Source organism: Caulobacter sp. SSI4214 (assembly GCF_012184455.1).
Taxonomy (GTDB): domain Bacteria; phylum Pseudomonadota; class Alphaproteobacteria; order Caulobacterales; family Caulobacteraceae; genus Caulobacter; species Caulobacter vibrioides_E.
Genome location: NZ_SZWJ01000023.1, coordinates 1 through 56485 on the forward strand (window position 1 = coordinate 1; position 56485 = coordinate 56485).

The 56485-nt window shown below is 67.5% G+C and carries 45 protein-coding genes and 2 pseudogenes; 30 read left to right on the forward strand and 17 right to left on the reverse strand.

What is annotated here, in order from left to right; genetic code table 11:
- The 3 genes and pseudogenes from FCU40_RS09105 to fliL all read right to left on the reverse strand — a co-directional run.
- A pseudogene (locus FCU40_RS09105) lies at positions 1–175 on the reverse strand (flagellar positioning protein PflI); the annotation flags it as partial.
- Complete coding sequence (fliM, locus tag FCU40_RS09110; RefSeq protein ID WP_035017130.1) at positions 172–1308, reverse strand: flagellar motor switch protein FliM; 1137 nt, start codon at positions 1306–1308, stop codon at positions 172–174. The pseudogene FCU40_RS09105 and the gene fliM, both read right to left, overlap by 4 nt.
- A 26-nt stretch (positions 1309–1334) precedes the next feature.
- Entirely contained in the window at positions 1335–1958 is a 624-nt protein-coding gene (gene fliL / locus FCU40_RS09115) for a flagellar basal body-associated protein FliL (RefSeq protein ID WP_004618447.1), read from the reverse strand.
- Positions 1959–2184: 226 nt separating this feature from the next.
- On the opposite strand from fliL, the gene flgF reads away from it, so the two are divergent.
- The 5 genes from flgF (at position 2185) to FCU40_RS09140 (ending at position 5829) form a co-directional block, all read left to right on the forward strand.
- Entirely contained in the window at positions 2185–2922 is a 738-nt protein-coding gene (flgF, locus tag FCU40_RS09120) for a flagellar basal-body rod protein FlgF (protein ID WP_004618446.1), read from the forward strand.
- A gap of 13 nt (positions 2923–2935) precedes the next feature.
- Positions 2936–3724 carry a flagellar basal-body rod protein FlgG gene (gene flgG, locus FCU40_RS09125; RefSeq protein WP_004618443.1) on the forward strand — a complete coding sequence of 263 codons (789 nt, stop codon included), beginning with the start codon at positions 2936–2938 and terminating at the stop codon, positions 3722–3724.
- Between the two features lie 4 nt (positions 3725–3728).
- Positions 3729–4505, forward strand: coding sequence for a flagellar basal body P-ring formation chaperone FlgA (gene flgA, locus FCU40_RS09130; RefSeq protein ID WP_168074481.1), 777 nt, complete (start codon positions 3729–3731; stop codon positions 4503–4505).
- 12 nt (positions 4506–4517) lie between these two features.
- Entirely contained in the window at positions 4518–5252 is a 735-nt protein-coding gene (flgH, locus tag FCU40_RS09135) for a flagellar basal body L-ring protein FlgH (protein ID WP_004618439.1), read from the forward strand.
- 115 nt (positions 5253–5367) lie between these two features.
- Positions 5368–5829: a hypothetical protein gene (locus FCU40_RS09140; protein ID WP_168074482.1), complete on the forward strand. Its 462-nt coding sequence runs from the start codon at positions 5368–5370 to the stop codon at positions 5827–5829.
- A gap of 191 nt (positions 5830–6020) precedes the next feature.
- Here the strand turns inward: FCU40_RS09140 and FCU40_RS09145 are convergent, their stop codons facing one another.
- From FCU40_RS09145 to FCU40_RS09165, 5 genes are all read right to left on the reverse strand, one after another.
- Complete coding sequence (locus tag FCU40_RS09145) at positions 6021–6809, reverse strand: hypothetical protein (protein ID WP_168074483.1); 789 nt, start codon at positions 6807–6809, stop codon at positions 6021–6023.
- 80 nt (positions 6810–6889) lie between these two features.
- Positions 6890–8812 (reverse strand): 1-deoxy-D-xylulose-5-phosphate synthase, encoded by a 1923-nt coding sequence (dxs, locus tag FCU40_RS09150; protein WP_168074485.1) that lies wholly within the window; start codon positions 8810–8812, stop codon positions 6890–6892.
- 17 nt (positions 8813–8829) lie between these two features.
- Entirely contained in the window at positions 8830–9714 is an 885-nt protein-coding gene (locus tag FCU40_RS09155; RefSeq protein ID WP_168074487.1) for a polyprenyl synthetase family protein, read from the reverse strand.
- Between the two features lie 37 nt (positions 9715–9751).
- Positions 9752–10006, reverse strand: a complete 255-nt coding sequence (locus FCU40_RS09160) for an exodeoxyribonuclease VII small subunit (protein ID WP_004618428.1) — start codon at positions 10004–10006, stop codon at positions 9752–9754.
- 98 nt (positions 10007–10104) lie between these two features.
- Positions 10105–10719: a histidine phosphatase family protein gene (locus FCU40_RS09165; RefSeq protein ID WP_168074489.1), complete on the reverse strand. Its 615-nt coding sequence runs from the start codon at positions 10717–10719 to the stop codon at positions 10105–10107.
- Between the two features lie 212 nt (positions 10720–10931).
- On the opposite strand from FCU40_RS09165, the gene FCU40_RS09170 reads away from it, so the two are divergent.
- Both FCU40_RS09170 and FCU40_RS09175 read left to right on the forward strand, forming a co-directional pair.
- Positions 10932–11453, forward strand: a complete 522-nt coding sequence (locus FCU40_RS09170; protein WP_168074491.1) for a GNAT family N-acetyltransferase — start codon at positions 10932–10934, stop codon at positions 11451–11453.
- 109 nt (positions 11454–11562) lie between these two features.
- Positions 11563–12741: a VWA domain-containing protein gene (locus tag FCU40_RS09175; protein ID WP_004618422.1), complete on the forward strand. Its 1179-nt coding sequence runs from the start codon at positions 11563–11565 to the stop codon at positions 12739–12741.
- 89 nt (positions 12742–12830) lie between these two features.
- Here the strand turns inward: FCU40_RS09175 and FCU40_RS09180 are convergent, their stop codons facing one another.
- Entirely contained in the window at positions 12831–13439 is a 609-nt protein-coding gene (locus FCU40_RS09180) for a TetR/AcrR family transcriptional regulator (RefSeq protein ID WP_168074493.1), read from the reverse strand.
- A gap of 112 nt (positions 13440–13551) precedes the next feature.
- Here FCU40_RS09180 and FCU40_RS09185 point away from each other — a divergent pair, with 112 nt between their 5' ends.
- The 3 genes from FCU40_RS09185 to FCU40_RS09195 are packed head-to-tail and all read left to right on the forward strand — an operon-like array spanning position 13552 to position 17734.
- Positions 13552–14979, forward strand: a complete 1428-nt coding sequence (locus FCU40_RS09185) for an efflux transporter outer membrane subunit (protein ID WP_168074495.1) — start codon at positions 13552–13554, stop codon at positions 14977–14979.
- Between the two features lie 26 nt (positions 14980–15005).
- Positions 15006–16169: an HlyD family secretion protein gene (locus FCU40_RS09190; RefSeq protein ID WP_175582068.1), complete on the forward strand. Its 1164-nt coding sequence runs from the start codon at positions 15006–15008 to the stop codon at positions 16167–16169.
- A 29-nt stretch (positions 16170–16198) separates the two neighbouring features.
- Entirely contained in the window at positions 16199–17734 is a 1536-nt protein-coding gene (locus tag FCU40_RS09195) for a DHA2 family efflux MFS transporter permease subunit (RefSeq protein WP_168074497.1), read from the forward strand.
- Between the two features lie 142 nt (positions 17735–17876).
- Here the strand turns inward: FCU40_RS09195 and FCU40_RS09200 are convergent, their stop codons facing one another.
- Positions 17877–20891 carry a TonB-dependent receptor gene (locus tag FCU40_RS09200; protein WP_168074499.1) on the reverse strand — a complete coding sequence of 1005 codons (3015 nt, stop codon included), beginning with the start codon at positions 20889–20891 and terminating at the stop codon, positions 17877–17879.
- A 521-nt stretch (positions 20892–21412) separates the two neighbouring features.
- Between FCU40_RS09200 and FCU40_RS09205 the strand changes: the two genes are divergently transcribed.
- Genes FCU40_RS09205 through FCU40_RS09220 form a run of 4 tightly spaced genes read left to right on the forward strand, consistent with a single transcriptional unit; the run spans position 21413 to position 25656 of the window.
- On the forward strand, positions 21413–22633 hold the full coding sequence (locus tag FCU40_RS09205) for a rhamnogalacturonan acetylesterase (RefSeq protein ID WP_168074501.1): 1221 nt from the start codon (positions 21413–21415) through the stop codon (positions 22631–22633).
- Between the two features lies 1 nt (position 22634).
- Complete coding sequence (locus tag FCU40_RS09210) at positions 22635–23591, forward strand: alpha/beta hydrolase (protein WP_241693578.1); 957 nt, start codon at positions 22635–22637, stop codon at positions 23589–23591.
- Complete coding sequence (locus FCU40_RS09215; RefSeq protein WP_168074503.1) at positions 23588–24970, forward strand: glycosyl hydrolase family 28 protein; 1383 nt, start codon at positions 23588–23590, stop codon at positions 24968–24970. Before FCU40_RS09210 ends, FCU40_RS09215 begins: the two co-directional genes overlap by 4 nt.
- Positions 24970–25656, forward strand: coding sequence for a DUF6250 domain-containing protein (locus FCU40_RS09220; protein ID WP_168074505.1), 687 nt, complete (start codon positions 24970–24972; stop codon positions 25654–25656). The genes FCU40_RS09215 and FCU40_RS09220 overlap by 1 nt, the downstream gene beginning before the upstream one ends.
- Here FCU40_RS09220 and FCU40_RS09225 read toward each other — a convergent pair.
- The gene (locus FCU40_RS09225; protein WP_168074507.1) at positions 25636–28314 is read right to left on the reverse strand and encodes a Tat pathway signal sequence domain protein; all 2679 of its coding nucleotides are present in this window, start codon (positions 28312–28314) and stop codon (positions 25636–25638) included. The genes FCU40_RS09220 and FCU40_RS09225 overlap by 21 nt on opposite strands.
- Before the next feature lie 316 nt (positions 28315–28630).
- Here FCU40_RS09225 and FCU40_RS09230 point away from each other — a divergent pair, with 316 nt between their 5' ends.
- Entirely contained in the window at positions 28631–30502 is a 1872-nt protein-coding gene (locus tag FCU40_RS09230; protein ID WP_241693579.1) for a rhamnogalacturonan lyase, read from the forward strand.
- A complete protein-coding gene (locus FCU40_RS09235; protein ID WP_004618396.1) occupies positions 30499–31836 on the forward strand; it encodes an oligogalacturonate lyase family protein in 1338 nt (445 codons plus the stop codon). Before FCU40_RS09230 ends, FCU40_RS09235 begins: the two co-directional genes overlap by 4 nt.
- A 136-nt stretch (positions 31837–31972) precedes the next feature.
- On the opposite strand, the gene FCU40_RS09240 is transcribed toward FCU40_RS09235, so the two are convergent.
- The 3 genes from FCU40_RS09240 to FCU40_RS09250 form a co-directional block, all read right to left on the reverse strand.
- Complete coding sequence (locus FCU40_RS09240; protein WP_168074509.1) at positions 31973–32737, reverse strand: rhamnogalacturonan acetylesterase; 765 nt, start codon at positions 32735–32737, stop codon at positions 31973–31975.
- A 110-nt stretch (positions 32738–32847) separates the two neighbouring features.
- Positions 32848–33609, reverse strand: coding sequence for an SDR family NAD(P)-dependent oxidoreductase (locus FCU40_RS09245; RefSeq protein WP_004618392.1), 762 nt, complete (start codon positions 33607–33609; stop codon positions 32848–32850).
- Between the two features lie 23 nt (positions 33610–33632).
- A complete protein-coding gene (locus FCU40_RS09250; protein WP_241693580.1) occupies positions 33633–34424 on the reverse strand; it encodes an IclR family transcriptional regulator in 792 nt (263 codons plus the stop codon).
- 252 nt (positions 34425–34676) lie between these two features.
- Here FCU40_RS09250 and rhmD point away from each other — a divergent pair, with 252 nt between their 5' ends.
- The 8 genes from rhmD (at position 34677) to FCU40_RS09290 (ending at position 44582) form a co-directional block, all read left to right on the forward strand.
- Positions 34677–35855, forward strand: coding sequence for an L-rhamnonate dehydratase (gene rhmD / locus FCU40_RS09255; RefSeq protein ID WP_168074513.1), 1179 nt, complete (start codon positions 34677–34679; stop codon positions 35853–35855).
- 24 nt (positions 35856–35879) lie between these two features.
- The gene (locus tag FCU40_RS09260) at positions 35880–36743 is read left to right on the forward strand and encodes a fumarylacetoacetate hydrolase family protein (RefSeq protein ID WP_004618386.1); all 864 of its coding nucleotides are present in this window, start codon (positions 35880–35882) and stop codon (positions 36741–36743) included.
- Complete coding sequence (locus FCU40_RS09265; protein WP_004618384.1) at positions 36740–37492, forward strand: SDR family NAD(P)-dependent oxidoreductase; 753 nt, start codon at positions 36740–36742, stop codon at positions 37490–37492. Before FCU40_RS09260 ends, FCU40_RS09265 begins: the two co-directional genes overlap by 4 nt.
- 20 nt (positions 37493–37512) lie before the next feature.
- Positions 37513–38418: an amidohydrolase family protein gene (locus FCU40_RS09270; protein WP_168074515.1), complete on the forward strand. Its 906-nt coding sequence runs from the start codon at positions 37513–37515 to the stop codon at positions 38416–38418.
- 28 nt (positions 38419–38446) lie between these two features.
- A complete protein-coding gene (gene rhaM / locus FCU40_RS09275) occupies positions 38447–38785 on the forward strand; it encodes an L-rhamnose mutarotase (protein WP_168074517.1) in 339 nt (112 codons plus the stop codon).
- A gap of 2 nt (positions 38786–38787) precedes the next feature.
- The gene (locus tag FCU40_RS09280) at positions 38788–41781 is read left to right on the forward strand and encodes a beta-galactosidase (protein ID WP_168074518.1); all 2994 of its coding nucleotides are present in this window, start codon (positions 38788–38790) and stop codon (positions 41779–41781) included.
- 23 nt (positions 41782–41804) lie between these two features.
- Positions 41805–42914, forward strand: a complete 1110-nt coding sequence (locus FCU40_RS09285; protein WP_168074520.1) for a glycoside hydrolase family 88 protein — start codon at positions 41805–41807, stop codon at positions 42912–42914.
- Between the two features lie 84 nt (positions 42915–42998).
- Entirely contained in the window at positions 42999–44582 is a 1584-nt protein-coding gene (locus FCU40_RS09290) for an MFS transporter (protein ID WP_168074522.1), read from the forward strand.
- 80 nt (positions 44583–44662) lie between these two features.
- On the opposite strand, the gene FCU40_RS09295 is transcribed toward FCU40_RS09290, so the two are convergent.
- Complete coding sequence (locus FCU40_RS09295; RefSeq protein WP_168074524.1) at positions 44663–45784, reverse strand: CapA family protein; 1122 nt, start codon at positions 45782–45784, stop codon at positions 44663–44665.
- Positions 45785–46087: 303 nt separating this feature from the next.
- Here FCU40_RS09295 and FCU40_RS09300 point away from each other — a divergent pair, with 303 nt between their 5' ends.
- The 4 genes from FCU40_RS09300 (at position 46088) to FCU40_RS09315 (ending at position 53336) form a co-directional block, all read left to right on the forward strand.
- Positions 46088–48982, forward strand: coding sequence for a TonB-dependent receptor (locus tag FCU40_RS09300; RefSeq protein ID WP_168074526.1), 2895 nt, complete (start codon positions 46088–46090; stop codon positions 48980–48982).
- A 73-nt stretch (positions 48983–49055) separates the two neighbouring features.
- Positions 49056–50504: a YfcC family protein gene (locus FCU40_RS09305; RefSeq protein WP_168074528.1), complete on the forward strand. Its 1449-nt coding sequence runs from the start codon at positions 49056–49058 to the stop codon at positions 50502–50504.
- 68 nt (positions 50505–50572) lie between these two features.
- On the forward strand, positions 50573–52387 hold the full coding sequence (locus tag FCU40_RS09310; protein WP_241693581.1) for a CocE/NonD family hydrolase: 1815 nt from the start codon (positions 50573–50575) through the stop codon (positions 52385–52387).
- A gap of 22 nt (positions 52388–52409) precedes the next feature.
- On the forward strand, positions 52410–53336 hold the full coding sequence (locus FCU40_RS09315; protein WP_168074530.1) for a LysR family transcriptional regulator: 927 nt from the start codon (positions 52410–52412) through the stop codon (positions 53334–53336).
- A gap of 74 nt (positions 53337–53410) precedes the next feature.
- Here FCU40_RS09315 and FCU40_RS09320 read toward each other — a convergent pair whose 3' ends face one another.
- A complete protein-coding gene (locus tag FCU40_RS09320) occupies positions 53411–53689 on the reverse strand; it encodes a metal/formaldehyde-sensitive transcriptional repressor (RefSeq protein WP_004618359.1) in 279 nt (92 codons plus the stop codon).
- Positions 53690–54017: 328 nt separating this feature from the next.
- Between FCU40_RS09320 and FCU40_RS09325 the strand changes: the two genes are divergently transcribed.
- Both FCU40_RS09325 and FCU40_RS09330 read left to right on the forward strand, forming a co-directional pair.
- Entirely contained in the window at positions 54018–54209 is a 192-nt protein-coding gene (locus tag FCU40_RS09325; RefSeq protein WP_168074531.1) for a hypothetical protein, read from the forward strand.
- A gap of 141 nt (positions 54210–54350) precedes the next feature.
- A complete protein-coding gene (locus FCU40_RS09330; RefSeq protein WP_168074533.1) occupies positions 54351–55700 on the forward strand; it encodes a carbohydrate porin in 1350 nt (449 codons plus the stop codon).
- A 172-nt stretch (positions 55701–55872) separates the two neighbouring features.
- On the opposite strand, the pseudogene FCU40_RS09335 reads toward FCU40_RS09330, so the two are convergent.
- Positions 55873–56485, reverse strand: a pseudogene (locus FCU40_RS09335) (calcium-binding protein); the annotation flags it as partial.

Sequence of the window (56485 nt, forward strand, 5' to 3'; positions counted from 1 at the left end):
CCAGCCCCTGTTCGGCCCGCGCGGCGGCCTGGTCCAGTTCCTTGACGGCCTTGGCGAAGCCCTCGTGGCTGTCGCGCAGAGCCTTCAGGCGGCGCTCCAAACGCCAGCCGAAGGCCAGCGCCGCGATCAGCAGCACCGCCAGGAACCCGTTCATGGCGAAGGCGACGAGGCTCATTTCAGTTTCTGCACGGCCTTCTTGGCGGCCGGCGTCAGCGGCGCCTCGGCCCGGATGGCGATCGCGTGGTTGCGCCGGCCCATGCGGCCGCGCGTCAGCGGAATGGCGCCGGCGCGCAGCTCGACCAGGCTGTCGGGCGTGGCGTTCAGCATCAGGGTGTCGCCGACCTGCATGTTCAGCACGCGCGAGAGCGGCACCTGCTGCTCGTCCAGCACGGCGCGGACCTCCATCTGGGTGGTCCACAGCTCGGTGGCCAAGTGGCCTTCCCAGATGTTGTCTCGGCCGAACTTCTCGCCCATGAACTGCTGCAGCAGCATCTTCCGGATGGGCTCCAGCGTGGCGTAGGGCAGCAGAAGCTCGATGCGCCCGCCCCGGTCTTCCATGTCGATGCGCAGCTTGACCAGAATCGCCGCGTTGGCCGGCCGGGCGATGGCGGCGAAGCGCGGGTTGGTCTCCAGACGGTCCAGCGAGAAGCTGACCGGGTGCAGCGGCTCGAAGGCGCTCTTCAGATCGTGCAGCACCACCTCGATCATCCGCTGCACCAGCACGCGCTCGATCGTGGTGTAGGGCCGACCCTCGATGCGCATCGCCGCCGTGCCGCGACGGCCGCCCAGCAGCACGTCGACGATCGAGTAGATCAGGTTCGAGTCGACCGTCAGCAGGCCGTAGTTGTCCAGCTCCTCGGCCCGGAACACCGCCAGGATCGCCGGCAGCGGGATCGAGTTCAGATAGTCGCCAAAACGGATCGAACTGATGTTGTCGAGGCTGACCTCGACGTTGTCGGAGGTGAAGTTCCGCAGGGACGTCGTCATCAACCGCACCAGGCGGTCGAAGACGATTTCCAGCATCGGCAGGCGCTCGTAGCTGACCAGCGCCGAGTTGATGATGGCGCGGATGCCGGTGCGGTCGTCGCCGCCGTCGCCCGAAAGATCAAAGCCCAGAAGACTATCGATCTCGTCCTGGTTCAGGATGCGCTCGGAGCCCGCCTCGCCGCCGCCATCGTCCCAGCCGCCCATGCCGCCCGAGAAGTCGCCGAACGCGTTGGTCCCCTCGCCGCCCTCGCCAAGAGCGCCCGTGGGGTTCTGCTCGGCCCATTGGGCCATCGCCGCCTGATCGTCGAGTTCGTCCGCCATGATCCTTCGCCCAACCGGCCAGAGGCCTAGTTGATCAGCATCTCCTCGATGAGGACCGCGTTCACCTTGGCCGGCGCGGCGACCAGGTTCACGCGGCGCAGCAATTCGACGCGCAGCTGGTAGGTGCCCTGCGAACCGTTCAGGTCCTCGGGGCGCAGCTCGCGCAGGAAGGTCTGGAACATGTCCTGCAGCCTGGGCAGATTCGGCGTCAAAGCATCGGCCGTATCGTGGTCCGGCAGCTCGAAGGTCAATTTCAGCTTCAGGAAGGTCGACTTGCCGTCGGCCGTCTGCATGTTCACGACGATGTCGGGCAGGGTGTAGAACACCACCCCATCGGGGCCGTCCTTGATGACCGGGACGCCGGCGCCGCCAGCGGCGCCTTCCTTGCCCTTTTCGCCTTCCTTGCCCTTCTCTTCCTTCTTTTCTTCCTTCTTCTTTTCCTTCTTTTCCTTGCCGTGCTCGCCCGCCGCCGCTTCGGGCTTGGGCTTCAGCAGGAAGAAGGCCGCGGCCCCGCCGCCGCCCAGCACCAGAACGCCCGCCGCGATGGCGATGATCAGGATCGGCGGCTTCTTCTTGGCCGGGGCTTCGCCTTCCGCGGCGCCGTCTTCGCCTTCGGGAGCGGGAGCTTCCTTTTCGGGTTTCTTGGCCACGCGCGCGGTTCCTTGGAATCTATGCCCATACACATGCGCGAGACATGGTTAACGATGTGTTTTGGCGGCCATTTGGTCGCAGGCTGAATCTGCCCGGCAGACTCCGACCCACACCCCGGCATTAACCTTCCTATTCATTGATTTATAAGGCGTTTTGGCGCTGGCACGAAGGTTGCTTCAAGGGTTGCGGCGCATTTGTCGCGCCAGCCGCCCGAGTTAACTCGCCATGGACAACGCGCTCTACGTCGGCCTGTCGCGTCAGATGACGCTGCGCCGCCAGCTCGACATCGTGGCCAACAACATCGCCAACGCCAACACGATCGGCTTCAAGACCGAGGACCTAATGGTCCGCACCGAGGAGGCCAAGCCGGCCAAGACCCTGGACGGGAGCTCGCCGGTCAAGTTCGTGCTGGATTCGGGCCTCGCCCGCGACTTCACGCAAGGCGCGCTGACCAAGACCGGCGGCGACCTGGACGTGGCCATCGAGGGCAAGGGCTTCTTCCGGGTCCAGACGCCGGCCGGCGAGCGCTACACCCGCGACGGCCGCTTCACGACCAACCCCGAAGGCAAGCTGGTCACCCAGGGCGGCAATTCCGTCCTGGACGAGGGCGGCGGCGAACTGACCATCGACCCGGCCCTGGGCCCGGTCTCGATCGGCAAGGACGGCACGGTCACGCAGGGCGCGGTCCGGGTCGGCAAGATCGCCGTGGTTCGCCCCGACGACCTGTCCAGCTTCGCCAAGGACGGCGACAACCTGTTTCGCAATACGTCCAACACGACCCCGCAGGTCGCGCCCGACGCCCAGGTCCAGCAGGGAATGCTGGAAGCCAGCAACGTCAACTCCGTCGTCGAGATCACCAAGCTGATCGAGGTTCAGCGCGCCTACGAGGGCGTGTCGAAGATGATGGACAACACTTCCGAACTCTCCCGCACGGCCGTCGATCGGCTGGGCAAGGTCAATTAAGGGACGCTAGCCGATGCAAGCTCTCCGCACCGCCGCCTCGGGCATGGCCGCCCAGCAGCTGAACGTCGAGGTCATCTCGAACAACATCGCCAACATGAACACCGTGGGCTTCAAGCGCCAACGGGCCGAGTTCCAGGACCTTCTGTACCAGACTTACGAGCGGGCCGGCGCCCAGTCGTCCAGCAACGGCAATATCGTCCCGACCGGCGTCCAGGTCGGCGGCGGCGTCAAGGCCGGCTCGGTCTATCGGATCACCGAGCAGGGCACCCCGACCCTGACCAACAATCCGCTGGACGTCGCCATCCAGGGCAAGGGCTACCTGCCGATCCTGCTGCCCTCGGGCGAGACGGCCTATACGCGCGCCGGCAACTTCTCGACCAACGACCAGGGCCAGGTGGTCACCGAGGACGGCTACGTCGTCCAGCCGGGCATCACCATTCCGCAGAACGCCACCGGCATCACGATCAGCAAGACCGGCCTGGTGCAGGTCACGCTGGACGGCCAACCCGCGCCGCAGACCGTCGGCCAGCTGCAACTGGCCAACTTCATGAACGAGGGCGGGCTGGAAGCGATCGGCGACAACCTTTTCCTGGAAACGGGCGGTTCGGGCGCGGCCAACCTAGCGGCGCCGGGCCAGCCGGGTTTCGGGACCCTGCTGCAGAACTACACCGAAGCCTCGAACGTCGACTCGGTCTCGGAAATCACCGCCCTGATCACGGCCCAGCGCGCCTACGAGATGAACTCGAAGGTGATCACCACGGCCGATCAGATGCTGCAAACCACCTCGCAGATGAGGTCGTAAGCTCATGAAGAACTTCCTGATCCTGACCGCCGCCGCCCTGGCCTTCGCCACGCCGGCCACCGCCGGAACCCCGGTGACCCTGCGGATGGACACCACCGACGCCGACGGCCGCATCACCCTGGGCGACCTGTTCGACGGCGTCAGCGGCCCGGCCGCCAACCTGATGGTCGGCCAGCGTCTAGGCCCGACCGCCGTGCTGGACGCGGGCCAGGTGCAGGTCATGGCCCACCGCGCCGGCTTCGACTGGAACAACGCCAACGGCGTTCGCCGCATCATCGTCCGCGAGGGCGCCGACAACGGCGGCGTTTCGCAAGGCGGCGCGCCGGGGGCCCGCCCCACGGCGGCGCGCGGCAATGTGGAAGTTCTTGCCTACGCCCGCGGCATCGCCACCGGGGAGGTCTTGCAGCCCGAGGACCTGATCTGGGTGAAAATGGCCGGCGCGCCGTTCGACGCCCCCCGCGACGCCGACGCCATGATCGGCATGGTCGCCAAGCGCCCCCTGCGTGAAGGCGCCGCGGCCCAGAGCCACGACGTCTCGGCCGCCCAGGTCATCAAGACCGGCGAGCTGATCACCGTCACCTATGAAGACGACGGAATTTCCCTTTCGCTTCAAGGCAAGGCGATGACCAACGCCGCCGCCGGCGAGATCTTCACCGTCCAGAACACCCTGTCCAAGAAGATCATCCAGGCCGTCGCGACCGGCCCGGGGGCCGCCGTCGTCGGTCCGCAGGCCCAGGCCTTGCAAGCTCGCTCGCAACCCGTCCGCTTCGCCGCTCGCTAGGAGTTTCCGCCCATGCGTCGCCCCGTCCTCATCGCCGCCGCCCTCCTCCTGGCCCCGCTGGCCGCCTGCTCGACCGTCAAGGAAGCCGTCAAGGGCCCCGACCTGGCCCCGGTCGGCTATCCCGCCCAGCTGGCCCCGATCCAGCAGCAGTTCGTCTCCGCCCGCGAGCCGGCGCCCCAGCCGGCCTCGGCCAACTCGCTGTGGCGCGTCGGCGCCCGCGCCTTCTTCAACGACCAGCGCGCCAGCCGGGTCGGCGACATCCTGACCGTGCTGATCGACATCGACGACAGCGCCAACACCAAGAACCAGACCGCCAGCTCGCGCACCTCGGGCACCAAGGCGGGCGTGCCGCACCTGCTGGGCCTTGAATCGAGCCTCGGGAAGATCCTGCCGGGCGGCTTCAGCGCCGCGAACGCGCTGGAAACCAACTCGACGACCAATAACGCCGGCGCCGGCAGCGTGCAGCGCTCGGAAAAGATCAGCCTGACCATCGCCGCCGTGGTCAGCTCGGTCCTGCCGAACGGCAACATGGTCATCCAGGGCACCCAGGAAGTCCGCACCAACGCCGAGGTGCGCCAGCTGACCGTCGCCGGCATCGTGCGTCCCGAGGACATCTCGTCGGCCAACACGATCAAGCACACCCAGATCGCCGAGGCCCGCATCAGCTACGGCGGCCGCGGCGACATCAGCCGCGTCCAGAAGACCCCGGCCGGCCAGTCGCTGATCGAGAAGTTCTCGCCGTTCTAAGCGCTCGAGAGATCTAAAAGACCTTCGGGCGCGGCGGCCGCGAGGCTTCCGCGCCCGATCCGTTTCAGGAGCCGTTCAGGTCTCTCCGGCGTTGATCGCCGTAGGAGGGGCCGTCATGAAACGCCGCATCGCCTTCGCCGCCCTGGGCTTCGCCACGCTGCTGGCGGGCTGCGCGCACGAGAAGGCGGGCCTCGACGGCTACCGCTGGGCCTATCTCGAAGGCGGCTCCGAGCCCCCTCGCCTGGCCTATGGCCGCCCCGACAGCGACGACGTGGCGCTGATGTTCACCTGCCAGCCGGGTCGCGACGAGATCACGGCATGGGTCGAGGCGCCCGACAAGGAACTGGTCCTGGCGTCGGGGCGGGCCGAGAGCCGCTTCCCCGGCGCGCACGTGGCCGACGAGATGAGCGAGACCGGCCACCTCGAAGCCCACGGCAAGGCCAGCGCGCCGGCGCTGGCGGCGTTCAAGCGCACGGGCGAGCTGACGCTGGTGACCGAGGGCGAGCGGCACAGCCTGGCGGCGACCGGCGCCGATCGTGGCCGCGTGCGGGCGTTCTTCAAAGCGTGTGGAGCTTAGTGGATCTTGATACCCGTCATCCCGCGCTTCATGCGCGGGACCCATGGTTCAGCTTTTACTGGATAAGGCCATTCGGGCCCCGCCCTGCGGCGGACGAATGGGTCCCGCGCATGAAGCGCGGGATGACGACCAATTGAAGTTTTGAAATGGGTGGGAAGGCGATCTATCGAAAGTCGGCTCAGACCGAGCCGCTAAAGGCCTGGGCGAGCGACGATCAGGTGTAAGAGTGCCGAGATAGCAGCAATCAGCGGCGGCGCGGCGCGGAGCAAATCGATTGCAACCTCGGGGATACGGAAGGCTGGGGTGAAGGTTGGGTCGCCGGTTCTACTCTCGATGAGGTCGAGAAAGTTCGCGTTGATCGCCGCTCGCTGCTTCTCGATTTCTTCGTCTGTCTGGAGAGTCGACCGAGCTAAATCTTGCTCAATTTGTCTCTTCATCTCGAGCTTTTTTAGCGCGCGTCGCGCGCCTCGCATGACGTTCTGAATGTTCATCCCTTCTTGACTATCGGGCAGCCGTATATCGAGAACGCGATGATAAGCAGCGCCCAACTGGAAACAGATCAAGACGTACTGCACAATGAGGTACAATAGTCCTGAGCCAATCACCCATGTGGCCAACCATAGATCCTTATCGCTGGCAGGAATGAGACCGCCAGAAAGCTTCTTCAACGACTTGAGGTCGATCAGGCGGAAGCTGTGAAGGACTGCAAGCGCCGACGAAATGTACAACCACTTCCTGGCCTTCAGCATGCGCACGTAAGGCCCTTCGGCCGCCGTGTGCTCGTCGTCACCGAAAAAAATCTGGATCATTGCCCCTCCGATGCGGCGACGGTTCCACAACTCAACCGGGCAGACAAGCTTGAATGGTTGGCTGAGAAAGGGATCGGAATGGAAGGACCCTTCACCTTCGCAATGGGTCTTGATCGGTCTCTCGCCGAGGCGCGGAACATCGTAGCGTGCCAGACGTGCAAGATCCGCCATGGGTCGAAAGCCGCCTCGGGTCTCCTTTCAGAAACCCGACCTTCACCGCTAGCCGGAAGCCAGCCCCTCTCAGAGCGCCCCTAGGCCCTACGCCCCGCCCCCGCCGCGCTGACATTGTCCATGCCCAGCGCCGAGAGCGCCCCGCGCAGGATGCCGTCGGCGTCGAGGCCGGCTTCGGCGTACATCGCGTCGGGCTTGTCCTGGTCCTGGAAGACGTCGGGCAGGCACAGGGTGCGGATCTTCAGGCCGCGATCCAGAGCGCCGTGCTGGGCCAGGGCCTGCAGCACGAAGCCGCCGAAGCCGCCCATGGCGCCCTCCTCCACCGTGACGATCGCCTCGTGTTCGCGCGCCAGGCGCAGCAACAGGTCAAGGTCGAGCGGCTTGGCGAAGCGGGCGTCGCAGACCGTGGCCGACAAGCCGCGCGCGGCCAGCAGGTCGGCGGCCTTCAGGCTTTCGGAGAGGCGCGCGCCGAACGAGACGATGGCGACGCTGGTCCCCTCGCGGACGATGCGGCCCTTGCCGATCTCCAGCGGATCGGCGATCTCGGGCAGGTCCAGGCCCAGGCCCTCGCCGCGCGGATAGCGGAAGGCGCTGGGGCGGTCGTCGATGGCGGCGGCGGTGGCGACCATCCGGGCCAGCTCCACCTCGTCGGCGGCCGCCATCAGCACCATGCCGGGCAAGGCCCCCATGAAGCCGATGTCGAAGCTGCCGGCGTGGGTCGGACCATCGGCGCCCACCAGGCCGGCGCGGTCCATGGCGAAGCGCACCGGCAGACGCTGGATGGCCACGTCGTGGACCACCTGATCATAGCCGCGCTGCAGGAAGGTCGAATAGATCGCCGCGAACGGCTTCATGCCGTCGGCGGCCAGGCCGGCGGCGAAGGTCACCGCGTGCTGCTCGGCGATGCCGACGTCGAAGGTGCGCTCCGGATAGGCCTTCTGGAACAGATCCAGCCCGGTACCCGAGGGCATGGCGGCGGTGATGGCGACGATCTTGTCGTCCTTGGCCGCCTGCTTGATCAGCTCCTGGGCGAAGACCTTGGTATAGCTGGGCGGGCCGCCGGCCGCCTTCTGCTGCTGGCCGGTGACCACGTCGAACTTGGCCACGGCGTGCAGCTTGTCGGCCGCGCCCTCGGCCGGGGCGTAGCCCTTGCCCTTCTGGGTGACGCAATGGACCAGCACCGGCTTGTCCTGGAACGCCTTGGCGTTCTTCAGCACGCTGACCAGGGCGTCCATGTCGTGGCCGTCGATCGGGCCGATATAGTAGAAGCCCAGCTCCTCGAAGAAGGTGCCGCCGGTGACCATGCCCCGCGCGTATTCCTCGGCCTTGCGGGCGGCTTCCCGCATCGGGGTCGGCAGTTTCTCGACGACGGTCTTGCCCAGCTTGCGCACCGAGCGATAGGCGCCGCCCGAGACCAGGTTGGCCAGATAGGCGCTCATGCCGCCGACCGGCGGGGCGATCGACATGTCGTTGTCGTTGAGGATGACGATCAGGCGCTTGGTGGCGTCGGTCGCCGCGTTCATCGCCTCATAGGCCATGCCCGCGCCCAGCGAACCGTCGCCGATCACGGCGATGACGCTGTTGTCCTCGCCTTTCGCGTCGCGCGCGGCGCAGAAGCCCAGGGCCGCCGAGATCGAGGTGGCCGCGTGGGCCGCGCCGAACGGGTCGTATTCGCTCTCGGCCCGCTTTGTGAAGCCCGACAGCCCGCCGCCCTGGCGCAGGGTGCGGATGCGGTCGCGCCGGCCGGTCAGGATCTTGTGCGGATAGGCCTGGTGGCCGACATCCCAGATCAAAATGTCCCGAGGCGTTTCGAACACGTGGTGCAGCGCCACGGTCAGCTCGACCACGCCCAGCCCCGCGCCCAGGTGGCCGCCCGTCACCGACACCGCATCGATCGTCTCGGCGCGCACGTCGGCGGCCAGCTGCTTCAGCTCGGCGATCGAAAGCCCCCGCGTGTCGGCGGGCGAAGCAATGGTGTCGAGCAAGGGGGTCTTGGAGGGCATGTCGGAAGAAAGCGCGGTCAGTTGCGGCGGTCCAGCACGAAATCCACGCTTTCGCGAAGATGTTCGGCGCGATCGCCAAAGATTTCGAGATGGGAACGGGTCTGTTCGGCCAAAAGCGTCACGCGCTCCTTGGCCGCGTCGAGGCCCAGAAGCGTGACATAGTTGGTCTTGCCCATGGCGGCGTCCTTGCCGCCGGCGGCCTTGCCCAGTGTCTTGGGGTCGCCCTCGGCGTCCAGGATGTCGTCGACGATCTGGTAGGCCAGCCCCAGGTCCTGGGCGAAGGCCATCAGGGCGGCGCGCTCGGCTTCCTTGGCGCGGGCGATGATCAGCGGGATCTCGAAGGCGAACGCGATCAGGGCGCCGGTCTTCAGCCGCTGCATCCGCGCCACCGCGCCCAGGTCGTCGCGGACGCCCAGGATGTCGATCATCTGGCCGCCGACCATGCCGCGCGCGCCGGAGGCGATGGCCAGCTTGCGCACCAGCTCCGAACGGACATGGCCGTCGTCGTGGGTGTCGGGATGGGCCATGATCTCGAAGGCCGCCGTCTGCAGCGCATCGCCCGCCAGGATGGCGGTCGCCTCGTCATAGGCCTTGTGCACTGTCGGACGGCCGCGGCGGACGTCGTCGTCGTCCATGGCCGGCAGGTCGTCGTGCACCAGGCTGTAGGCGTGAATGCACTCCAGCGCGCAGGCGGCCCGCAGCACCGGCCGCTCGGCCAGGTCGAACATCTTGCCGGTCTCGAGAGCGAAGAACGGCCGCAAGCGCTTGCCGGGGCCCAAGGCGGCGTATCGCATGGCCTCGGTCAGGCGGCTTTCTGGCCCGTCGGCGCGCGGCAGCAGCTCGTCGAGCGCCACCGTGACGATATCCGCGGCCTGGACGATCCGCCTGGCGAGGTCGGTCACGCGCGCCTCCCTTCGCTATCCGGGCGGTGTGGGGTCATCAGTTGAACTCCGCCGGCTCGGCGGCGACGGTTCCGCCCTGGCCCAGGACGATCTTCTCGACCTTCAGACGCGCGGCTTCCAGCTTCTTCTCGCAGTGGGCCTTCAGCGCGGCCCCGCGCTCATAGATATCGATCGAGCGCTCCAGCGGCGCCTGGCCCGATTCCAGCTCGGCCACGATCCGTTCCAGCTGCGCCAGGGCTTCCTCGAAGCTCAGGCCAGAGATGTCGGCGGGGATGGCGGCGGCGTCGGTCATTTCAACTCTCGGGGGAACGGCGATCAACCTAGTGGCCCAGGCCGATGCGGGCAACGGCGTAGAGCCATGGCATGGTAAAGGGAAGAGGCTTTGCGCGATCAGGTCCGGCGGAACCGCTTCAGGCTCCAATAGCCGTGACCCTGGTCGAGCAACTTGGTCAGCCCACGTCGCTTCAGCGACCGGGCGATCATCCAATTGAAGAACCCGTGCGCCAGGACCAGCACGTCCTGGCCCTGGTCGGCCAGCGCGATCAGCCGATCGGCCGCCCGGTCGGCGCGGGCCTCGGCCTGGGCGCGCGTCTCCTGCCCCCCGTGATGGTCGAAGAACCACCACCAGAACCGGGCGAAGAAGCCGAGGCGCTTGGGCGACATGCGGATCCAGGTCGGCCAGGGCGGCGGCGGCAACGGCGCCTCGATGAAGGCCTCGTCGGCGGCGTAGGCCTTGCCCGCGACCACCGCGTTGGCGGTCTCGATCGCGCGGCGGCGGGTCGAGGCGATGATCACGTCGGCGTCGCGGGCGATCTGGATCAGCCCGTCCGGCGGGCTCTGGCCGTCCTTGAGGCCGCCTACCTCGTAGCGCGCCCACCACGCGCCGTATTCGGGGGCGTTCAGCCTGACCTTGCGCGACAGCGCCGGTTCGCCGTGGCGGGCCAGGGTGATGATCCCCGTCCTGGCGGCGGGAGATGCGTGGTCGGCGATGGTGACGTCGGCCATGTTGTAGAGAAGCCGGCGGGCGATGAAGCCGCTCCGTCCCCTCCCCCTCCTGAACAGCGCGCGCGGACGCGGCCGCCAAGCGGCCAAGCGCCGGACGGTGGTACTCGCCCGCGCGAGAGGACACAAGCCGTCCGCGCGTCGGCGGTCGGCCGTCGATGGCCCCGGCGCGCCGAACGGGTATAGAGGGCGACGGACAAGGGAGGAGTCAGACCGTGAACGCCGTCACCACCATCCGCCGCGCGACGGTCGAGGACGCCGACACGGTGTCCACCCTGGGCGCGCGCACCTTCGCGGAAACCTTCGCCCACCTCTATCCGCCCGAGGATCTGGAAACCTTCCTGGCCTATGCCTACGGGCTGGAGCGCACGCGGAACGATCTGGCCCATCCCGACAAGGCGACCTGGCTGATGGAGGACGAGGACGGCGAGGCGATCGGCTACGCGCTGGCGGGTCCCTGCGACTTGCCGCACGACGACGTCCGGCCCGAACATGGCGAGCTGAAGCGCCTCTATGTGCTGCGAAGCCGCCAGGGCGGCGGGCGGGGTTCGGCCCTGCTGAAGACGGCTCTGGACTGGCTGGAAAAGGACGGGCCCCGCCCGCTGTGGATCGGCGTCTGGTCCGAGAACTTCGGCGCCCAGAAACTGTATGGCCGTCTGGGGTTCGAGAAGGTCGGCGAATACTATTTCCCGGTCGGCGAGACGCGAGACCTGGAGTTCATCCTGCGGCGAGGCTGAGCGGGCGTCACCAGCCCGAGGCGGTTCGGCGGGCCCGCGCCGACTCGCCCGGTTGCGTCTCGTTTCAGAACCCTCCATTCTCTCGAACATCTGTTCGAAAGCGCCGCCGATGTTCCTCCGCTTCTTCTCCGAGCTCCGCCAGGCCAAGGTGCCGGTGTCCTTGCGCGAATACCTCCTCTTGATGGAGGCCCTGGACAAGGACGTCATCGACCGCTCCGTCGAGGACTTCTACTTTTTGTCCCGCGCCAGCCTGGTGAAGGACGAGAAGAACCTCGACAAGTTCGACCGCGTGTTCGGACACGTCTTCAAGGGCCTGGAAACCGTCGGCGAAGGCGTCACGGCCGACATCCCCGAAGAGTGGCTCAAGGCTCTGACCGAGCGGTTCCTGACCGACGAGGAGAAGGCCGCGATCGAGGCCATGGGCGGCTTCGAGAAGCTGATGGAGACCCTGCAGGAGCGCCTGCGCGAGCAGAAGAAGCGCCACGAGGGCGGTAACAAGATGATCGGCTCGGGCGGCACCAGTCCGTTCGGCAACAACGGCTACAATCCCGAGGGCGTGCGGATCGGCCAGGACAAGAGCCGCCACGGCCGGGCGGTCAAGGTCTGGGACAAGCGCGAGTACAAGAACCTCGACGACTCGGTCGAGCTGGGCACCCGCAACATCAAGGTGGCGCTACGACGCCTGCGCAAGTTCGCCCGCACCGGCGCGGCCGACGAACTGGACCTGCCCGGCACGATCAAGGGCACGGCCGAGAAGGGCTATCTGGACATCCAGCTGCGCCCCGAGCGTCGCAACGCCATCAAGGTGCTGATCTTCTTCGACATCGGCGGCTCGATGGACGGCCACATCAAGCTCTGCGAAGAGCTGTTCAGCGCCGCCAAGACCGAGTTCAAGAACCTGGAGTTCTACTACTTCCACAACTGCCTCTACGAGGCGGTCTGGAAGGACAACAAGCGGCGCCACACCGAGAAGATCCCGACCTTCGACGTGCTGCACAAGTTCCCGGCCGACTACAAGGTGATCTTCGTCGGCGACGCGACCATGAGCCCCTACGAGATCACCTATCCGGGCGGCAGCGTCGAGCACTGGAACGAGGAACCCGGCGCCGTCTGGATGCAGCGGGTCAACGACATCTATCAGAGCTGCGTCTGGCTGAACCCGACTCCCGAGCGGCACTGGGATTACACCCAGTCGATCGGCGTCATGAAGCAGATCATGGCGGGCCGCATGTTCCCCTTGACCCTGGAAGGCCTGGACAAGGCCATGCGGGAGCTGGTGCGCGGGTAGCGGCCCCGCCGCGTCGCCCTGCGCGCGTCTTAAAACGCCGCGGCGCCGCGCGGCTTGACGAGGACCAACGCCCAGGGTGACGCCGCCAGCTACCGCGCCTGGACCTCGTAGGCGCGAATGAAGGTGTCGGTCGCGGCGTCCGCGACGGCCAGAAGCGTGGCCTCGTCGATCGGGCCGCCCGAGCCCTCCAGCAGACGCTGGACGGGTCCGGCCTCGCAGAGCGCGTGAAGCTGGTAAACCGCCGTCCAAGGATCGGCGCGGCGCATGCGGCCGGCGTCCATCGCCTGTTCGAAGTCCTCGGCCATCCGTGTCCAGCCCCGCTTGGGCCCGTTCTCGTAGAACAATTTCCCGAGGTCCGACTTGGCGCCTTCGGCATAGACGATCCGGCGGAAAGCCACGACCTCGTCCGTCGTGATGAAGCGCAGGAACGCCAGAACGAAGTCGTGAATCGCCTCCGCCAGGTTGTCGTTCTCGTGCAGGATGTCGAACAGCGGCTGCACCTGGGTGGCCCCCTTCTCGATCATCACCGCGACGAACAAATCCTCCTTGGACGCGAAGTAGCTATAGAGCGTCTGCTTGGAGCCGCCCACGCGCGCGGACACCTCGGCCATGCTGGCCGAGCCATAACCGCGCTCCAGGAACACGCTCTTGGCCGCCTCTAAAATGGCCAGCCGCTTCTCCTCGCTCTTCACCCGCATCGGTTCGCGGCCTCCCAATCTCTTTTCTGGACCAAGCTGTACACTTTTCGCTTGACGCCGTCATGCTGAAATATAATTAGACCATACTGTACGGTTTGAAAACGAGCAGCCGATGCCCTCCCCAAGCTCCCTCCGCGCCGTGATCGCCAGCCTGTTGCTGGCCAGCGGCCTTGGCGCTTGCGCCGCCCTCCCCGCCGTCACGCCCGCGCAGGCGCCGAAGCCCCCCGCCGCCTATGCATCGGCGACCAGCCTTTCGGCGCCCGCCGCCGATTGGCCCCGGGACCGGTGGTGGACGACCTACGGTGATGCGCAACTGAACGCTCTGATGGACGACGCCCTGGCCGACGCGCCGGATCTGGCGGTCGCCAAGGCCCGCTTGGCCAAGGCGGAGGCCGCCGCCAGTCAAGCTCGCGCGGCGACGCTGCCCAGCCTCGCGGCCAACGGCGCCTATGCCTCGGTCAAGCAGAGCTACAACAACGGCGTCCCTCCGGCGTTCGTGCCGCACGGCTATAACGACAGTGGCCGGACCACCCTGGATTTCGGCTGGGAGCTGGACTTCTTCGGCAAGAATCGCGCGGCCCTCGCCGCGGCGACATCGGACGCCGACGCCGCCCAGGCCGACGCCGCCGAAGCGCGCCTGGCGCTCTCCACCAACATCGCCGCCGCCTACGCCGATCTCGCGCGGCTCTTCGCGGACCGCGACGCCAGTCAGGACGCGGTCCGCATCCGGCGACAATCCGCCAGCCTCACGGCCGAACGGGTCGCCAACGGCCTGGAAAACCAGGGCGCGGCCGACCAGGCCGAGGCGCGCCTGGCCTCGGCGCGCGCCGACCTGGCCTCGGTGGACGAACAGATCGGCCTGACCCGCAATCGCCTGGCCGCCCTGTTGGGCGCGGGTCCCGACAGGGGTCTGGCCATCGCTCGTCCCACGGTCGGCGCGATCAAGGCCTTCGGCCTGCCGACGGATCTGAGCGTCGACCTGATCGGTCGACGCCCCGACGTCGTGGCCGCCCGCCTGCGCGCCGAGGCGGCGAGCCATCGCATCAAGCAGGCCAAGGCCCAGTTCTACCCCGATGTGAACCTGTCGGCCTATTTCGGCCAGCAAGCGCTGGGCCTGGATCTCCTGACCAAGGCCGGATCACGGATCGGCTCGATCGGCCCGGCCGTGCGCCTGCCGATCTTCGAGGGCGGGGCCTTGCGCGCCAACTATCGCGGCGCGGCCGCCGACCGCGACGCCGCCGTGGCCACCTACAACGCGACCCTGGCCAAGGCTCTTCAGGATGTGGCGGACGCCGCCGTCAGCGCTCGCGCCCTGGACGTTCGCCTGAGCGAAAGCCGAGCGGCCCTGCGCGCCTCCGTCGCCGCTCACGACATCGCCGTCCAGCGCTATCGCGGCGCTCTGTCGACCTATCTCGACGTACTGACCGCGGAGGACGCGATGATCGCCGACCAACGCGCCGTCGCCGACCTCGAGACCCGCGCCTTCACCCTCGACATCGCGCTCGTGCGCGCCCTCGGCGGCGGCTTCCGCGCCGCCTGACCCAAATTCTCTCCGGAGCCGCTCCCATGTTCGACAACGAAGCTTCTGGCCAAAGCCCGGCCGCCAACACCCCCGTCGCCGTGTCCGCGCCCAAGGCCGCCGACACTTCGAAACGCAAGCAGCTGTTCGCGGGCCTGGCGGGTCTGACATTGGCCGCCGGCCTCGGCTACGGCGCCTGGTACGCCCTGGTCGGATCCCACCACGTCGAGACCGACAACGCCTATGTCGCCGCCGATGTCGCCCAGATCACGCCGCTGGTCGGCGGGCCCGTGCGCAGCGTCGAGGTTCGGGACACTCAGACCGTCACGCGCGGTCAGGTGCTGGTGACCCTCGATGACAGCGACGCCCGCATCGCCTTGGCCTCGGCCCAAGCCGATCTCGCCAAGGCCGAGCGTCGCGTGCGGGGCTACCTCGCCACCGACCAGAGCCTGGCCGCTCAGATCACCGCGCGCGAGGCCGACCAGACTCGCGCGGCCGCGAGCCTGGCCTCGGCCCAAGCCGATCTCGAGCGCGCCCGCATTGATCTTGAGCGCCGCAAGGCCTTGGCCGCCAATGGCGCGGTGTCCGGCGACGAATTGACCCGCGCCCAGAACGCCTTCGCCAACGCCCAGGCCGCCGCGGCCTCGGCCAAGGCCGCCGAGACACAGGCCCAGGCCAATCGCGCCGCCGCCGTCGGCTCGCTGACCGCCAACGCCGCCCTGACCGATGGGACCACGGTCGACACCAATCCCGAGGTCGCGTCCGCCCGCGCCCGGGTCGAGCAGGCCAAGCTGGACCTCGAGCGCACGGTCATCCGCGCGCCGATCGACGGCGTCGTCACCCGCCGCAATGTCCAGATCGGCCAGCGCGTCGCGCCCGGCGCGCCGCTGATGCAGGTCGCGCCGATCCAGCAGGCCTATGTCGACGCCAACTTCAAGGAAGGCCAGCTGCGCAAGGTGGCCATCGGCCAGCCGGTCGAGTTGAAGTCCGACCTTTACGGAGGCTCGGTGACCTATCACGGCAAGGTCGTGGGACTGTCGGGCGGCACGGGCTCGGCCTTCGCCATGATCCCCGCTCAGAACGCCACGGGCAACTGGATCAAGGTGGTGCAGCGGCTGCCGGTGCGCATCGCGCTGGATCCCGCCGAGCTGAAGGCCCGTCCGCTACGCGTCGGTCTGTCGATGACCGCCGCCATCGACACCCGCCGCTGATCACCCGCGAGCCTCCAAGGATCACCGTCATGGCCCAGGCTTCCCCGACTCCCGCGCCGCCCCTGTCCGGTCCGATGATGATCTTCGCGGGCCTCATTCTGGCCGCCGCCAACTTCCTGGTGGTGCTGGACACCACCATCGCCAACGTCTCGGTCTCGAACATCGCCGGCGCCCTGGGCGTTTCGCCCAGCCAGGGCACATGGGTGATCACCTCCTACGCCGTGGCCGAGGCCGTCGTCGTGCCGCTGACGGGCTGGCTGTCGGCGCGGTTCGGGGCGGTCAAGGTGTTCGTGCTGGGCATGTTGGGCTTTGGCCTCTTCTCGTTCCTGTGCGGCCTGGCGCCGTCCTTGAGCCTCCTGGTGCTGTTCCGGGTGTTGCAAGGCGCCTGCGGCGGTCCCCTGATGCCGTTGTCCCAAACCCTGCTCCTGAAGGTCTTCCCGCCAAAGTACGCTCCGGCGGCGACGGGGCTCTGGGCGATGACCACCCTGGTGGCGCCGATCCTGGGTCCGATCCTGGGCGGCGTCCTGTGCGACAATGTCGGCTGGGCGTTCATCTTCTGGATCAACGTGCCCGTGGCCGCGATCTGCGGCTGGCTGGCCTGGAAGCTCTTGAACCGCTACGAAACGCCGCTGGCCCCGGCCAGGGTCGATGTCGTGGGCCTTGCCCTGCTGACCATCTGGGTCGGCGCGCTGCAGGTCATGGTCGACCTCGGCAAGGAGCACGAGTGGTTCGCCTCGCCCCTGATCGTGACCCTGGCCGTCATCGCCCTGCTGGGCTTCCTGGCCTTCCTGATCTGGGAGCTGACCGACGCCAATCCGATCGTCGATCTGCGCGTCTTCCGGCATAGGGGCTACAGCGCCAGCGTCGTCACCCTCAGCGTCGCCTTCGGGGCCTTCTTCGGGATCAATGTGCTGACCCCGCTGTGGCTGCAGCAGAACATGGGCTACACGGCCACCGACGCCGGTCACGTTTCGGCGTTGCTGGGCGTCACGGCGGTGATGATGGCCCCGTTCGCGGCCAGCCTTTCGGCGAAGGTCGACCCGCGCCGCCTGGTGTTCGTCGGCCTGGTCTGGATGGGCCTGATCACGGTGATGCGCAGCCAGGCCAATTCGCAGATGGGCTTCTTCGACATCGGCCAATGGCTGCTGCTGCAGGGCTTTGGAATGCCGCTGTTCTTCGTGCCCCTGACCGGCCTGGCCCTGGCCTGCGTCGACGAGCCGGAGACCGCCAGCGCGGCGGGTTTGATGAACTTCTGCCGCACCCTGTCGGGCGCGATCGCCACCTCGATCGTCAGCACGGTGTGGACCGACAACGCCAGCCGCAATCACAACGACTTGGCGGGCGTGCTGAACGATCCTCAGGCGGTCATGGACCAGATGGGCGCTGTCGGCATGTCGACCGAGCAGGCGCGCGGGACCGTGGACCAACTGGTCCAGGGCCAGAGCGTGATGCTGGCGACCAACCAGGTCTTCCTGGCCATGGCCGTGCTTTTCGTGGCCGCGGCCTTGATCATTTGGCTGGCCCCGAAGCCGACCCGCGTGGTCGACACCTCGGCGGTGCACTAACCGAACGCAGCGGCGCTTTCGCGCCGGTCAAGGTCCCATCGAGGACAGATCACCTTGCCGGCGATAGAGGTCATGGCGTTGTTAGGATCCAGGCGCGGGCCTTTCGACCCGCGCCTGGCGACCTTCGGGGGAGCGAAGGACTTTAGAAGGTGTACGAGGCGCCGAGGAAGAACTGGCGCCCCGTCACGCTGAACACCCGCTGGGCGCGGCGGACCTTGCCGCTCCACTGGTCCGCAGCCTGGTTGGTCAGGTTGAGCGCGTCAAAGGTCAGCTTCAGGTGGGGCGTCAGCTTGTACGAGGCCGACGCGTCGACATTGGTGGTGGCGTAGCTGCCGTTAGCGTCCGGCACTTCGGACTTGAACGGCAGGGCCGTCAGGTACTCGTCGCGATAGGCCACCGACACGCGGGCCGACAGTTTCTGGTCTTCGTAGTACAGGGTGGCGTTCACCGAGTGCGGCGAGACGTTCAGGAACTGGTCGTGGATCTGGGTCGCCGGCGTCGTGGCCGTGCCCGACGACAGATAATAGAGCACCGAGCTGTCCACATAGGTGTAATTCAGCATCGTGCCGGTGTTCTTCAGGAGGCCCGGCAGGAAGTGGAACGGCTGCTGGTAGTTGACTTCCAGGCCCCGGATATAGCCGCCCTGGGTGTTGCGCGAACGGGTGACCAGATAGGGCGTCGAGGCGTCCTGGCCGGCCGGCAGCAGGGCCAGCGGCAGGCCGGTCGTGCCGTAAGCCTCGGTCGTCGCGATCGTTTGGATCGAGCTCTCGATCTGCTTGTCGAAGAGCGCGACCGAGACGATCGAGCCTTCGGAGGGGTACCATTCCAGGCTCAGGTCGTAGTTCTTGGCGCGATAGGGATCCAGGAACGGGTTGCCGATCGAGGCCGATTGCGCGCCGAAGTTCGTGTTCACCGAGCCGCCGGGCGTCAGATTGCCGAAGCTGGGGCGGGCCATGACACGGGCCGCGGCGAAGCGGGCGACCAGGTTTTCCCGAAGGTCCAGGGCCAGGTTCAGAGACGGCAGCCAGTCGCTGTACTTGTGGTTCACCGTGATCTGCGAGGTCAGCGAGGTGTAGCCCGTGGCGTCCAGATCGGTCTTGACGTAGCGCACCCCGGCGTTGCCGCGCAGGCGATGGCCGCCCAGGATCTCGGTGTCGAAGTCGGCTTGCAGGTAGGCGGCGGTGTCCTTCTCCTCGACCGAGCGGTTGTTGCCCAGGGCCGAGTTGATGGCCAGGGTGAAGTCGCCGTACTTGTTGGCGCAGTTGCAGAGCAGGCCCAGCTTGTCGATGTAGGCCGAGACGTTCGGCACGACCCAGCCGGTGACCGAGCCAGCCGGCAGGCCCAGCTGTTTGCCGAAGCCCGTGACCTGCTCGCTCAGCGGCGCCGTGCCGGGGAAGTCGGCGGCGAACTGCGCGAAGTTGAACGGGATCGTGCCCGTGGCCGTCACGGCCGTGGAGCTGTTATTGGCGTAGAGGCGCTGCACCTGCTTGGACTGGAAGTCGAACGCCTTCAGCGACACGCCGCCCTTGATCGTGAAGACGTCGTTCAGGCGGTACTTGGCGTTGGCTTCGCCGGTCCAGAGCGTGTTGAACACCGCGGCCTTCACGACGCGGATGTCGGGCGTCAGGCCCGTGCCGGCATTGGTGAAGGTGACGTTGGCGGGGTTGGTGACGTCGTAGCCGTAGTTGATGTACGGGCGGCGGGCGTCGTTACGCGCATCCCAGATGTAGCCCGGCTTGTTGAAGCCGTCATAGGACATCAGCACGTCCCAGGGCTGCTGGAAGTCCGATCCCGAGTGGCCGACCTTGGCGTTGACGCTGAGGCGGTCGTTGAAGCGGTGGTCCAGGGTCAGGCCGATCTGGTGGGTCTTGGTGGTGGTCTGACTCTTTTCCTCGATGTGTTTGATGTCGACGTTGTTGATCTTCATGTAGTCGACCTGCCCGGTGTCTTGGACGTGCACGTCCATGATCTGGGAGTCGACCCGGCCGGCGAACAGCGGGAAGGCCGCGCTGGCGCCGTTGACGTTGCGGTTCAGCGAAGCGTTCGACAGGGCGTAGTCGGAGCGGTCCTGGTCGAACTGCGAGTAGACCAGATCCAGGGTCACGTCGGTCTTGTCGCTCGGCCGCCATTGCAGGCCGCCGGTCATGCCCAGGCGCTTCTGGTCTAGCTGGAAGCGGCCGAGGCCGGGGTTGCGGGGCAGGAAGACATTGGGCCGGTTGATCGCCGCATAGGCGGTCGGATCCGACGGCAGGCCCGAGAAGCACTGGCCGGCCGGACGGTTGCCCGAGCCCGACAGCGGATTCACATACGGGATGGGGGTGTTGATCACCGTGTTGCCGGATTGGCCGGCGACATTGGTCGCGGTGCCGCAGAAGCCGTTGTTCGCGTCCGAATAGTCCGACTGCGAGGTGTCGCTATAGCCCTCTTCCATGGCCTTGCGCTTGCTGTAGGCCAGGGAGAACAAGGCTCCGAAATTGCCCCAGGTGTCGCTGATCAGACCGGCGAAACGCGGGGCTTTGGTCTTGTTGTTGTCGTAGTAGGCGCCCTGCAGCGAGGCGGCGGCGCGGAAGCCCTTCTTGTCGAACGGACGGCCGGTCTGCAGGTCGACCGTGGCGGCCAGCGAGCCTTCGTCCATCTCGGCCGACTGCGACTTGCTGACGGTGACGCTGTTGAACAGCTCCGAGGCGAAGGTCGAGAAGTCGAAGCCGCGCGAGCGATTGATGCCGGCGACCACGCCGAGCGTCGAGCCCGTGGTGGCCGAATAGGCCTCGATGCCGTTGAGCGTGGTGCGGACGAAGTCGCCGCCCAGGCCCCGAACCGTGATGTTGCGGCCCTCCCCGCCATCACGGGTGATCGACACGCCTGGAATGCGCTGGATGGACTCGGCCAGGTTCGCATCGGGGAAGCTGGCCATGTCGTCGGCCTTGATCACGTCGACGATGTTGTTGGAGACCCGCTTGGTGTTGATGGCGCTGGTCAAGCTGGCGCGGAAGCCGGTGACCACGACCTCCTCGACCGCGGTGTTGTCTTGCGCGACTGGCGTCGGGGCGGTTTGCGCCGCCGCCGCGAAGGCCGTCAGCAGCGAAGCGCCGACCGAAAGCGCGAGCACCGAGCATCCCGTCCGCAAGGCGCCATTGTTCTTGGACTGCGAGCCCATGGTTTTCCTCTCCCTTGGCGGCCCCGCTCGCGCGCGGCCGTGTTGATCGTCCGGCCGCTTTGACAGCGGCTCGCCATTGGGAAAGACGGGCTTGGCCTATTGAGCCAACGCTAGAACGGAACTGCCCCAATCTCATATAATGAGAGATCATCCCAACTTGTAGGGAGAATAGCGTTGCTTTGGCGTTTATCCAGCCCAAATTGCGTTCAGCGCGCATTTATTGCGGATGAGCGACAACGACTTGGCCAGTGTCGGAGATGAATCCGGAAGCCCGCGACCTGCTTCTGGGCGGGGCGATGGGCCGGACGCATGACCGGACCCTTGCCTTGTCGCCGCCGCGCCGCTGCGAACGCCCCCTCGACGCCATCGGCCTGGAGCTTTGATGGACGACCGCTCGAGGAACGTGGAATGCGCCACATTAAGTCCCATATTTCAGGATATTGTCCTGTATTTTGGCATTGAACCCTTTCCGTCGCGGCGTTACCAAGGTCGCCGGACTCTGCACGCGAAAGGGAGGCGGCATGATCCTGGACCGGCGCACCCTGCTGGCTGGCCTCGTTCTCGCGCCGAGCGCCGCGCTGGCCAGGGAGGACGCGCCCGTGTGGGCCTTCGATTTCAAGACGCCCATCGGTCCTTATGACCCCGCCATCGGCCACGGCTTCGAGCCAGGCCCCGGACGCCTGTTCTCGGTCAAGGTTCCCGAAGGTGACTACCGCGTCACCCTGGACCTGGGCGGCGACAAGGCTTCGGAGACCACGGTCAAGGCCGAGTCGCGGCGGCTGATGCTGGAGACCGTCCGCGTCGGCGCGGGCAAAACCGAAACTCGCGTCATCATCGTCAATGTCCGCCGGCCGGAATTGACGCCGCCGCCGGCCAACGCGCCCGGCGGCAAGCGCGTGGCGCTGAACGCCCGCGAGGACGGCAGCTACGACTGGGACGATAAGCTGACCCTGGAGTTCTGCGGTCCCACCGCCGCCGTGCGCCGGCTGAAGATCGAGCCCGTCACCGTCCCGACCCTATTCCTGGCTGGCGACTCCACCGTCACCGACCAGCGCTTCGAGCCCGCCGCCGGCTGGGGCCAGATGCTGCCGCGCTTCTTCAAGCCGGACCTGTCGGTCTCGAACCAGGCCGAGTCTGGGGAGACCTTGAAGGCGTTCCTGATCGAGCGGCGGCTGGACAAGATCCTCGGCAAGATCAAGCGGGGCGACTGGCTGATGATCCAGTTCGGCCACAACGACCAGAAGTCCCAGTGGCCGCAGACCTATGTCGACGCCGCCACCACCTATCGCGACTATCTGCGCGCCTATGTTGGCGAGGCCCGCCTGCGCGGCGCGACGCCGGTTCTGGTCACCTCGATGCACCGCCGCAAGTTCGACGAGGCCGGCAAGATCGTGAATACCCACGGCGACTATCCACAGGCGGTGCGCGAGACGGCGAAGGCGCTGGGCGTCCCGCTGATCGACCTGCACGCGATGAGCGCGACCTTCTACGAAGCCCTGGGCCCAAGCGACGCCTGGAAGGCCTTCAATGACGGCGGCAAGGACGCCACCCACCATAATAATTACGGCGCCTATCAGCTGGCGCGCTGCGTGGTCGAGGGGATCCGGGCCACCATACCCGACCTCGCCGCTCATCTGGTGACGGATCTGCCACCCTTCGATCCGGCCAAGCCGCCCTCGCCCGACACCTTCGCCGTGCCCGCCAGCGCGACGTCCAGCCAGGAAACGCCCCGTGGGAATTAGAGTGGAAACCGATCGCCGCGCCCTGCTAGGCCTCGCCGCCGGCCTGATGGCGGCCCCTGCCCTCGCCCGCGCCACCGAAAGCCCGGTGGAAACGGTCGATCTCTGGCCCAGCGCGCCGCCCGGCGGCGAGAAGGTCACCGTCACCGAAAGCGTGATCCTCCGCACGCCCGGCGGCGATCCGAACGACACCGCCTTCCTGAACGTGACCCGGCCCTGGCTCACCATGCGGCGGCCGACCAAACCGAACGGCGCGGCGGTGCTGATGATCCCCGGCGGCGGCTATGTGCGCGTGGCGGTGGGCAAGAACGGCGGACCGATCGACTCTTGGCTCGCCAGCCTCGGGATCACCGCCTTCGTGATGGACTACCGCCTCCCCGCCGACGGCTGGGCGGCCGGTCCCGATGTCGCCCTGCAGGACGCCCAGCGGGCCATGCGCATGATCCGCGCCCGCGCCCCGTCTCTGGGTGTCGATCCGGCCAAGGTGGCGGCGATCGGCTTTTCGGCGGGCGGCCACGTCGCCGCGCGTCTGGCCACGCAGTTCGGCCGCGAGACCTACGCCGCGGTCGACGCCGCCGACTCGCTGCCGACCCGCCCCTTCGCGGCGGGCCTGTTCTATCCGGTGATCACCGGAACGCTCCCCTACGCCCATGGCCAGTCGGTGAAGGCGCTGCTGGGCGCGACGCCCACGGACGCCCAGCGCCTGGCGGTCTCGGCCGAGCAGCATGTGCCCGCCGACGCGCCGCCGACCTTCATCGCCGCCGCGGCCGACGACAAGGTCGTTCCGGTCGAGAACAGCGTCCTGATGTGGCAAGCCCTGCGCGCCCGCGGGATCCCCGTCGAGATGCACCTGCAAGAGGTGGGCGGCCACGGCTTTGGCCTTAGGGACCGTGACGGCGATCTGGCCCCGGCGATGATCGCGCTCAACGCCTTCTTCAAGCGCCACGGCCTCTACGCGTGAACCTCGCGACCGACGCCATCAACGCCGCCATCGTCGCCGCGCACGCGCGCGGCGGTGGCGAGGTCGTGCTGCCGGCGGGCCGCCACCTGTCGTTCTCGATCCGCCTGCTCAGCGGCGTCACCCTGCGGCTGGAAGAGGGTTGCGTGCTGGAAGCGGCCGACCCGGCCCGACACGGCGGCGCCTACGATCCGGCCGAGCCCAATCCGCATGACCTCTGGCAGGATTTCGGCCACTCGCACTGGCATAACAGCCTGATCTGGGGCGAGGACGTCGAGGATGTCGCCATCATCGGTCCCGGCCGCATCGACGGCGCCGGCCTGACCCGCGAAGGCCCCGGCTCCCGCTGGCGAAAGCAGGCCGGGGAGTTCCCGCTCAGCATGGCCGGTCTCTCGGCCGAGGCGATGGCCGAGCTGTCGCCGCGGGTCGAGGCCATGGCGGGCCTCGGCAACAAGGCCATCGCCCTGAAACGCGTCAAGCGCGCGCGGATCGAGGGACTGACGATTTCTCGCGGCGGTCACTTCGCGGTGCTAGCGACGGGCTGCGAAGACCTGATCCTGCGCGACCTCGTGGTCGACACCAACCGCGACGGCCTGGACATCGACGCCTGCCGCGACGTGCTGGTCGCGGGCTGCCGGGTGAACACGCCCAACGACGACGCCATCGTGCTCAAGAGCTCCCTGGCGCTAGGCGAGCCGATCGCGACAGAGAACGTCATCATCGAGCGCTGCGAGGTCAGCGGCTTCGATCTCGGCACGATGCTGGACGGGACCCTCGGCCGGACCCAGCAGGTCTCGCCCGACCAGGACCGCGTCACCGGCCGCATCAAGCTGGGCACGGAGTCCAATGGCGGCTTCAAGGACATCACCATCCGCGACTGCCGTTTCGTGCGCTCGCGGGGCCTGGCCCTGGAGGTTGTGGACGGCGGCACGATGGAGAACGTGGTCTGCGAGCGGCTGCATCTGCGGGAGGTGACCACCGCCCCGATCTTCCTGCGCGTCGGCGACCGGCGGCGCGGCCCGGAAGGCACGCCGCTGGGGGCGATGCGCAACATCGTGCTGCGCGACATCGACGCTTTCGACGTCCTGCCCGACTACGCGGCCACGCTGGCGGGTTTGCCGGCCTCGCCGATCCGGGACGTGACCCTTTCGAATATCCGCCTGTCCTATCGCGGCGGCGGCGGCGTGGGTTGGAGCGAGCGCCGGCCGGGCGACCTGCCCGACGCCTATCCCGAGCCCAGCATGTTCGGCCCGTCCCCGGTCCACGGCCTGTGGGCGAGGCATGTCGACGGACTGAGGATCGACAACCTGGCCATCGAGACCGCGGCGCCCGACCCGCGTCCCGAGCGCCTGTTCGAGAATGTCCGCGAGGTCGCCGCGTGATGCTCGACCGCCGCGCTCTGCTGGCGGGCCTCGCCGCCACGCCGTTCGCGAGCCAGGGCAAGCGCCTCTTCTCGGACGACTTCCGCCACGGCCTGAAGCGCTGGGCGGTCGAGGCCGAAAAGCCGGCGACGGTCACATCCAAGGACGGCGTTCTGGACATCGTGGCGCCAGCCGGCTTCACGGCCTGGTTCAAGCCGGAGCTGGTCGGTCCCATCGCCATCACCTACGAGGCCCAGGCGGTCTCGGTCGGCGGCGCGTTCGACCGGGTCAGCGACCTCAACTGTTTCTGGATGGCCCGCGAGGCCGACGGCGGATCGCCGCTGGACCACCCGCGCTCGGGGGCGTTCGCCGACTACGACACGCTGAAGACCTACTATGTGGGCCAGGGCGGCAACGCCAACACCTCGACGCGCTTTCGCCGCTATGTCGGGCGCGCGGGCGAGCGGCCGCTCCTGCCGCGCCACGACCATTCGGCCGCCGACGAGATGCTGACCCCCAATCGCTGGATCACGGTGCGTCTGATCGCCGACGGCGAACGCATCGAATACTGGAGCGACGGCCGGCGCTTGTTCGAGCACCGTGATCCCGCGCCCTATACGCGCGGCTGGTTCGGGCTGCGGACCACGCAGAGCCATCTGCGGGTCCGGAGCTTCCAAGTTTACGGCCTACTCCCAGCCGGGCGGTAGGGTCTCCGGCGCGGCGTCGCCGACCAGGGCCAAGAGCTCGAACAGGTTCAGCGCCCACTGCGACGACTGGTTTGTCGAGACATTGGCCATCTCGTCGATCGGCTTGAGCACCATGGGTCCTTCCACCCGACTGATCGGCGCGGGGCTGCCCTCCTGACCGCTCTTGGTCTTGGCCAGGAACTCCTTCCAGGCGCGCTGGGCCAGGGCCGGATCGTTCAGCTTCTTCGAGGCCCAAGCCGTCAGGCGCGCGTGCCAGACGGGGAACTCAAAAATCCGGTCCACGGCCTTGGGTCCCAACGCCGCCTGCCGCTCGGCCAGCGGCGCGTTGTAGAAGACGCAGAAGCGGGTCCAGGCCTTGGTCCAGGCCGGATCGTCGATCAGCCCGTCCAGCTCGAACACCAGCTCGGCCCCGCCCATGATCGTAACCAGGTGATAGCTGGTCGTGAACGCGGTCTTGGGATCGTAGAGCGTGGCGGTGGCCGGATCGTAGCCGAACGGCGGTCCCGAGAACATGCCGTTGGACGAGGCGGCGATGGCGTTCAGCCCCCTGACGATCTTGTCGCGCCATTTCGTGTCGCCGGTCCGCTCCCAGGCCGTCAGCCAGTTGCTGGCGAAGGCGAACCAATCCGGACCGGTGCGGGCCTGGGTCGGATAGTCGGTCTTTTCGGCCACCTTGCGGACCGGATTGACCGCCAGCAGCGCGTGGTCGGCGTCGACCAGACTGGCCATCAGGTCGCCGGTCCGCTCATCGGCGGTCAGGTAGTAGTAGTGGCGGCGCAGCAGCGACTGGCTGATCCGCGCCTCCTTGGCCCCGTCGCCCCAGTGGCTGACATTGTGCCGCGAGCCCAGACCCTTGAATGGGCCGAGATGATAGACGTCGACTTCGCCGGTGTGGCGGGTCATGGCCTCGGCCATGCGGAAGATGTCGGCGCGGCCCGTGCGCAGGAACGCGGTCCAGAGCCAGAGGTCGGGCACGAGCTCGCTATTGTCCCAAGCATAGCCTCCGACGTCGTAGCGCCAGACGTGCCGGTCCTGGTCGTAGGTGTGCATCACGTCGCCGTGGTCCCAGAACCCGTACCAGCGTCGCTGCTCGATCTCATGCTGGTAGAAGTCCAGCAGACGCTCGTGGGCGGCCTCCAGCTTGGCTTTCACCGGGGTGGAGCGATCGATCGGCGCCCAGACGCCGAACACGCCGCAGGTGTGGTAGTAGGCCGGCGCGCCGACCGGCAGAGGCGGTTCGGCGGTGGTTCGCGCCATGCCCGACAGCGCCTCGCGCGTGGGCGTGGCGGCCACTGGCCACAAGAAGATCTGGTTGGTGCGCGCGACGCCCAGCGGCGTCGAATGGCCGGCCTCGACGTCCTCGTACTGGATCTCCAGCCCGTGGGCGCGGTCGCTGTAGTGGCGCAGGTCCATGGCCTGGGCCTGGGGCGACCATAGCCAGAGCGTCACGGTGGCGGCGTCGGTCGTGGCGCCCTCGATCTCGAGCCCCGTCGGATGGCGCTGCCAGAAGTGGCGCAGGCCGAAGGCGACCCCGCCCGAGACGCCGCCGACATAGCCGAAGCCAGGCGAACGGCCGCCATGATCGGCGCGCAGCCAGCTGCTCTTGGCGTTCGTGCGCTTGTCGATCGCGAAGGCGTCGGCGTCGCCCTGGAACAGGCGGTAGCCATCCCAGGCGGGCACGGTGGCCAGCTGGTCGCGGGTCTTGGCGTCCATCGACGCCAGGTCGGGCGCGCGTTCGCCGCGTAGCTGGTCCTGGAATTTGCTGGCCAGGGCGAACTTGACCGGCTGCCAGCCAGGGATGTTGCGAACGGCCTCGCCCCACATCCCCTCGCCTTCCCCAGCGAAGCGCACATGCCGGTTGTGCGGCTCGTCGGTCAGCGGGACGTCGAAGCGGATCCCCAGGCCGGCGATGAAGTCCTTGTTCCCGTCGCCGTCGAATACGAAGCTGTGGGTCAGGGTCAGCCGCCCCTCGGCGTCGATCGCGACGCGGACGGTGAACGGCAGCCAGTCCCGCCCCGCGCCGCGATGCTTGCCCTCGAAACGCACCACCGCCCGCACCGGACCCCGTTGCTCGACGGCGACCGTATCGATCACGCCCTCGAAGACCTGGGTCTCGCGCGGCGCGAGATCGCCCGGCGGCAAGGTCTGGTTCAGGCAGACGAGCCGTCCGCCGCGCAAGGTCTCGCGGCCGGCCAGGCTGACGCTCTCGATCAGATGGCCGCCGGCGCGAGCGAAACGGCAGACCAGATCGCCGGCGGCGACCTCGATGCGCTCCGGCGTCTCGCGAACCTGGACGGGTTTGGCGGGCGCGATCGGCTTGCCGGGCTTGACCTGGAAGCCTTTAGCCGGCGCGCCCGAGATCGCGTGGCCGGTCCATTTCAGCGACCCGTCGGGCCAGTAGGCCAGCGGCCAGCTTTGCAGCGGCAGCGCCTGTCCATCCGGTCCCGCCGCCGTCAGCGGCGTCTTCGCCTTGACCGTCGCGCGCGGCCAAGGCGTTCCCCAGACGGCCGCGCCCGGCGCCCGGGGCGGAGCGTCGCCCAGCCAGTGCAGGTCGGCCAGGACCGGCGGGGACTTGGCGGCCCGCGCGGCCTCCGGAGCGACGGCCGTGAGCGCGAGGCTCGACACCAGCACGCCGCGACGCGTCGCTCCCTTGATCACGCGAACGCTCCTTAGCGCTTCGGGCCGCCAGCTCGCGCAAGCGCCCATTATGAACACAGACACTCTAGTGTCACATGTTGAGAGATCAATGCATTTTATGGGAAGACACCATGTGGGTTTCGTGATGTAACCTTCAGCGATCCTGAGCGGGCTCCGATGCTGGCCCGCCATAGAGAAGCCGAACGGCGCAACCCGGGATCGCTTAGGGCTTTCGAGGGAGGACGCGCTCATCACTCCAACGGCAACAACACTCACGGCCGCCGCCTGCGCGATCGCGCTGCTGGCGACCGGCGCAACCCAGGCCGCCCCGCGCTGGATGGAATCGCTGGATCGCGGCGTGGTCGCCGCGCCCGCCGTGGGCGGTGGCGTCCTGGTCAGTTGGCGGCTGCTGGGCGACGACCCGGCGGGGGCGGCCTTCAACCTCTACAAGGGCGGCAAAAAGCTGAACACCGAGCTTCTGACGGGCGCCACGAACTTCGTCGACAAGACGTCGGGCGCGGGCGGCTACACCGTGCGCCTGGTCAGCAAGGGTAAGGAAGGTCCGGACAGCAAGCCGGCCCAGGTCTGGACCAACGGCTACCTGTCGATCCCGATCGAGCCGCCGCCCGGCGGGGTCACGCCGACGGGGGAGGCCTATACCTACACCGCCAACGACGCCAGCGTCGGCGATCTGGACGGCGATGGCCGCTACGAGATCATCCTGAAATGGGACCCGACCAACTCGAAGGACAACGCCTTCGGCGGCTACACCGGCGACGTCTATCTCGACGCCTATACCTTGGAAGGCAAGCGCCTGTGGCGCATCGACCTGGGCCGCAACATACGGGCCGGGGCGCACTACACCCAGTTCCAGGTCTATGACTACGACGGCGACGGCAAGGCCGAGGTCGCCATGCGCACCAGCGACGGCACGATCGACGGGACCGGCAAGGTGCTGGGCGATCCCCACGCCGACTGGCGCGCGACCGTCGGCGAGCGTCCTCAGGCCGACCACACCGGCGCCGAGGTCAAGGCCGATGGGACCAAGGTCGCCAAGATCCAGGGCCGGATTCTCAAGGGTCCCGAGTTCCTGACCATCTTCGAAGGCGCGACCGGCAAGGCCCTGGTCAGCGCCCCCTACGCGCCGCCGCGCGATCCGCGCACCGATGCGCCCACCGTGGCGCAGATGACGGAGATCTGGGGCGACGGCTACGGCAACCGCTCCGACCGCTTTCTGGCCGGCACGGCCTATCTCGACGGCCAACGGCCCAGCATCATCATGGCCCGTGGCTACTACGGCCGCTCGACCATCGCCGCCTGGGACTTCCGGGACGGCAAGCTGACCCAGCGCTGGCTGTTCGATAGCGCCGCGCCGGGCAACGAGGCCTATGGCGGCCAGGGCAACCACCAGCTCAGCGTCGCCGATGTCGACGGCGACGGTCGTGACGAGATCATCTACGGCTCGATGGCGATCGACGACAACGGCAAGGGCCTGTGGAGCGCTCGCCTCTTCCACGGTGACGCCATGCATGTCGGCGACCTTGATCCCACCCGCCCGGGCCTGGAGAAGTTCGGCGTCCACGAGGAGATGAAGAACAACGGCGGCATCGGCGCGGCCATGCTGGACGCCCGCACAGGCAAGGTGCTGTGGAGCACGCCGTCGGACCATGACGCCGGGCGAGGCCTGACCGCCGACATCGACCCGCGCTTCCCGGGCGAGGAGGCTTGGGGGGCGAACCAGGACGCGCTCTACACCGCCCAAGGCAAGGTCATCGAGGGCGTCAAGCACCCCCGCCAGACCAACTTCGCCATCTGGTGGGACGGCGACGACCTGCGCGAGCTTCTCGACAAGAACCAGATCAGCAAGTGGGACTGGAAGACCGGCCAGTCCGTGCCGCTGCTGACCGCCGAGGGCGTGCTGTCGAACAACGGCACCAAGGCCACGCCAGCCCTGTCGGCCGACATCCTGGGCGACTGGCGCGAGGAGGTGATCTGGCGGGCCGAGGACAACAAATCCCTGCGGATCTACGAGACGCCCTACCCCACCGAGCGCCGCCTCGTGACCCTGATGCACGATCCCCAGTACCGCGTCTCGATCGCCTGGCAGAACACCGCCTACAACCAACCGCCGCACACCAGCTTCTATCTCGGCCAGGGCATGAACACCCCAACGCCCGCGGCCATCGTCACCCGGAAAGCGTCCCAATGAAATCGTTTCTGATCGGCGGCGCGGCCGCCCTGCTGCTGGCGAGCGTCGCCAGCGCCCCCGCGATCGCGCAAGACATGCAGACGGCCGCCAAGCCCGGCGCGCCCGAAGCGCCCCTGGAGTGGATCGATAAGACGACCGGCCACCGCATCGTGCGCCTGTCGCGCGAGGGCGGCAGCTCCAGCCTCTATTTCAACTACAACGCCTATACGCCCAAGGGCGACCGCCTGGTCTTCTCGTCGCCGACCGGCATCACGGCCATGGACCTGAAGACCCGGGCGTTGACCAAGATCGTCGAGGGCAAGGTCCGGCTGCTGTTCGTGGGTCGCAAGACCGGCGCGGTCTATTACGAGCAGAACCTCACCGCCGACCCGATGGGTCCCAAGGCCGTGATGGCCACCGATCCCTACACCAAGGCCACGCGCCAGGTGGCCAAGATGGATCGCGGCAGCTTGCAGACGATCAATGCCGACGAGACCCTGCTGGCCGGGGTCGCGGTGCGCACCGACGTGCCGATCCCGCCGAACCTGGCCGACGCCCTGCCCAAGAACCCCGACGACGTGAAGAGCGCCGATGGCAAGGAGCTTTCCTACGCCGAGGGGCGCGAGGTGCAGCTGAACGCGCGTCTCGACAGCCGCATCCCGATGGAGATCTTCACGATCAACACCGTGACCGGCGAGCGTAAGGTCGTGCACCAGGCCACGGACTGGCTGAACCACCTGCAGTTCTCTCCAACCGATCCCGGCCTGCTGATGTTCTGCCACGAGGGGCCCTGGCACAAGGTTGATCGGCTGTGGCTGGTCCGGACGGACAAGGCGGGCGACACGCCGGTCAAGATCCACACGCGCACCATGAACATGGAGATCGCCGGCCACGAATGGTTCAGCGCCGACGGCAAGACCGTCTGGTACGACCTGCAGACCCCGCGCGGCGAGGACTTCTGGGTCGCCGGCTACGAAATCGCCACGGGCAAGCGCACCTGGATGCACCTGGAGCGCAATTCGTGGTCCGTCCACTTCAACAGCTCGCCGGACGGCAAGCTGTTCGCCGGCGACGGCGGCGACAGCGAGATGGTCGCCCATGCGCCGGACGGCAAGTGGATCGTGCTGCTGAAGCCGCGCGCCATCCCGGACGTCGCGGGCATCCACGCCCCCGGCGCGGAGGCCCTGATCCATCCGGGGGTGCTGGACGCCGAGCGCCTGGTCGACATGCGAGGCCACGACTATCGGCTGGAGCCGAACGTCAACTTCACGCCGGACGGCAAGTGGCTGGTGTTCCGCTCCAACATGTGGGGCGCGAACCAGGTCTATGCGGTGGAGATCGCCAAGGCGCGGTAGTCTCCGAGCCCTTCCCCCTTTATGGGGGAAGGGTTGGGATGGGGGTGGCCGCTGAGCCGATCACCTGCCGACGGCGCTCGTCATCTGGCGCGGCGCCCCTCCCCTTAGCCCTCCCCCATCGAGGGGAGGGAATGGTTCAGGGACAGGTCGGTCCGCCCAGCTTGGCCTGGTTGTCCAATGGCGCCGGATGGACGTGGCGCGAGATCGGCAGCTTCAGCTTCGAAAGGCTGGTCGCGACCAAGGCGGCGCCCAGACGCGCGCCTTGCTCGTTGATGTGGGTGTCGTCATGTACGCCCTCGGGATAGCGGGCGATGTGGTCGTAGGGTTCGTATTGCAGATAGAGCTGGCGCGACGCCAACCGCCCCCTCGCCTTGAGCGCCGCCATCATGTCGCCGTCGAGATCGACAAGCGGGACCTTCAAGTCGGCCGCGACCCGGTGGATCGTCGCGGCGTAAGGACCGTGCGCGTCCTTGGGTTCGCCGTTCTCCCACATCCAGCGCGCGATCGGGGTGACCAGGACGGGCGTCGCCTGCTTGGCGCGCGCATCGGCCACGAAACGTCGTAGATTGACCTCATAGGCGCCGTTCGGATCCGTGAAGCGGACGATCTTCTTGGTGTCGGCGTCGTTGTGGCCGAACTGGATCAGCACGGTGTCGCCGGGACGCAGCTGGGCGACTAGCTGGTCCCAAAGGCCTTCCTCGATGAAGGTCTTGGTCGAACGGCCGCCGCGCGCCAGGTTCACGACCTCGACGGTCGGATCCAGGGAGCACTTCAGCACCATGCCCCAGCCCATCTGCGGATACTGCGACGGGCTATAGTTGGCGGCGGTCGAGTCGCTGGCGATGACGATCCGTGGCGAGGTCGAGGCGATGGCGGCGGCCAGAGCGAGGGCGGCGATCATGACTTCAGCTCCGCGAGGATAGAGCGGTTGACGTCGCGACGTCCTTTAGCGCCCGTTGGCCCGCCGCCTCGCGGCGATCCGTCGGGGACGACGCGATCATCGTCAGCCCGCTACTGCAGGTTCACGAAGGCGCCGCCGTCGACCAGCAGGGCCGCGCCGGTGACGTACTTGGCCAGGTCCGAGGCCAGGAACACGATCGGGCCGGCCAGGTCGTCTGGCTCGCCCAGACGGCCCAGCGGGATGCGGCCGGCCATGTATTCGCGCTTGGCGACGTCGGCCAGGTCTTCCTTGTTGATCGCCGTCTCGATGGTGCCGGGCAGCACGGAGTTGCAGCGGATGCCGTATTTGCCGAGCGCGATCGCCGTCGACTGCATCAAGCTGTGCACGCCGGCCTTGGTTGGGGTGTAGTGGGTCTGCATCCCGCCGCCGACAAGGGCGCTGATCGACGAGACGGCGATGATGGCGCCGCCATGGCCTTGGCGGACCATCTGATTGGCCGCCGCCTGGACCATGTAGTAGGCGCCGAACAGGTTCACCTTCATCGTCCGCTCCATGACCTCGGGCGGCATGTCGAGGAAGGCGTGGAACGGGCAAATGCCGGCGTTGTTGACGAACACGTCGATCTTGCCGAACGCGTCGACGGAGGCTTGAACGAAGGCGCTGGCCGTCTCGACTTGGGCGACGTCGCCCTTCACGGCGATGGCGCGGCGGCCCAGAGCCTCGATCTGGGCGACAGCGTCCGCGGCGCCGGCCTCGTCGGCGTGGTAATTGATGGCCACGTCCGCGCCGTGCTGGGCGCAGCCGATCGCGGCGGCCTTGCCGATCCCCTGCGAGGCGCCGGTCACCAGCACCACCTTGTCCTTCAGCAGCATCCCTAACCCTTTTTGTTACGCATTCAGCGGGCGACCCGCTTTCCGTTCCAGCCGAGATCGCGGCCGATGGCGTTGGCCGTGTCGCGCACGTCGTCGACCAGGGATTTCATCCGGTCGTCGTCCATGTACTGAGCCGCGCCCGAGACGCTGATCGCGCCAATGATCTGGCCCGAGGCGCCGCGGATCGGCGCGGCGACGCAGCGGATGCGGTCCTCGTTCTCTTCCAGGTCGAAGGCGACCCCGCGCTGGGCGTAGTCGCGCATCCAGTCGATCCACTGGGCCTCGTCGGGCGCGCCGGGGGCCGGCGGTCCTTCAGAGCGGTAGAGCGCGCGCCAGCGCTCCTCGACCTCGTCCAGCACCAGCGCCTTGCCCAGACCCGTCGAGCGGATCGGCTGGCGGTCGCCCACGCGGGAGCTGATATTGATCCGGCGGCGGCCGGTCAGCTTGTCGAGATAGAGGGCGCGGTCGTTGTCGAGAACACCCAGATGCACGGTGTCCTCGGTGTTCTCCCAAAGCTTTTCCAGGTGCGGACGAGCCATCCGTGGCAGATCCATCTGCTGGCTGGCCAGATAGCCCAGTTCGAGGAGCTTGGAGCCCAGACTATAACCTTCGCGCGGGGCCTGCGACAGGAACCGACGCTCCACCAGGGCCGTGGCCAGACGGTGAGTCGTGCTGCGGGTCAGGCCTAGCTGCTTGGCGAGCGCCGGCAGGGCTATCGTGCCGGACTCGGCCACGACGTCCAGAAGATCCAGACCCCGGAAGAGGGTCTGGCTGCCGCTGGGGGCCTTGGGCGCCGTGTTTTCGTCATCCGCCACCGGCTCCGCTCCCCTTGACGCTGGTTTCATTTTGTAGCACTACCTCTCACATTGTGGAACGCAAGGCAAGCGGAACGACGGCGACTCTTCTGGAGCCAGCCGGCCTCGCGCACCGATAGCGTGTCACAGCTTATGTTGGGGAGGTAGGCGGGGCCTAAAAGCTCTGTCACGGGCTTACCGGAAGGTTCCGGCGGGCGCGACCTTCCTTGTTCCGGGCGGCGCGGCCGCCGAAAGCTTGGAGCCTCGTCGTCCATGGCGTTTCCGAAGATCAAGCACGTCCGCGCGTTCGTGGTCCGCGGCGGCGGCGCCGACTATCACGACCAGGGCGACGGCCACTGGATCGACGACCACATCGCCACGCCGATGTCGCGCTATCCGGAATATCGCCAGAGCCGCCAGAGCTTCGGCATCAACGTGCTGGGCACGCTGGTCGTCGAGATCGAGGCCGCGGACGGCACGATCGGCTTCGCGGTGACCACCGGCGGCGAGCCGGCCGCCTACATCGTCGAAAAGCACCTCGCCCGCTTCCTGGAAGGCCGCGATCCCAGCGAGGTCGAGAAGATCTGGGACCAGATGTACTTCTCGACCCAGTACTACGGCCGCAAGGGCCTGGTGGTGAACGCCATCTCGGGCGTCGACCTGGCGCTCTACGACCTGCTGGGCAAGCTGCGCCAGGAGCCGGTCTATGCCCTGTTGGGCGGCAAGGTGCGCGACGAGCTGACCTTCTACGCCACCGGCGCGCGCCCAGATCTCGCCAAGCAGATGGGCTTCATCGGCGGCAAGATGCCCCTGCACCACGGCCCCGCCGAGGGCGAGGAAGGCCTGCGCAAGAACATCGAGGAACTGGCCACCATGCGCGAGCGCTGCGGCGAGGACTTCTGGCTGATGTTCGACTGCTGGATGGCGTTGGACCTCAACTACGCCGTCAAGCTGGCCCACAAGGCGCACGAGTACGGCCTCAAGTGGATCGAGGAGGCGCTCAGCCCCGACGACTACTGGGGCTATCGCGACCTGAAGAAGAAGGCCCCCACCGGTATGCTGGTCACCACGGGCGAGCACGAAGCCACCCGCTGGGGCTTCCGCATGCTGCTGGAGATGGAGTGCTGCGACATCATCCAGCCGGACGTCGGTTGGTGCGGCGGCGTCACCGAGCTGATCAAGATCGCCAACCTGGCCGACAGCAAGGGCGTGATGATGATCCCGCACGGCTCGTCCGTGTACAGCTATCACTTCGTCATCACGCGCCATAACAGCCCGTTCGCCGAGTTCCTGATGATGGCTCCCAAGGCCGACGAGGTGGTCCCGATGTTCCACCCGCAACTGATCGGCGAGCCCGTGCCCGTGAACGGCAAACTGAAGCTCTCCGACGCCCCGGGCTTTGGCGTCGAACTCAATCGCGAGGTCGGTCTGCACCGGCCTTACGCCCGCTAGTCCTCCCTGAAGGCTCCTTCCCCAATGAAACTGCTCCGCTACGGCCCCAAGGGCTCCGAAAAGCCCGGCCTCCTCGACGCCGACGGCAAGATCCGCGACCTGTCGGGCCACGTCGCCGACATCACCGGCGCCCAGCTGTCTCCGGCCAGCCTCAAGGCTCTGGCCGCCATTGATCCGACCACCCTGCCCCTCGTCGAGGGCTCGCCGCGCTACGGCTGCCCCGTCGCCGGCGTCTCGAAGTTCATCGCCGTGGGCCTGAACTTCGCCGACCACGCCGCCGAGTCGAACTTGCCGATCCCGGAAGAGCCGGTGCTGTTCACCAAGGCGGTCAGCTGCCTGCAAGGCCCGAACGACCCGGTGATGATTCCGCGCGGCTCGGTGAAGACCGACTGGGAAGTCGAACTGGGCGTCGTGATCGGTTCGCGCGCCTCATACGTCACAGAGGCCGAGGCCCTCGACCACGTCGCCGGCTACGTCCTGATCAACGACGTCTCGGAACGCGCCTTCCAGATCGAGCGCGGCGGCACCTGGGACAAGGGCAAGGGCTGCGACACCTTCGGTCCGGTCGGACCGTGGATGGTCACCTCCGACGAGGTCGGCGACCCGCAGAACCTCGGCATGTGGCTGGACGTCAATGGCCAGCGCAAGCAGGACGGCTCGTCGAAGACCATGATCTTCCCGATCAGCAAGCTCGTGTCCTACATCAGCGAGTTCATGACCCTCGAGCCGGGCGATCTGATCACGACCGGCACGCCGCCGGGCGTGGGCATGGGCCAGAAGCCCGAGCCCGTCTATCTGAAGGCCGGCGACGAGATCCGCCTGGGCATCGAGAAGCTGGGCGAGCAACGCCAAATCGTCGTGGCCTGGTCGAAGGAAGGCGTCGCGTGAGCACCGTCTACGCCAATCGTTTCGCCGGCCGCGCCGCGGTGATCACCGGCGGCGCCTCGGGCCTGGGCAAGGCCGTGGCCGCCCGCATCGTCGCCGAAGGCGGCCAAGTCGCCCTCTGGGACCTCGACGCCGAGAACCTGAAGGCCGTCGCCGCCGACATCGGCGCCGCCCATACCGTGGCGCTCGACGTCTCGGACGAGGCCGCGGTCCTGGCCGCCGGCAAGTCCACGGCCGAGGCCCTGGGTCGCATCGACATCCTGGTCGCCTCGGCCGGCATCACCGGCGCCACCGCGCCCGTGTACGAGTACCCGACCGACAGCTGGAAGCGCGTGTTCGACATCAACGTCAACGGCGTCTTCTACAGCTGTAAGGCCGTGGTGCCGTTCATGCTGGCGGGCGGCTATGGCCGCATCGTCAACGTCGCCTCGGTGGCGGGCAAGGAAGGCAATCCCAACGCCGGCGCCTATTCGGCGTCGAAGGCGGCGGTGATCGGCCTGACCAAGTCGCTGGGCAAGGAACTGGCCACCAAGGGCGTCATCGTCAACAGCCTGACCCCGGCCACCTTCGAGAGCCCGATCCTGGAGCAGCTTCCGCAAAGCCAGGTCGACTACATGCGCGGCAAGATCCCGATGGGCCGCCTCGGCGACGTCCACGAGAGCGCCGCGATGGTCTGCTTCATGGCGTCGGAAGAGTGCAGCTTCACCACCGCCGCGACCTTCGACACGTCGGGCGGCCGGACCACCTTCTAAGCCACGGAGTGACTGGAGCCATGGCGTACATCGGCCCCATCGTCGATCCCCACATGCATCTGTGGGACCTCGATCGGCACTACTACGCCTGGCTCCAGGACAGGCCGCTGCCGAACAATCCGGCCGGCGACATGTCCCCGATCGCCTACAAATCCTATGGACTGGACGACTATCTGGCCGACGCGAAGGGCTGGAACGTCGTCCAGGTCGTGCACATCGAGTGCGGCCTGCCGCCCAAGGACCAGCTTTCGGAGACCGACTGGCTGCAGTCGATCGCCGACCAGCGCGGCGTGATCGGCGGCATCGTCGCCGGGGCCAACCTCGATGATCCGGATGTCGAGCCGCTGCTGGCGGCCCATGCCGCCCGCGAAAACGTTCGCGGCGTCCGCCAGATCATCAACTGGCACAAGGACCCGACCAAGACCTACGGCCCGACCGACAAGCTTCTGGACGCCCAATGGCGCAAGGGTTTCGCGCTGCTGGCCAAGTACGGCCTGTCGTTCGACCTGCAGCTCTACGCCTCGCAGATGGCGATGGCGGCCGAGCTGGCCGACGCTCATCCGAACATCCCGCTGATCGTCAACCACGCCGGGATGCCCACCGACCGCGACGAGGCGGGCCTGGCCGCCTGGCGCGAGGGCATGGCCGCCCTGGCCAAGCGCCCGAACGTCAGTTGCAAGATCTCGGGCCTGGCGATGGTCGATCGCGGCTGGACCACCGCCAGCCTCAAGCCCTTCGTCCTTCGGGTCATCGAAACCTTCGGGATCGAGCGCTGCCTGTTCGCCAGCAACTTCCCGGTCGAGAAGGTGCACGGAACGTTCGGCGCCTTCTACGCGGCCTATGACGCGATCACGGCCGGGTTCAGCGACGAAGAGCGCGAGGCGCTGTTCGCCGGCAACGCCCGGCGCGTCTACCGGCTGGCCTAATCAGAACAAGAACGACCGGAGGAAGACGATGACGACCCCGAAGGCGCAAAGCCGCCCCCTCGCCTTCCGCATGCAGCTGAAGCCGGGCGTCGCCGCCGAGTACGAGCGCCGCCACGACGAACTGTGGCCCGACCTCGCCGAGGCCCTGCGCGATGCGGGCGTCCACGACTATTCGATCTTCCTGGATGAGGAGACCATGAGCCTCTTCGCCGTGCTGCGCCTGCGCCCCGACCACAAGAAGGACGCCCTGCCGCTGCAGCCGGTGATGAAGCGCTGGTGGGACTTCATGGCGGACCTGATGGAAGTCCACCCCGACAACAAACCCGTCGAGTGGCCGCTGAAGCCCGTCTTCTATTTCGAGGGTTGAGTGTGCGCTTCGCGCCCGTTCTAGGCCTGATGGCGACTTTGCTGACCACGCCCGCCGTGGCCGACCCCGCGCGTCTCGACGCGCGAAGCGCCGTCGCGGCAAAGACGCCGCGGGCGCGCGCGATCGCCTGGGACAAATACTCGCTGAAGGTCGACGGCCAGCGGGTGTTCTCGTGGGGCGGCGAGTTCCACCCATTCCGCGTCCCCAGCCCGGACCTGTGGCGCGACATCCTCCAGAAGATGAAGGCCAGCGGCTACAACACCGTCGCGGTCTATTTCGACTGGGGCTACCACTCGCCCAAGCAAGGCGTTTACGACTTCAGCGGCGTGCGCGACATGGACCGCGTGCTGACCATGGCCCAGGAAGAGGGCCTGTACGTGATCACCCGCGCCGGCCCCTACGTAAACGCCGAGCTGACCCGGGGCGGCTTCCCGGGATGGCTGGTCAACCAGCAGGCCCGCGCCCGCACCGACGCGCCGGAATACCTCCAGGCCGCCGATGAGTGGCTGAGCCGGATCAACGCGGTCGTGGCCCGCCATCAGCTGACCACGGGCCAGGGGACGGTCATCGCTCACCAGATCGAGAACGAGCTGGACGTCGTCGGCCCGGCGCAGCAGCGCTACATGCAGTGGCTGGCCGACAAGGCCAGGGCGGACGGCATTACCGTTCCGATCTTCCACAACGACAAGGGCCGCAACGGCTACTGGGTCCCGAAGGGCTCGAACGTGCCGGGCACGGTCGAAGGGCCGACCGATCTCTACGCGTTCGACGGCTATCCGGGCGGCAACTGCAAGGTCGACTCCACGCCGTCCAGCCCCGGCGTCGCGCCCGACTGGGGTATTTACGGCCCCGGCGGCGCCAAGGGCGGGGCCTCGGCCAGCCCGAACACGCCCGGCTTCCTCGCCGAGTTCGGCGGCGGCTGGTTCGACTACTGGGGCAGCAACGGCGACTACGACTGCACGGCCATCCACCGGGGCGTCGGCTATCAGCGGGTGTTCTACGCGACCAACATCGCCAACGGCATCACGCTGCAGAGCTTCTACATGACCTATGGCGGGACCAGCTGGGGCTGGCTGCCGGCCCCGGTCGTGTTCACCTCTTATGACTACGGCTCGGCGATCGACGAGGCGCGCGGCCTGCGCGACAAGGCGCGGGTCATGAAGCAGATGGGCGAGTTCGTCGCCGCGGTTCCCGATCTCACCCGCATGGACAAGGGCGAGGCCATCGTCCCGTCGAACGACAAGGTCCGCGTCTATCACAACGTCAACGCCGAAACGGGCAGCCATCTGTATGTGGTCGTCCACAATCCGAGCAGCGCCACCGGCGACGAGACCTTTACCTTCGCCGTGAAGACCCGCGACGGCCAGTACCTCGTGCCCAGCCGGATCAAGGGTCAGGACAGCAAGATGCTGATGGCCAGCTACGATCTGGGCGGCCAGCGGCTGGTCTATTCGACGTCCGAGATTCAAACGCACCTGAAATGGAACGACGGTGATCTGGCCCTGCTGTACGGCCGCGCCGGCGAGGCGGGCGAGACGGTGCTGCGCTACGCCAGCGCGCCGAAGATCGAGGTCATCGAGGGCGACGTCCAATCCGCCTTCGACGCGGCCAGGGGCGACCTGAAGCTGACCTACGCGCACAAGGGCCTGGCCCGGGTTCGCATCTCCGGCGGCGGCCGGTCGCCGCTCACCCTGCTGCTCGCCGACGCCGAGACGGGCCAGACCTTCTGGCGGCGCGACGACGTGCTGGTCCGGGGGCCAGGCCTCGTGCGCGGCGAAGCGGCCAAGGGCGGCGTCCTCTCCCTGACCGGCGACACCGAGACCGACAGCCCTCTGGAGGTCTTCGCCCCCAAGGCCGTGACGGCGATCCGCTGGAACGGCGCCAAGGTCGCGACCAAGCCAACCGCCTCGGGCAGCCTGCTGGCCGAAAGGCCGCTACCCGGCCCGGCGGCGATCACCCTGCCCGACCTCGCCAAGCTGGACTGGAAGACCGCGCCCGGCTCGCCCGAGGCGGATCCGAAGTTCGACGACAGCGCCTGGATGAGGACGGAAGGCCGCCGGGGCGGCTCGACCGTGCGCGGCCCCACCGGTCAGCCGACGCTGGACATGAGCGCCTACGGCTTCCACAACGGCGACGTCTGGTACCGAGGCCGCTACCACGGCCGCGCCGACATCGACACCCTGACCCTGCACTACGGCGGCGGCGGCGCGGGGATGCTGCAGGTCTGGCTGGACGGCCGCTTCCTGGGTCAGCACGAACTGGACGGCGGCCTGCCCCGCCCGATCACCACCGGCGTGGCGACCTTCAAGCTGCCCGAGAATCTGCGCGGAACCGACGAGCACGTGCTGTCGGTCATGGTTCGCGACAACGGCCACAATTGGGACCTCGACGCCGACGACTTCCACAAGGAGGCCCGAGGCCTGGTCTCGTCCTCGCTGTCCGGTCCGGGGACCTACAGCTTCGCCGCGCCGATCGCCTGGAAGATCCAGGGGAACAAGGGCGGCGAGGACATCGAGGATCCGGTGCGCGGCGACGCCAACAACGGCGGCCAGTATGGCGAGCGCGAAGGCTGGCACCTGCCCGGCTTCCCCGACGCGGCCTGGGCCAAGGCCGACATGGCCGACACCAAGCCGTATGCCGGCACGACCTGGTACCGCGCCAGCTTCGACCTGGCCCTGCCTAAGGACCAGGACACCACGCTCGGCCTCTCGATCGGCGATCCGGCCCTGCCCCGCTCGCCCAACAAGCGCTATCGCGTGCTGATCTTCGTCAATGGCTGGAACATGGGCCAGTTCATCGCCAACGTCGGCCCCCAGCGGACCTTCGTGCTGCCCAGCGGGATCGTCGATCCGCACGGCAAGAACACCCTGGCCCTGGCCGTGACCAGCGACGGCGCTCCCGGCGACGCGCTGGAGGCCGTCAAGCTCGTCAATCTGCGGACCGTGCGCGGCGGCATCCCCGTGGCCCGCGTTCCCGCCCCCGACTTCAAACCCTGATACCCGACTTCTGGAGACCACCCGTGCCCAATCTCGCCCATGGCCTCGACGCCAAGGACATCAAGGCCAAGATCGCCGCCCTGATCAGCAACCTCGTCGACATCACCGACGAGACCGGCGAGTTCCTGCTGCGCCTGGACGACGGCCGCGTCATCGACACCAAGGGCTGGAACGACTGGGAATGGACCCACGGCGTCGGCCTGTACGGCCTGTGGAAGCAGTACGAGATGCACGGCGACGAGCGCGCCTTCGACATCATGGTCAAGTGGTTCGCCGATCGCTTCGAGGCCGGCACCCCGACCAAGAACATCAACACCGTCTCGCCGTTCCTGACCCTGGCCTATCTCTACGAGGCCACCGGCGACCACACCTACATCCCCTATCTCGAGACCTGGGCCGACTACGTCATGTACGAGGGTCCGCGCACCGAGGAAGGCGGCTTCCAGCACATCGTCTTCAACAGCGAGAACCCGCAGCAACTGTGGGACGACACGCTGATGATGAGCGTGCTGCCGCTGGCCAAGATCGGCCTGCTGCTCGACCGCCCCGACTTCGTCGAGGAGGCCAAGCGCCAGTTCATGGTCCACATCAAGTACCTGGCCGACCGCAAGACCGGCCTGTGGTTCCACGGCTGGACGTTCCTGGGCCGTCACAACTTCGCCGACGCGCTGTGGGCGCGCGGGAATTGCTGGGTGACGATCGCCATCCCGGAGTTCATCGAGCTTCTGGACCTCAAGCCGGGCGATGGCCTGCGCGCCTTCCTGATCGATGCGCTCGAAGCCCAGATCAAGGCGCTGACGCGGTTCCAGGACGCCGAGACCGGCCTCTGGCATACGATCATCAACGACAAGACCTCGTACCTGGAAGCCTCGGCCACTGCTGGCTTCGCCTACGGCATCCTGAAGGCCGTGCGCAAACGCTATATCGGCAAGGAATACGAAGCCGTCGCCATCCGCGCCATCAAGGGCGTGCTGGCCAATATCGATGAGGCGGGCGAGTTGCAGCAGGTCTCGTTCGGCACCCCGGTGTTCGACACGATCCAGGGCTACAAGGACATCCCGCTGACCTCGATGCCCTATGGCCAGTCGCTGGCCATGCTGGCCCTGGGCGAGTTCCAGCGGGCCTTCATCTAACCCACCACCGCGTCAACCGGTCCGGCTAGGCCGGACCGGCCAAAGGGGCATGAAGACCCCGCTTCCAAGGGACAAGAGACCAACATGGCCATGCCGGACACCCGCAAACCCACGTGGGCCGCCTATTGGGGCTGGGGCTCCGGCGACATGCTGGGGGCCGGCGCGCAAGCCGTGATCACCGGCTGGCTGGCCTTCTTCTTCATCAATTTCTGCGGCCTCTCGCCGGTCGAGACGGGCCTGATCCTGGGTCTGCCGCGCCTCCTGGAGGCGATCACCTGCCCGTTGATCGGCTACGTCTCCGACAACCTGCGCCACACCTGGATCGGCCGGAAGGTCGGGCGGCGGAAGATCTTCCTTATACTGACCATCCCGCTGCTGCCGGCCTTCGCCCTGATCTTCGTCGCGGGCCAGACCTTCGTCTACTACCTGGCGACCTTCGTCTTCTTCGAGTTCGTCTACACGATGTTCCTGATCCCGTGGGAAACCCTCGCGGCGGAAATGACCAAGGATTACAAGGAGAAGGCCAAGTTCGCCGGCGTGCGGATGATGATCGCCCAGAGCTCGGCGATCCTGGCCTCGTACCTGCCGACCCTGATCATCAGCCACTTCGGCGGCAAGGACTCGCCGTCGACCTTCCTGATCATGGCCGCGATCTTCGGCGGGCTGTTCAGCCTGGTGGTGACCATCGTCGTGCTGACGACCTGGGAGCGCCCCTACACCGAGGCCGAGAAGCTGATCCGGCCCGAGCCCATGGACTGGGGCAAGGCGGCGATGATCCCGGTGAACATGTTCCGCGACCTGTTCTCGACCCTGCGCCTGAAGGCCTTCCGCCAGCACCTGTCGCTGTATCTGGGCGGCTATATCAGCCAGGACGTCTTCAACACCGCCTTCCCGCTGTTCGTCACCACGGTGATGCTGGGCTCGACCCTGCTGATCTCCCAGCTGATGACGACCATGTACGTGGCCCAGCTGATCTCGGTGATGATCGCCATCAACGTCATCATCCGCACCGGCCCGGTGGTCGCCTATCGCTGGGCCATCGCCAGCGTCAGCGCGGCGCTGCTGCTGTTCCTGACCTTCTATCTGATCCGGCCGACCGGCTTCGCGGCGGGCGTGGAGCGGCTCGACGGCAATATCTTCAGCGCCCTGCTGCCCGGCGGCTTCAATGCGGCGGTCGTGTTCTGGCTGTTCGTCCCCATCATCCTGGCGGGCCTGGGCCGCGGGACCCTGAACTTCGTGCCGTGGGGCGTCTACAACTACCTGCCCGACGTCGACGAGGCGGTCACCGGCCAACGCCGCGAGGGCATCTTCGCCGGGGTCATGACCCTGACCCGCAAGGTCGCCCAGTCCGGCGCCATCGTGCTGACCACCAGCCTGATCGGCATGGGCGGCTTCGTGGCGGCCGACAAGAACCACCCGGGCGCCGTGACCCAGACGCCGCACGCCATCCAGGTGGTGACCCTGGTCATGGTCGGCCTGCCGATCCTGGTCATGCTGGCCGGCATGGTCATCTCGTGGTCGTTCCGCCTGAACGCCAGGACGCACGCGGTGCTGGTCCACGAGGTCGAGCGCCTGCGCGCCGGCGCGACCGAGGCCGAGACGCCGGAGTCCAGGCGGATCGTCGAGGACCTGACCGGTTGGAAGTGGGAGCGGCTCTGGGGGCGCTAATTCCTCACATCAAGCCGTTCGAACGCGACGCGCCCGAACCTCAGGGGCGCGCGTGGAAGCGCCAAATACCCGCACGCCCCTCATGCACGCGGCAAGAGAACCTGACCCTCGCCATCGGCGCGGATCTCTATTCGTGTCCCGAACCGCGCCGAGCGGGCGGCTAGGCGACGCAGGATCGTTCCCCCTCGCCCAGGGCCGGCGAAGGTTGGCGCGCCCCGCGTGGTCATGTCCGACGGCCCTCCAAGCCCGACCTCGTTCAAGACGATGGGAAGCAGCCTGACCGAGACACACCGGCCGCCGTCGAAGGCGCATTCCGCGACTACGCTTTCCCAAGCCTCGGCGGGATAGGCGCCTTGTGGCTTCTCCGTCTGGAAGATGAAATTGCCAAGGCCGAAGAACAGCGGGGCCGCGCGATGAACCTCGAGGCCCTGCGCCACCGGCGCTCCATGTCCTACGAACGCCGCCGCCCCCGCCTCCACGCACCGATGGGCGAAGGTCCGCTGCCAGTCGGGAACGTCGGCGATGTCCGGTTCCCAGTCGTGGTTGTGGTGATAGACCACCACGACTCGGGCCCGGCGGCGGGCGACAGCGATAGCCTCCAGGATCCGCGCGGCGTCCGCCTCGACCACCTGACCGGCGGCGTCGCGGCGCAGCTCGTTGACGCCCGGACGCCCCATGGCGGCGGCCCCGCCTTCGCGGATCTTGCCCGTGGCGAAAGCGACGAGGCCCACCGCCCCGACCGGCGTCGCGCGCCAAGTCGGCTCCGATGCGCTCGCGAGGTCAAGGCCCGTTCCCGCCGAGGGCAGACCCGCGGCCCGGATCGCGTCGAGCGTATCGACAACGCCGCCCGAACCCAGGTCGAACGCGTGGTTGCCGGCCGTGGCCAGCAGGTTGACGTGCACGCCCTTCAATGTCTCCAACACACCCGCGTCGCCGGCGTGCAAGGTCAGACGCTCGCGCGTGGGGGCGCCCGCGCGCGGCCCCTGGATCACCGTCTCGAGGTTTGTGAAGCAGACGTCCGCCCCGGCCAAACGGGCGGCGATCGCCGCGCGGCCCGGCCAATGGGCCGGCGAAAGCTCATGCTCGATCAGCGACTGTCCCAGCAGCGTCAGGCGCAGGTCTCTCCGACCGTTCGCGCGGGCCGCGACCGACGGCGTTAAGGCCGAGCCGAATCCCGCGGCGAGAAGTCGTCTGCGATCCATGGAGCCTTTCCACCCGCCGAAGCCGTAAGGGCGTCAGGTTAGGACCGTGACGCGCGGTCCAGCTAGATCATGCGCCCAGCGCATGACGTGATGTCTCACGGCGCGCGGGCGTCACGTCGAACCTTCGCGACATGTATGAGTTCGCGGCGAAAAATCGGGGAAGCCATACCCTGACGACATGGCCCGATCAGCAAATCCAATAACATTGCGCGCCGAAACCGTCGAAACCTAGGCTTTGACCGTCGGCAGGGGAGCTTACGCGCGGTCGGCGCGGAGCGTGGCTGACGGACAGGGGATCAGTTGATGCAAGCTTCGACCTTGCGCGCCTTGTGCGCCGGAACCGCCCATGTGGCCTTGCTGGCCGCGAGCCTCGCCGCGCCCGCCCACGCCCAGACGGCCGCCGCCCCGCCCCGGGCCGACGAGGCCGTGGCGATCGACACCATTATCGTCACCGGTTCGCGGATCCAGCGGCGCGACGCCGACGCCGTTGGAGTGGTTACGACCCTGACCGAGCAGGACATCAAGAATTCCGGCGCCAATTCGGTGGGCGAACTGCTGCAGAAGCTGCCGTCGGCCGGCGTCAGCCTTAGCAGCAACGGCACCCAGGGCACGTCATACGGCGCGAGTTCGATCAATCTGCGCTACCTGGGCGGCGCCGAGGGCAGCGGCAACCGGGTTCTGGTCTTGGTCGACGGTCACCGCTGGGTCGACGGCGTGGGCCAACGGGGCTTTCGCGACTTCGTCGATCTCAACACCATGCCGCTGGGCATGATCGAGGGCGCCGAGGTTCTCAAGGACGGCGCCTCGGCGATCTACGGCGCGGACGCCATCGCCGGCGTGGTCAACCTGAAGACCCTGCGCGACTTCGACGGCGTGAAGGTCCAGACCAAGTACGGCGTCAGTTCGCATGGCGACGGCGCCTCCTATTCGGGCGTCGCCAATTTCGGCAAGCGCTTCGATAAGAGCGCGCTGATCGTGTCGCTGAGCTACGTCAAGGACAAGCCGATCCTGACGGCCGACCGCGACCTGACCCGGGTGACCCTGGTCCCGACGACCTCGGTCGGCACCAGCCCCAACGGTCTCTATATTCTTCCGGGTCTGTCGAATAACACCTATTTCGGCACGCCCGCGGGCTTCGCCGCCTCGGCCACGCCCGCGGCCCTCACGGCGGGTTCGACCATCGGTTCCGGCGCCGCGGCCGACGATGCTTTCCATACCGCCAGCCTGCCGGGCGACTATTACAACACCCAGGCTCAAGGCATCTATTCGACGGGTCCCAGCGAGCGCTACGGGATCTATGGCCGGTTCACCAGCGACCTCGCCGATAAGATCAGGCTGAAGGTCGAGGGCCTTTTCAACGAACGCAAGTCCGACCAGCTCTTCTCGCCGGTCCTGCTGGATATCGGCGGTTCCGCCGGCACGATCCGCGGGTTCGCCATCTCCAGCAAGCAAGCCTACAACCCGTTCGGGGTCGCCAACGGCGTGCCCGCCGCCAACGCCCTCGGCTTCGCCGCCAACCAGGCCTGGCGCATCCGCAAGGTGATGAACGAGGTCGGCAACCGCGACAACGTCCAGGACGTGAAGACCTATCGCATCGCCGGCGGATTGGACGGCGAGTTCAGCCTGCTGGGTCGGGACTGGAAGTGGGACGTCTATGGCCTCTATTCCAAGAACAAGATCCAGACCCAGGCCCTCAATAGCGTCAACTACGACAACCTGGCCTTGGGCCTGAGCGACGCCTGCGCGACCACGGCCGGCTGCACGCCGATCAACCTGTTCGGGACCATGACCTCCGCCCAGGCCGCTTACATTCGCTATACCGCGCGGGAGTCCAACCAGACCGAGATCTACGACGTCACCGCCAACGTCACGGGCGAACTCTTCCAACTGCCCGCCGGACCGCTATCGATCGCCGCCGGCTACGAGCACCGCACGAACAAGGCCCTCGACACGCCCGACGCCTTCGTCAACGCTCTGCCCACCTACATCCCGACCCCGGCGGCCGGCGCCGCCTACGCCAGCAACACCACCACCACGGTCCAGACCCGCAGCCCCACCAAGGGCCAATACAGCCTGGACGAAGTCTATGTCGAAGCCGCCGTGCCGCTGCTGAAGGACGCGGCTCTGGCCAAGAGCCTCGATGTCAGTCTGGCCGCGCGCTACTCCGATTACGACACCGTGGGCGGCGACAGCACCTTCAAGGTCGGCGTGGGCTGGAAGCCGATCAATGACATCCTGGTGCGCGGAACCTATTCGCAGGGCTTCCGCGCGCCCTCGATCCTCGAACTCTACCAGGGCGGCCGCCAGACCAGCTTCCAGGGCGCGGACCCGTGCAACGGCGGCGCCTCGGCCAATCCCAAGCTGCCCGGCTGCGTGGGCGTGCCTACCGGCTACAACCAAGCCAACTACAATCTGAACGGCCTGATCCCCGGCACCATTTCGGGCAACACCAAGCTCAAGGCCGAGACCGCCGACACCTACAGCGCCGGGTTGGCCCTCAAGCCGCGCTTCCTGCCAGGCCTGACCGCCACCATCGACTGGTACGAGATCACCGTCCACGACGCGATCGCCAGCCAATCGGCCACCCAGATCCTCAGCCTTTGCGCTCAACAGGGCGGCGTATTCTGCGGCCTGGTCACCCGCGACGCCTCGACCGGCGCCATCACCAATCTGGTGCAGGGCGTTCAGAACCTGTCGCAGATCAAGACCTCGGGGATCGACAGCACGATCCGCTACGAGTTCAGCACCGATCTGGGCCGCTTCGCCGCCGTGCTCGACACCTCGTACCTGGAGAGCTTCAAGACCACGAGCCCCAATCCGGCGGGCGGAGCCCCCATCGTCGACGAGCGGGCCGGCAAGGGCGACCAGCCCCGGGCGACCTATCCTCACTGGAAGGGACAGACCTCGCTCGGCTGGAACAAGGGGTCGTGGAACGCCCTCTGGCGCGGCCGCTACATCGGCGGGAGCACGGACGTGACCAACCCCGTCAAGGACGCCCACACCAAGGCGATCTTCTACAACGATCTGGAGGGCGGCTATCAGTTCGACAAGTACGACACCGCCGTCAGCGTCGGGGTGAGCAACCTGTTCGACAAGGCGCCGCCGGCTTCCTACGCCAACGCCCCCATCAACTACGATATCTACACCTACGACGCGCGCGGCCGGTATGCCTATGTGCGCGTCTCGGCCAAGTTCTAGGCTGGTCGCCAGAGCGGTCCGCCAAGGCCGCTCCACCGCCTTCCTCCACGCCGGCTTTTCCGAGGATCATGCGATGAGCTCCCCTTCCGAAGCTCCCCAGGGAGCGCCCGCCGACGCGTCGGCGCATGGGCGCGCCCATCCCACGGGATCGCGGCTGCATCCCATCCTGGTGATGCTGGCGATGATGCTTTTGGCCGTCGCGGCCACCCACCTCCTGCCCGCCGGCAAGTTCCAGCGCCACGGCAAGCTTGTGGAGCCGGGCAGCTACAAGGTCGTGCCCAAGATCGCGGGACCGACCGCCCTGTTCGCCCCGGTTCCCCCGGACGCCAAGGACAAGCCGGCCCGCGCGGCGAGCCTGGTGTCGCTGGCCACCACCATTCCCGGCGGCATGATCAAGGCCGCCGCCCTGATCTTCATGGTGATGTTCGTGGGCGGGATGTTCGCGGTCATGCGGGCCACCGGCGCGATCGACGCGGGGGTCGACCGGCTGCTGCATCTGACCGCCGGCAATCTTTACGTCCTGGTCCCGATCCTGATGATCGTGCTGGCCCTGGGCAGTACGTTCCTGGGCTTCATCTCGGAATATCTGGTGATCATCCCGATCGTGGCGGTGATCGGCCAGCGGATGGGCCTTCCCAATCTCTTCTCGATGGCCGTCGTCGCCGTCGCGGCCAAGATCGGCTACGCCGCCTCGGTCACCAATCCCGTCGCGCTGGCCATCGCCCAACCCTTGGCCGGCGTGCCGGTGTTCAGCGGCATGTTGGTCCGGTTCGGCGTCTTCGTCCTTTTCCTGAGCCTGGGCATTGGCTTCGTGCTCCTTTACGTGCGCAAGGTCGCGCCCAGTCCTGGCGATCGGATCGTCGCGGCGTTAAGCGCGCCGCGCCTGAGCGCACGCCAGATCGGCGTGCTGCTGACCCTGCTGGCGGGCAGCGTCGGCCTGATCGTCGGCGCTCGACTCTGGGATTGGGGCAATCCCGAACTCGCGGCCTTCTACGTGGCCATCAGCGCGGCCATCGCCCTGGTGGGCGGTCTGAGGGCTGGGCAGGCCGCGGACGTTTTCGTCGAAGGCATGAAGTCGATGATGCTGGCCTGTCTGCTGGTCGGACTAGCCGCGTCGGTGGAGATCATCCTGCGCGACAGCCAGGTGCTGGACACCATCATCGCCGGCGCGACCCAACTGGCGCGAGGACACGGCCCGCCGGTCGTGGCCAACGCCCTGATGGCCATCGAGATGGGTCTGGACGTCGTGATCCCCAGCGTCTCGGGCAAGGCCACGCTCAGCATTCCGATCCTAGCGCCGATCGCCCACGCCTCGGGCGTCGGCGGACAGACCTTGGTCGTCGCCTTCCTGCTGGGCAGCGGCCTGATGAACATGGTCACCCCGACCTCGGGCATGCTTTTGGCCTATCTGGCCACCGCCAAGGTCGACTACCTGCAATGGCTGAGGTTCATCGCCCCGCTGATGGCGGTGCTGGTGATATTGGCGATGGTCATCCTGGCTCTGGCGGCGGTGCGGCTGTGAGCGACACCGGCGACGAGGCTTCCGCGCCCTTCCTTGCCCCCGACGACGTGCATGTGACGCGCGACGTCATGATCACCATGCGCGACGGCGTCCGATTGGCCACCGACATCTATCGGCCGGCGATCGACGGGCGGCCGATCGATACGCCCTTGCCGGTGCTGCTAGAGCGCACGCCCTACGACAAGCTTGGAACCAATCACGGCGACCGCACCCGCGATGACCCCACCCCACGCTCGAAGCCCGAACTGGCGGTGGACTTCGCGCGCGGCGGCTATGTGGTCGCGCTTCAGGACTGCCGAGGCCGATACGGTTCGGAAGGCGTGTTCGAAAAGTACCTGAACGAAGGTCCGGATGGCGTCGACACCATCGCCTGGCTGGCGAAGCAGCCCTGGTGCGACGGCCGGGTGGCGACCTTGGGTCTTTCCTATGGCGCGCACGTCCAAAGCGCCCTGGCCTGCCTCGCCCCCCCGGCCCTGGCGGCGATGTTCCTCGACTCGGGGGGCTTCTCCAGCGCCTTTCACTCCGGCATCCGCCAGGGCGGCGCCTTCGAGCTGAAGCAGGCGACATGGGCCTACAAGCACGCCCTGCTGAGCCCCGCCACCAAGGCCGACCCGGCCCGCCTGGCCGCCTTGAAGGCCGAGGACTTGAGGGCCTGGTTCAAGCGAATGCCGTGGTCGGAAGGCCAATCGCCGCTGGCGGCCGCGCCGGAATACGAGAAATACCTTCTGGACCAATGGCGAAACGGCCTGTTCGGCCCCTACTGGGAACAGAACGGCCTCTACGCGGCCGGCGCCTACGACGCCTATGCCGACGTGCCGATGGTTCATATGAGCAGTTGGTATGATCCCTACGCCCTGACCGCGACGCAGAACTATGTCGGCCTCGCCGCGCGCAAGCGCGGTCCCGTCAAGCTGATCCTGGGGCCCTGGACGCATGGACAGAGATCGGTCACGCACGCCGGCGAAGTCGACTTCGGCGCCGAGGCGGCCCTGGACGGCGCGCTGGCCGCCGACTTCGTGACCTTGCGCCTGGCCTGGTTCGACGCCTGGCTAAAGGACGGCGCCGGCCCCGATCCCCTGCCGCCGGTCAAACTGTTCGTCATGGGCGGCGGCACGGGCCGAAAGACGCCCGAGGGCCGACTGGATCACGGCGGGCGGTGGCTGGACGCCGACGCCTGGCCGCCGACCACCTCGGCGATCACCGACTACTTCCTGCGTATCGACGGCGGGCTGGACCGCGCTGCGCCGCCGGAGGCCGAAGCCTTCCGGGATTATGTCCATGATCCGGCGCGGCCGGCGCCCACCATCGGCGGGGCGACCGCCTCGGGCGCGCCGGTCATGCAGGCCGGCGCCTTCGACCAACGCGAGCGGCCGGACATGTTTGGCTGCGAGGCGCCCTATCGCCCGCTGGCCGAACGCGACGACGTGCTGGTGTTCCAGACCCCGCCGCTGGCGGAGGCCGTCGAGGTGATCGGCCCGATCCGCGCCGAGCTCTTCATCGGCTCGGATCAACCGGACACCGATTTCCACATCAAGCTGATCGACGTGCACCCGCCCTCGACCGACTATCCGGAGGGTTTCGCGATGAATCTGACCACCGGGGTGCTGCGCGCGCGCTATCGCGAGGGCTTCGATCACGAAACCCGCTTGGAGCCTGACCAAGTCTATCGGATCACGGTCGAGGCCTTCCCGACCGCCAACCTTTTCGCGCCCGGTCACCGCATCCGACTGGACGTGTCGTCCAGCAACTTCCCCCATTTCGACGTCAATCCCAATTCGGGGGAACCCGAAGGCCAGGGAACCTCTCCCCGTCCGGCGCGAAATCGGATCTATGTCGATGCGGCGCGGCCGTCGCGTCTGCTGCTGCCGATCACACGGCGATAACAGCGTCGAGCCAGGACCCTCCATGAAGCTGAATCTGCGCAGCCTGAAAGCCTTTCGGGAAACCATGCTGAGCGGTTCGGCCACCGCCGCGGCCGCGCGCATGGGCCTGACCCAGCCGGCCGTCAGCCGACTGATCGCCCAGCTGGAGCAGGACGCCGGCTTCGAACTGTTCTACCGGGAGAAGGGACGCCTCAATCCCACGCCCGAGGCCCTGATGATCTATGAGGAGGTCGACCTGGCCTTTGGCGGGTTGGAGCGCGTCGATACGCTGGTCCGCGACATCGCGCAGTTCAACACCGGCCTCTTGAAGATCGTCGCGCCGCCCAGCCTGTCGGAAGGGGTGCTTTCGACGATCATGGCGCGCTTCATGGATCGGTTTCCCAAGGTCCGCGTGACCATCGACTCGCGCAGCACAGAGACGGCGCGCACCATGGTCGCCAATCGCACCGCCGACTGTGGCTTCGTGAAGCTGCCCCTGGATCGCGCCGATATCTCCACCGTGGTCCTGTCGACCAGCGAAACCGTCTGCGTCCTGCCTTCCGATCATCCATTGGCCGCCGAGGACGTGTTGACGCCCGAACGGCTGCGGGACGTCCCCCTGGTGCTTCTGGGCTATGGCACCTGGACGCGACGGCAGATCGACGACGCCTTTCGCGAGCGCAACATCCGACCGGAGGTCAAGCTCGAAACGCACACGGTGGGCTCGGCCTGCGCTTTCGCCGCTCAGGGCGTCGGCGTGGCCATCGTCAACGCCCTGATGGCCGATAACTTCGTGCGCGCGGGCATGACGACGCGGGTTTTCCGCCCCCGGATCCTTCACGAATATGCGTTCATGACCTCGGCTCTGGCGCCGATGAACCGCCTGGCCGCCGCGCTGCTGGAAGAGGCCCAGACCTATTTCGGCGCCCAGGCTCATTCGGCGGCCGGCGCTTCAAATGATTCCATTTGAACCGAACAGGCGCTAAATCAAACATTTAGAGCGTGATAACCGCCGAAACCGCTTACACTTTCGGCTATCACGCTCTAGGTCAGATAGCCGTGGACGATCTTCACCAGGTCCTCGGCGGCTTGTCGGCGCGCGTCATCGGCCGGCGCGTCGGGGTCGACCATGTGCTCGCGGATGTGGTCTTCGATCACCTCGGCGATGAAGCCGTCCAGCGCGCCTCGGCAGGCCGTGGCCTGCTGCAGAACCCTGACGCATTCGGTGTCGCTCTCCACCGCCCGCTCGATCGCCTCGAGCTGGCCGCGCAGCCGCTTGAGCCTGTTCAGAAGCTTGGTCTTCTCCCGCGCGATATGGGTCATTTTTTCGACTCTCGGACCTTGAACTATACTCCCTAGGGGTATATCGGCGCTCCCACGGACGTCGACCCCAAAAGGTCGTCCGCCGTGGCTGACGCCAATGTCGTCGGTCGTTCGCCAACCAGACCAAGGGATTCCATGAACCCGCGATCTAGCAGCCCGTCCAACGAGGGCGACAGTCCGCGCATCGCGCTGACCGCCGCTGTTTCGTTCGGCCGGTTCGCCGCCCGGAATCGAGGCCTGGTCGTCCGTCACGGCGCGCCCCCGCGCCGATAGCCGGCGGCCGACCTCCCGGGCTTGAGCACACCGCAAAAGCCAAGAGGAGGTCGCCATGACCGCCTGCGTCTTCAAATTCGTCGACTTCGCCCACCTCGGGGAAGATATCCTCGCCTTCTTTCCTCACCTGGTCGCGAACGACTCGCCGCCCGCCGATCACGGTCCGCTGACCGCGACCTGGTCCGTCGGCCCCGATGGACGGCCGCGCCGCGCCTGGCGCGTGACGGCCCCCATGGCCCCGCGCTGATCCGCCAAAACGCCAGAAACCGAGCTTCCGCCGCCCCGACACGGCGGCGGAGGCCGTTTCACGCGGGCGCCGCTGACACCGAGTAACACTGGCCCGACCACGGTCGCCGTGGCCGCGCCTTCGCATGAAAGACCCAAGACCATGATGATCGACACGACCCCGCCGGTCCTGGCCGCCCTCGCCATCGCGCTCGCCGCCGCCGCCCCGGCCTTCGCCGAGGACGCGCCGCCGCCGGCCGAGCAAACCCCGGCCGAACAGACGATGGCCGTGCATGGCCAGGCGACGCTGGTCGTCCAGGGCCATGACCGTTTCACCTCGCCCTATGCCGGACGCAACAGCCTGTCGGCCAAGGCGATGGGGCGCGAAACCTTCGACATGACCCTCTATCTGGGCGTCCGCCCGTGGAAAGGCGCCGAGATCTGGATCAATCCCGAGATCGACCAGGGCTTTGGCCTCAGCAACACCCTGGGCGTGGCGGGCTTCCCGAGCGGCGAGGCCTACAAGGTCGGCAAGAGCAAGCCCTATCCGAAGCTGCCGCGCGCCTTCATCCGTCAAACCGTCGATCTGGGCGGCGAGCATCAGGCCGTCGAGGCCGACCAGAACCAACTGGCCGGATCGCAGGCGGCCGATCGCCTGGTGCTGACCGTCGGCAAGTTCAGCGTCGTCGACGTCTTCGACACCAACGCCTACGCCCACGATCCGCGCCGCGACTTCCTGAACTGGGCGATGATCGACGCGGGCGTGTTCGACTACGCCGCCAACGCCTGGGGCTATACCTATGGCGCGGCCGCCGAGCTCTATCAGGGTCGGTGGACGCTGCGGGCCGGGGCCTTCGACCTCTCCAGCGAGCCCAATAGCGCCACCCTGGACAAAAAGTTCGACCAATTCCAGTTGGTCGGCGAAATCGAGGAGCGTCACAGCTGGCATGGACAGCCCGGCAAGCTGAAGGTCACGACCTTCGTGACGCGAGGCCGCATGGGCCGGTTCGACGACGCTGTGCGCCAGGCCGCCATTACGGGGACGCCGGCCGATATCGAGGCCGTGCGCCGCTACGCCAGCCGCTCGGGCGTCAGCGTCAATCTCGAGCAGCAGGTCGCGACGGGCGTCGGCGTCTTCGCCAAGGGCGGCGTCGCCGGCGGCGCGATCGAGCCCTACGAGTTCGCCGACATCGACCGCACCCTGGCCGCGGGCGTCTCGGTCAACGGCGCGCGCTGGAAGCGGCCCGACGACACCATCGGCCTGGGCGGGGTGGTCAACGCCATCTCCAGCGCCCACCAGCGCTATCTGGACGCCGGCGGAACCGGCATTCTGGTCGGCGACGGCCGCCTGCCCCATCCGGGCGCCGAGCGCATCGTCGAGGCCTATTACGACTGGGCCCTGACCAAGGCCGTGCACGTCAGCCTCGACTACCAGTACGTCCAGAACCCCGCCTATAACCGCGATCGCGGTCCGGCCTCCATCGGCGCCGCCCGCATCCACGCGCAGTTTTAAGCAAGCGCAGTTGTAAGCAAAGCATGGGTCGGCCCGCGTTCGGGGTCGACCCGGCTTTCTAGAGCGCGCTAGGTTTAAGCGTGAGCGGCCGAACCGCTCGAACGCGCTCTAAATATTTGAATATATAGCCTTTTTATCCGCTTCGAATGATTCCATTTGAAGCGGACAGGCCCTAGTGGGCCGGCGGCCCGCCCAGCAGCCCGGCGTCGTCGGGCGAGGCATGACCCACCAGACCGACGCTGTCGGCGGGGTGCTCGGGGGTCACGGTCATGCCGACCTTGAAGCTGGCGACCGTCGTCGCGCCGCCGCCCAGAAGGATGAAGACGTCTTCCTTGCCGTCGCCGTCCAGATCGAAGCCGACCCGCGCGCCGGCCACCGGGCCGGTGACGTCGGTGACCTGGTTAGCCGTCGATTCGCCCAGCGTCGCGCCCTGAACCGCCAGAACATCGGGCACGAAGGCGGTATTGACCACGGTCAGGTGACCCTGTCCCAGCGCGGCCAGGTGGTCGCCCTTGGCGGCCGAATAGTCCAAGACCACGCCCAGCAGCGTGTCGGCCTTGGTGGTCGGCGCGTTGGCCGAGACCAGGAAGGTGTCGGCGCCCGTGCCGCCCGTCGCCACCACGCGGGCGTTCATGACGATGGTGTCGTTGCCCGGGCCGCCGTCCAGACGGTCGATCTGGCCGGCCTTGGCGCCGCGACCATCGATATAGTCGTCGCCGGCGCCGCCATGGATGGTCTCGCCCTCGGGCGTCCCGATCAGCACGTCATTGGCCGGCGTGCCGGTC

Coding starts and splice junctions, on each gene's coding strand:
- flgF (WP_004618446.1), top strand. CDS start 2,185: ATGGACAACGCGCTCTACGTCGGCCTGTCGCGTCAGATGACGCTGCGC.
- FCU40_RS09315 (WP_168074530.1), top strand. CDS start 52,410: ATGAAGCTGAATCTGCGCAGCCTGAAAGCCTTTCGGGAAACCATGCTG.
- fliM (WP_035017130.1), bottom strand. CDS start 1,308: ATGGCGGACGAACTCGACGATCAGGCGGCGATGGCCCAATGGGCCGAG.
- FCU40_RS09290 (WP_168074522.1), top strand. CDS start 42,999: ATGGCCATGCCGGACACCCGCAAACCCACGTGGGCCGCCTATTGGGGC.
- FCU40_RS09260 (WP_004618386.1), top strand. CDS start 35,880: ATGAAACTGCTCCGCTACGGCCCCAAGGGCTCCGAAAAGCCCGGCCTC.
- FCU40_RS09160 (WP_004618428.1), bottom strand. CDS start 10,006: ATGACCGACGCCGCCGCCATCCCCGCCGACATCTCTGGCCTGAGCTTC.
- FCU40_RS09205 (WP_168074501.1), top strand. CDS start 21,413: ATGATCCTGGACCGGCGCACCCTGCTGGCTGGCCTCGTTCTCGCGCCG.
- FCU40_RS09235 (WP_004618396.1), top strand. CDS start 30,499: ATGAAATCGTTTCTGATCGGCGGCGCGGCCGCCCTGCTGCTGGCGAGC.
- FCU40_RS09185 (WP_168074495.1), top strand. CDS start 13,552: ATGCCCTCCCCAAGCTCCCTCCGCGCCGTGATCGCCAGCCTGTTGCTG.
- FCU40_RS09145 (WP_168074483.1), bottom strand. CDS start 6,809: ATGGCGGATCTTGCACGTCTGGCACGCTACGATGTTCCGCGCCTCGGC.
- FCU40_RS09200 (WP_168074499.1), bottom strand. CDS start 20,891: ATGGGCTCGCAGTCCAAGAACAATGGCGCCTTGCGGACGGGATGCTCG.
- FCU40_RS09190 (WP_175582068.1), top strand. CDS start 15,006: ATGTTCGACAACGAAGCTTCTGGCCAAAGCCCGGCCGCCAACACCCCC.
- flgG (WP_004618443.1), top strand. CDS start 2,936: ATGCAAGCTCTCCGCACCGCCGCCTCGGGCATGGCCGCCCAGCAGCTG.
- rhaM (WP_168074517.1), top strand. CDS start 38,447: ATGACGACCCCGAAGGCGCAAAGCCGCCCCCTCGCCTTCCGCATGCAG.
- flgA (WP_168074481.1), top strand. CDS start 3,729: ATGAAGAACTTCCTGATCCTGACCGCCGCCGCCCTGGCCTTCGCCACG.
- FCU40_RS09300 (WP_168074526.1), top strand. CDS start 46,088: ATGCAAGCTTCGACCTTGCGCGCCTTGTGCGCCGGAACCGCCCATGTG.
- FCU40_RS09195 (WP_168074497.1), top strand. CDS start 16,199: ATGGCCCAGGCTTCCCCGACTCCCGCGCCGCCCCTGTCCGGTCCGATG.
- rhmD (WP_168074513.1), top strand. CDS start 34,677: ATGGCGTTTCCGAAGATCAAGCACGTCCGCGCGTTCGTGGTCCGCGGC.
- FCU40_RS09180 (WP_168074493.1), bottom strand. CDS start 13,439: ATGCGGGTGAAGAGCGAGGAGAAGCGGCTGGCCATTTTAGAGGCGGCC.
- FCU40_RS09140 (WP_168074482.1), top strand. CDS start 5,368: ATGAAACGCCGCATCGCCTTCGCCGCCCTGGGCTTCGCCACGCTGCTG.
- FCU40_RS09320 (WP_004618359.1), bottom strand. CDS start 53,689: ATGACCCATATCGCGCGGGAGAAGACCAAGCTTCTGAACAGGCTCAAG.
- FCU40_RS09270 (WP_168074515.1), top strand. CDS start 37,513: ATGGCGTACATCGGCCCCATCGTCGATCCCCACATGCATCTGTGGGAC.
- FCU40_RS09230 (WP_241693579.1), top strand. CDS start 28,631: ATGGAATCGCTGGATCGCGGCGTGGTCGCCGCGCCCGCCGTGGGCGGT.
- FCU40_RS09305 (WP_168074528.1), top strand. CDS start 49,056: ATGAGCTCCCCTTCCGAAGCTCCCCAGGGAGCGCCCGCCGACGCGTCG.
- FCU40_RS09240 (WP_168074509.1), bottom strand. CDS start 32,737: ATGATCGCCGCCCTCGCTCTGGCCGCCGCCATCGCCTCGACCTCGCCA.
- FCU40_RS09245 (WP_004618392.1), bottom strand. CDS start 33,609: ATGCTGCTGAAGGACAAGGTGGTGCTGGTGACCGGCGCCTCGCAGGGG.
- FCU40_RS09175 (WP_004618422.1), top strand. CDS start 11,563: ATGTTCCTCCGCTTCTTCTCCGAGCTCCGCCAGGCCAAGGTGCCGGTG.
- dxs (WP_168074485.1), bottom strand. CDS start 8,812: ATGCCCTCCAAGACCCCCTTGCTCGACACCATTGCTTCGCCCGCCGAC.
- FCU40_RS09295 (WP_168074524.1), bottom strand. CDS start 45,784: ATGGATCGCAGACGACTTCTCGCCGCGGGATTCGGCTCGGCCTTAACG.
- FCU40_RS09310 (WP_241693581.1), top strand. CDS start 50,573: ATGATCACCATGCGCGACGGCGTCCGATTGGCCACCGACATCTATCGG.
- FCU40_RS09220 (WP_168074505.1), top strand. CDS start 24,970: ATGCTCGACCGCCGCGCTCTGCTGGCGGGCCTCGCCGCCACGCCGTTC.
- flgH (WP_004618439.1), top strand. CDS start 4,518: ATGCGTCGCCCCGTCCTCATCGCCGCCGCCCTCCTCCTGGCCCCGCTG.
- FCU40_RS09165 (WP_168074489.1), bottom strand. CDS start 10,719: ATGGCCGACGTCACCATCGCCGACCACGCATCTCCCGCCGCCAGGACG.
- FCU40_RS09325 (WP_168074531.1), top strand. CDS start 54,018: ATGACCGCCTGCGTCTTCAAATTCGTCGACTTCGCCCACCTCGGGGAA.
- FCU40_RS09330 (WP_168074533.1), top strand. CDS start 54,351: ATGATGATCGACACGACCCCGCCGGTCCTGGCCGCCCTCGCCATCGCG.